General features: G+C 73.4%; 60 protein-coding genes (2 of these 60 running past the window's edge). 37 read left to right on the forward strand and 23 right to left on the reverse strand.

From position 1 onward, the window contains the following. On the reverse strand, positions 1-373 hold the beginning of the coding sequence (locus tag ACIBR0_RS11700) for an inositol monophosphatase family protein (protein WP_396714637.1). Its footprint begins 437 nt before the window's first position; the window shows 373 of its 810 coding nt (coding positions 1-373); it begins with the start codon at positions 371-373; its stop codon lies beyond the left edge, outside the window. Between the two features lie 118 nt (positions 374-491). On the opposite strand from ACIBR0_RS11700, the gene ACIBR0_RS11705 reads away from it, so the two are divergent. After that, the gene (locus ACIBR0_RS11705) at positions 492-1,493 is read left to right on the forward strand and encodes an ArsR family transcriptional regulator (RefSeq protein ID WP_396714639.1); all 1,002 of its coding nucleotides are present in this window, start codon (positions 492-494) and stop codon (positions 1,491-1,493) included. Between the two features lie 21 nt (positions 1,494-1,514). On the opposite strand, the gene ACIBR0_RS11710 is transcribed toward ACIBR0_RS11705, so the two are convergent. Further along, positions 1,515-2,000: a GNAT family N-acetyltransferase gene (locus tag ACIBR0_RS11710; protein ID WP_396714641.1), complete on the reverse strand. Its 486-nt coding sequence runs from the start codon at positions 1,998-2,000 to the stop codon at positions 1,515-1,517. Positions 2,001-2,178: 178 nt separating this feature from the next. Between ACIBR0_RS11710 and ACIBR0_RS11715 the strand changes: the two genes are divergently transcribed. From ACIBR0_RS11715 to ACIBR0_RS11725, 3 genes are all read left to right on the forward strand, one after another. Further along, on the forward strand, positions 2,179-2,445 hold the full coding sequence (locus ACIBR0_RS11715) for a hypothetical protein (RefSeq protein ID WP_396714929.1): 267 nt from the start codon (positions 2,179-2,181) through the stop codon (positions 2,443-2,445). A gap of 8 nt (positions 2,446-2,453) precedes the next feature. Then, positions 2,454-2,837 (forward strand): fasciclin domain-containing protein, encoded by a 384-nt coding sequence (locus tag ACIBR0_RS11720; protein ID WP_396714905.1) that lies wholly within the window; start codon positions 2,454-2,456, stop codon positions 2,835-2,837. A 304-nt stretch (positions 2,838-3,141) separates the two neighbouring features. After that, entirely contained in the window at positions 3,142-4,389 is a 1,248-nt protein-coding gene (locus ACIBR0_RS11725) for a DUF222 domain-containing protein (RefSeq protein WP_396714907.1), read from the forward strand. 237 nt (positions 4,390-4,626) lie between these two features. Here the strand turns inward: ACIBR0_RS11725 and ACIBR0_RS11730 are convergent, their stop codons facing one another. The 3 genes from ACIBR0_RS11730 to ACIBR0_RS11740 form a co-directional block, all read right to left on the reverse strand. Further along, positions 4,627-5,571, reverse strand: coding sequence for an aminoglycoside phosphotransferase family protein (locus tag ACIBR0_RS11730; protein ID WP_396714643.1), 945 nt, complete (start codon positions 5,569-5,571; stop codon positions 4,627-4,629). 239 nt (positions 5,572-5,810) lie between these two features. Then, complete coding sequence (locus ACIBR0_RS11735) at positions 5,811-6,785, reverse strand: phosphotransferase family protein (RefSeq protein ID WP_396714645.1); 975 nt, start codon at positions 6,783-6,785, stop codon at positions 5,811-5,813. A gap of 203 nt (positions 6,786-6,988) precedes the next feature. Continuing rightward, positions 6,989-8,539 carry an NAD(P)/FAD-dependent oxidoreductase gene (locus ACIBR0_RS11740; protein WP_396714647.1) on the reverse strand — a complete coding sequence of 517 codons (1,551 nt, stop codon included), beginning with the start codon at positions 8,537-8,539 and terminating at the stop codon, positions 6,989-6,991. 153 nt (positions 8,540-8,692) lie between these two features. On the opposite strand from ACIBR0_RS11740, the gene ACIBR0_RS11745 reads away from it, so the two are divergent. Beyond that, a complete protein-coding gene (locus ACIBR0_RS11745; protein ID WP_396714649.1) occupies positions 8,693-9,937 on the forward strand; it encodes a hypothetical protein in 1,245 nt (414 codons plus the stop codon). A gap of 31 nt (positions 9,938-9,968) precedes the next feature. On the opposite strand, the gene ACIBR0_RS11750 is transcribed toward ACIBR0_RS11745, so the two are convergent. Further along, on the reverse strand, positions 9,969-11,072 hold the full coding sequence (locus ACIBR0_RS11750) for a LacI family DNA-binding transcriptional regulator (RefSeq protein ID WP_396714651.1): 1,104 nt from the start codon (positions 11,070-11,072) through the stop codon (positions 9,969-9,971). A gap of 94 nt (positions 11,073-11,166) precedes the next feature. Between ACIBR0_RS11750 and ACIBR0_RS11755 the strand changes: the two genes are divergently transcribed. The 17 genes from ACIBR0_RS11755 to ACIBR0_RS11835 all read left to right on the forward strand — a co-directional run bounded on the left by ACIBR0_RS11755 (position 11,167) and on the right by ACIBR0_RS11835 (position 24,385). Next, positions 11,167-11,511 (forward strand): cupin domain-containing protein, encoded by a 345-nt coding sequence (locus tag ACIBR0_RS11755; RefSeq protein WP_396714652.1) that lies wholly within the window; start codon positions 11,167-11,169, stop codon positions 11,509-11,511. Beyond that, positions 11,504-12,220, forward strand: coding sequence for a cupin domain-containing protein (locus ACIBR0_RS11760; RefSeq protein ID WP_396714654.1), 717 nt, complete (start codon positions 11,504-11,506; stop codon positions 12,218-12,220). The genes ACIBR0_RS11755 and ACIBR0_RS11760 overlap by 8 nt, the downstream gene beginning before the upstream one ends. Before the next feature lie 148 nt (positions 12,221-12,368). Beyond that, positions 12,369-13,313, forward strand: coding sequence for an ABC transporter permease (locus tag ACIBR0_RS11765; RefSeq protein ID WP_396714656.1), 945 nt, complete (start codon positions 12,369-12,371; stop codon positions 13,311-13,313). A gap of 53 nt (positions 13,314-13,366) precedes the next feature. Next, positions 13,367-14,371: an ABC transporter substrate-binding protein gene (locus tag ACIBR0_RS11770; protein WP_396714658.1), complete on the forward strand. Its 1,005-nt coding sequence runs from the start codon at positions 13,367-13,369 to the stop codon at positions 14,369-14,371. Positions 14,372-14,375: 4 nt separating this feature from the next. Further along, entirely contained in the window at positions 14,376-15,173 is a 798-nt protein-coding gene (locus ACIBR0_RS11775; protein ID WP_396714660.1) for an ABC transporter ATP-binding protein, read from the forward strand. Positions 15,174-15,203: 30 nt separating this feature from the next. After that, positions 15,204-16,355, forward strand: coding sequence for a Gfo/Idh/MocA family oxidoreductase (locus ACIBR0_RS11780; protein ID WP_357039068.1), 1,152 nt, complete (start codon positions 15,204-15,206; stop codon positions 16,353-16,355). A gap of 5 nt (positions 16,356-16,360) precedes the next feature. Beyond that, positions 16,361-17,506: a dihydrodipicolinate synthase family protein gene (locus ACIBR0_RS11785; protein ID WP_396714909.1), complete on the forward strand. Its 1,146-nt coding sequence runs from the start codon at positions 16,361-16,363 to the stop codon at positions 17,504-17,506. A 65-nt stretch (positions 17,507-17,571) separates the two neighbouring features. Next, a complete protein-coding gene (locus ACIBR0_RS11790) occupies positions 17,572-18,369 on the forward strand; it encodes a sugar phosphate isomerase/epimerase family protein (protein WP_396714911.1) in 798 nt (265 codons plus the stop codon). Next, positions 18,362-19,735, forward strand: a complete 1,374-nt coding sequence (locus tag ACIBR0_RS11795) for a hypothetical protein (protein ID WP_396714662.1) — start codon at positions 18,362-18,364, stop codon at positions 19,733-19,735. The genes ACIBR0_RS11790 and ACIBR0_RS11795 overlap by 8 nt, the downstream gene beginning before the upstream one ends. Beyond that, positions 19,704-20,084: a YciI family protein gene (locus tag ACIBR0_RS11800; RefSeq protein WP_396714664.1), complete on the forward strand. Its 381-nt coding sequence runs from the start codon at positions 19,704-19,706 to the stop codon at positions 20,082-20,084. The genes ACIBR0_RS11795 and ACIBR0_RS11800 overlap by 32 nt, the downstream gene beginning before the upstream one ends. Then, positions 20,081-20,476 carry a YciI family protein gene (locus ACIBR0_RS11805; RefSeq protein WP_396714666.1) on the forward strand — a complete coding sequence of 132 codons (396 nt, stop codon included), beginning with the start codon at positions 20,081-20,083 and terminating at the stop codon, positions 20,474-20,476. The genes ACIBR0_RS11800 and ACIBR0_RS11805 overlap by 4 nt, the downstream gene beginning before the upstream one ends. After that, positions 20,473-21,717: an RNA polymerase sigma factor gene (locus ACIBR0_RS11810; RefSeq protein WP_396714668.1), complete on the forward strand. Its 1,245-nt coding sequence runs from the start codon at positions 20,473-20,475 to the stop codon at positions 21,715-21,717. The genes ACIBR0_RS11805 and ACIBR0_RS11810 overlap by 4 nt, the downstream gene beginning before the upstream one ends. Positions 21,718-21,813: 96 nt before the next feature. Continuing rightward, positions 21,814-22,278, forward strand: a complete 465-nt coding sequence (locus tag ACIBR0_RS11815; protein WP_396714670.1) for an SRPBCC family protein — start codon at positions 21,814-21,816, stop codon at positions 22,276-22,278. Next, on the forward strand, positions 22,275-22,682 hold the full coding sequence (locus ACIBR0_RS11820) for an ArsR/SmtB family transcription factor (RefSeq protein WP_396714672.1): 408 nt from the start codon (positions 22,275-22,277) through the stop codon (positions 22,680-22,682). The genes ACIBR0_RS11815 and ACIBR0_RS11820 overlap by 4 nt, the downstream gene beginning before the upstream one ends. Before the next feature lie 15 nt (positions 22,683-22,697). Next, the gene (locus tag ACIBR0_RS11825; protein WP_396714674.1) at positions 22,698-23,141 is read left to right on the forward strand and encodes an SRPBCC domain-containing protein; all 444 of its coding nucleotides are present in this window, start codon (positions 22,698-22,700) and stop codon (positions 23,139-23,141) included. 17 nt (positions 23,142-23,158) lie between these two features. Beyond that, positions 23,159-23,608 (forward strand): SRPBCC domain-containing protein, encoded by a 450-nt coding sequence (locus ACIBR0_RS11830; RefSeq protein ID WP_396714675.1) that lies wholly within the window; start codon positions 23,159-23,161, stop codon positions 23,606-23,608. 138 nt (positions 23,609-23,746) lie between these two features. After that, on the forward strand, positions 23,747-24,385 hold the full coding sequence (locus ACIBR0_RS11835) for a class I SAM-dependent DNA methyltransferase (protein WP_396714677.1): 639 nt from the start codon (positions 23,747-23,749) through the stop codon (positions 24,383-24,385). A 132-nt stretch (positions 24,386-24,517) separates the two neighbouring features. On the opposite strand, the gene ACIBR0_RS11840 is transcribed toward ACIBR0_RS11835, so the two are convergent. Beyond that, positions 24,518-27,985, reverse strand: coding sequence for a ThuA domain-containing protein (locus tag ACIBR0_RS11840; protein ID WP_396714679.1), 3,468 nt, complete (start codon positions 27,983-27,985; stop codon positions 24,518-24,520). Between the two features lie 172 nt (positions 27,986-28,157). Between ACIBR0_RS11840 and ACIBR0_RS11845 the strand changes: the two genes are divergently transcribed. The 3 genes from ACIBR0_RS11845 (at position 28,158) to ACIBR0_RS11855 (ending at position 30,973) form a co-directional block, all read left to right on the forward strand. Continuing rightward, entirely contained in the window at positions 28,158-28,439 is a 282-nt protein-coding gene (locus tag ACIBR0_RS11845) for a hypothetical protein (protein ID WP_396714680.1), read from the forward strand. 63 nt (positions 28,440-28,502) lie between these two features. Beyond that, the gene (locus ACIBR0_RS11850; protein WP_396714682.1) at positions 28,503-29,888 is read left to right on the forward strand and encodes an FAD-binding oxidoreductase; all 1,386 of its coding nucleotides are present in this window, start codon (positions 28,503-28,505) and stop codon (positions 29,886-29,888) included. Beyond that, positions 29,885-30,973 carry a (Fe-S)-binding protein gene (locus ACIBR0_RS11855; RefSeq protein WP_396714684.1) on the forward strand — a complete coding sequence of 363 codons (1,089 nt, stop codon included), beginning with the start codon at positions 29,885-29,887 and terminating at the stop codon, positions 30,971-30,973. The genes ACIBR0_RS11850 and ACIBR0_RS11855 overlap by 4 nt, the downstream gene beginning before the upstream one ends. A 102-nt stretch (positions 30,974-31,075) precedes the next feature. On the opposite strand, the gene ACIBR0_RS11860 is transcribed toward ACIBR0_RS11855, so the two are convergent. Continuing rightward, a complete protein-coding gene (locus ACIBR0_RS11860) occupies positions 31,076-31,471 on the reverse strand; it encodes an STAS domain-containing protein (RefSeq protein ID WP_396714686.1) in 396 nt (131 codons plus the stop codon). A 246-nt stretch (positions 31,472-31,717) separates the two neighbouring features. After that, the gene (locus tag ACIBR0_RS11865; protein ID WP_396714688.1) at positions 31,718-32,296 is read right to left on the reverse strand and encodes a TOPRIM nucleotidyl transferase/hydrolase domain-containing protein; all 579 of its coding nucleotides are present in this window, start codon (positions 32,294-32,296) and stop codon (positions 31,718-31,720) included. Between the two features lie 309 nt (positions 32,297-32,605). Between ACIBR0_RS11865 and ACIBR0_RS11870 the strand changes: the two genes are divergently transcribed. Both ACIBR0_RS11870 and ACIBR0_RS11875 read left to right on the forward strand, forming a co-directional pair. Next, entirely contained in the window at positions 32,606-32,908 is a 303-nt protein-coding gene (locus tag ACIBR0_RS11870) for a hypothetical protein (RefSeq protein WP_396714690.1), read from the forward strand. Positions 32,909-33,105: 197 nt separating this feature from the next. Beyond that, positions 33,106-33,519 (forward strand): type II toxin-antitoxin system Phd/YefM family antitoxin, encoded by a 414-nt coding sequence (locus tag ACIBR0_RS11875; protein WP_396714692.1) that lies wholly within the window; start codon positions 33,106-33,108, stop codon positions 33,517-33,519. 16 nt (positions 33,520-33,535) lie between these two features. Here ACIBR0_RS11875 and ACIBR0_RS11880 read toward each other — a convergent pair whose 3' ends face one another. From ACIBR0_RS11880 to ACIBR0_RS11895, 4 genes are read right to left on the reverse strand one after another with little or no spacing between them, the layout of a single operon-like run. Further along, positions 33,536-34,600, reverse strand: coding sequence for an ABC transporter ATP-binding protein (locus ACIBR0_RS11880; protein ID WP_396714694.1), 1,065 nt, complete (start codon positions 34,598-34,600; stop codon positions 33,536-33,538). Then, the gene (locus ACIBR0_RS11885) at positions 34,597-35,433 is read right to left on the reverse strand and encodes an ABC transporter permease (protein ID WP_396714695.1); all 837 of its coding nucleotides are present in this window, start codon (positions 35,431-35,433) and stop codon (positions 34,597-34,599) included. The genes ACIBR0_RS11880 and ACIBR0_RS11885 overlap by 4 nt, the downstream gene beginning before the upstream one ends. Next, positions 35,430-36,197 (reverse strand): molybdate ABC transporter substrate-binding protein, encoded by a 768-nt coding sequence (gene modA, locus ACIBR0_RS11890; protein ID WP_396714913.1) that lies wholly within the window; start codon positions 36,195-36,197, stop codon positions 35,430-35,432. The genes ACIBR0_RS11885 and modA overlap by 4 nt, the downstream gene beginning before the upstream one ends. A 2-nt stretch (positions 36,198-36,199) precedes the next feature. After that, the gene (locus ACIBR0_RS11895) at positions 36,200-36,625 is read right to left on the reverse strand and encodes a molybdopterin-binding protein (protein WP_396714697.1); all 426 of its coding nucleotides are present in this window, start codon (positions 36,623-36,625) and stop codon (positions 36,200-36,202) included. A 193-nt stretch (positions 36,626-36,818) separates the two neighbouring features. Here ACIBR0_RS11895 and ACIBR0_RS11900 point away from each other — a divergent pair, with 193 nt between their 5' ends. The 3 genes from ACIBR0_RS11900 to ACIBR0_RS11910 all read left to right on the forward strand — a co-directional run bounded on the left by ACIBR0_RS11900 (position 36,819) and on the right by ACIBR0_RS11910 (position 39,479). Then, positions 36,819-37,949 (forward strand): transporter substrate-binding domain-containing protein, encoded by a 1,131-nt coding sequence (locus tag ACIBR0_RS11900; protein WP_396714699.1) that lies wholly within the window; start codon positions 36,819-36,821, stop codon positions 37,947-37,949. Further along, positions 37,841-38,938 carry a hypothetical protein gene (locus ACIBR0_RS11905; protein ID WP_396714701.1) on the forward strand — a complete coding sequence of 366 codons (1,098 nt, stop codon included), beginning with the start codon at positions 37,841-37,843 and terminating at the stop codon, positions 38,936-38,938. Before ACIBR0_RS11900 ends, ACIBR0_RS11905 begins: the two co-directional genes overlap by 109 nt. 136 nt (positions 38,939-39,074) lie before the next feature. Next, positions 39,075-39,479, forward strand: coding sequence for a Fur family transcriptional regulator (locus ACIBR0_RS11910; RefSeq protein ID WP_396714703.1), 405 nt, complete (start codon positions 39,075-39,077; stop codon positions 39,477-39,479). 104 nt (positions 39,480-39,583) lie between these two features. Here the strand turns inward: ACIBR0_RS11910 and ACIBR0_RS11915 are convergent, their stop codons facing one another. From ACIBR0_RS11915 to ACIBR0_RS11925, 3 genes are all read right to left on the reverse strand, one after another. Next, entirely contained in the window at positions 39,584-39,976 is a 393-nt protein-coding gene (locus ACIBR0_RS11915; protein ID WP_396714705.1) for an SCO5389 family protein, read from the reverse strand. Positions 39,977-40,104: 128 nt separating this feature from the next. After that, the gene (smpB, locus tag ACIBR0_RS11920) at positions 40,105-40,596 is read right to left on the reverse strand and encodes an SsrA-binding protein SmpB (RefSeq protein WP_396714707.1); all 492 of its coding nucleotides are present in this window, start codon (positions 40,594-40,596) and stop codon (positions 40,105-40,107) included. Positions 40,597-40,619: 23 nt separating this feature from the next. Next, the gene (locus ACIBR0_RS11925; protein WP_396714709.1) at positions 40,620-42,845 is read right to left on the reverse strand and encodes a hypothetical protein; all 2,226 of its coding nucleotides are present in this window, start codon (positions 42,843-42,845) and stop codon (positions 40,620-40,622) included. Between the two features lie 110 nt (positions 42,846-42,955). On the opposite strand from ACIBR0_RS11925, the gene ACIBR0_RS11930 reads away from it, so the two are divergent. Next, a complete protein-coding gene (locus tag ACIBR0_RS11930; RefSeq protein ID WP_396714711.1) occupies positions 42,956-43,216 on the forward strand; it encodes an ATP-binding protein in 261 nt (86 codons plus the stop codon). A gap of 93 nt (positions 43,217-43,309) precedes the next feature. After that, positions 43,310-43,834, forward strand: coding sequence for an RNA 2'-phosphotransferase (locus ACIBR0_RS11935; protein WP_396714915.1), 525 nt, complete (start codon positions 43,310-43,312; stop codon positions 43,832-43,834). 2 nt (positions 43,835-43,836) lie between these two features. Here the strand turns inward: ACIBR0_RS11935 and ACIBR0_RS11940 are convergent, their stop codons facing one another. The 4 genes from ACIBR0_RS11940 to ACIBR0_RS11955 all read right to left on the reverse strand — a co-directional run bounded on the left by ACIBR0_RS11940 (position 43,837) and on the right by ACIBR0_RS11955 (position 46,791). After that, the gene (locus ACIBR0_RS11940; RefSeq protein ID WP_396714713.1) at positions 43,837-44,349 is read right to left on the reverse strand and encodes an NUDIX domain-containing protein; all 513 of its coding nucleotides are present in this window, start codon (positions 44,347-44,349) and stop codon (positions 43,837-43,839) included. Positions 44,350-44,428: 79 nt separating this feature from the next. Continuing rightward, positions 44,429-45,070: an SRPBCC family protein gene (locus tag ACIBR0_RS11945; protein WP_396714715.1), complete on the reverse strand. Its 642-nt coding sequence runs from the start codon at positions 45,068-45,070 to the stop codon at positions 44,429-44,431. After that, on the reverse strand, positions 45,067-45,438 hold the full coding sequence (locus ACIBR0_RS11950) for an ArsR/SmtB family transcription factor (RefSeq protein WP_396714717.1): 372 nt from the start codon (positions 45,436-45,438) through the stop codon (positions 45,067-45,069). Before ACIBR0_RS11950 ends, ACIBR0_RS11945 begins: the two co-directional genes overlap by 4 nt. A 27-nt stretch (positions 45,439-45,465) precedes the next feature. Continuing rightward, the gene (locus tag ACIBR0_RS11955; RefSeq protein WP_396714719.1) at positions 45,466-46,791 is read right to left on the reverse strand and encodes a flavin monoamine oxidase family protein; all 1,326 of its coding nucleotides are present in this window, start codon (positions 46,789-46,791) and stop codon (positions 45,466-45,468) included. A gap of 119 nt (positions 46,792-46,910) precedes the next feature. Here ACIBR0_RS11955 and ACIBR0_RS11960 point away from each other — a divergent pair, with 119 nt between their 5' ends. Next, entirely contained in the window at positions 46,911-47,267 is a 357-nt protein-coding gene (locus tag ACIBR0_RS11960) for a YciI family protein (RefSeq protein ID WP_396714721.1), read from the forward strand. Between the two features lie 2 nt (positions 47,268-47,269). Beyond that, positions 47,270-48,499 (forward strand): RNA polymerase sigma factor, encoded by a 1,230-nt coding sequence (locus ACIBR0_RS11965; RefSeq protein ID WP_396714722.1) that lies wholly within the window; start codon positions 47,270-47,272, stop codon positions 48,497-48,499. A gap of 74 nt (positions 48,500-48,573) precedes the next feature. Here ACIBR0_RS11965 and ACIBR0_RS11970 read toward each other — a convergent pair whose 3' ends face one another. Further along, positions 48,574-49,155: a hypothetical protein gene (locus tag ACIBR0_RS11970; RefSeq protein ID WP_396714724.1), complete on the reverse strand. Its 582-nt coding sequence runs from the start codon at positions 49,153-49,155 to the stop codon at positions 48,574-48,576. A 551-nt stretch (positions 49,156-49,706) separates the two neighbouring features. On the opposite strand from ACIBR0_RS11970, the gene ACIBR0_RS11975 reads away from it, so the two are divergent. Next, positions 49,707-50,843, forward strand: coding sequence for a glutamate--cysteine ligase (locus ACIBR0_RS11975; protein WP_396714726.1), 1,137 nt, complete (start codon positions 49,707-49,709; stop codon positions 50,841-50,843). 4 nt (positions 50,844-50,847) lie between these two features. Here the strand turns inward: ACIBR0_RS11975 and ACIBR0_RS11980 are convergent, their stop codons facing one another. Together ACIBR0_RS11980 and ACIBR0_RS11985 are read right to left on the reverse strand one after the other, a co-directional pair. Further along, positions 50,848-52,632 carry an N-acetylglutaminylglutamine amidotransferase gene (locus tag ACIBR0_RS11980; protein ID WP_396714728.1) on the reverse strand — a complete coding sequence of 595 codons (1,785 nt, stop codon included), beginning with the start codon at positions 52,630-52,632 and terminating at the stop codon, positions 50,848-50,850. A gap of 186 nt (positions 52,633-52,818) precedes the next feature. Then, the gene (locus ACIBR0_RS11985) at positions 52,819-53,595 is read right to left on the reverse strand and encodes a TetR family transcriptional regulator (RefSeq protein ID WP_396714730.1); all 777 of its coding nucleotides are present in this window, start codon (positions 53,593-53,595) and stop codon (positions 52,819-52,821) included. Between the two features lie 75 nt (positions 53,596-53,670). Between ACIBR0_RS11985 and ACIBR0_RS11990 the strand changes: the two genes are divergently transcribed. Then, positions 53,671-54,588, forward strand: coding sequence for an ATP-binding cassette domain-containing protein (locus ACIBR0_RS11990; protein WP_396714732.1), 918 nt, complete (start codon positions 53,671-53,673; stop codon positions 54,586-54,588). Beyond that, positions 54,585-55,142 carry the 5' portion of an ABC transporter permease gene (locus ACIBR0_RS11995; RefSeq protein WP_396714734.1) on the forward strand. The gene runs 1,068 nt beyond the window's last position, so only the first 558 of its 1,626 coding nucleotides appear in the window; the start codon lies at positions 54,585-54,587; its stop codon lies off the right edge, out of view. The genes ACIBR0_RS11990 and ACIBR0_RS11995 overlap by 4 nt, the downstream gene beginning before the upstream one ends.

Consider the following 55,142-nt stretch of genomic DNA (forward strand, 5'->3'; position numbering starts at 1 on the left):
AGACCGTCTCCCGTTGCACCGGCATGTGGATCACGCCGATCGCCGGACCGTGCTCGTCCTCGTACGCGAGGAGATTCGCGAACAGTGGCATCCGGCGGGTGAGATAGCCGGTCCCGGAGATCGGGTCGACCACCCAGCGGCGCCCGGACCCGCCGCCGGACTCGCCCGCCTCCTCGCCGAGCACCGCGTCGTCCGGAGCGAAGCGGGCGATCGCGGCCCGGATCTGTTCCTCCACCGCGACGTCCGCGTCGGTCACCTCGGTGCCGTCGGCCTTGCGCCTGCGTCCCGGGGCCCCGTCGAAGAAGGCGGCGGTGGCGGTGCGCCCGGCGTCGTGGGCGACCGCGACCGCGAACGCGACCAGGTCTTCGTCCACCGGAGGAGCGTCCGCGGCAGCCGGTGAGGTCCTGTGCTCATCCATCCGGACAGTCAACCGGCACCGGCCGGGGTGGACCCACGGATTAAGGTGGGGCTTCAACGACGGGGGCGGGGACGTGAGCACGATCCGGTTCGAGGTGCGCGACGCCGCCGACATCAGGTTTCGGGTCTCACCGCTCTGGGAGACGGTCCGGAGCCGCTACGCGTTGGCCGATCCGGGCCGGTACGTCGTCCACCTGCCCTGGATCCGTCGGGCACGGGCACTGGCCGACGATCCTGCCCACGTGGAGTCGTTGCGGATGCTGGACGCGACAGCCCGACCCGGAGCGTGGCTACCGGACTTCCTCACTCCGCCGCCGGCCCGTCCGACCGGCGACATCGAGGAGGAACTGGCCACCGTCGCGGCCACGCCGCACGAGGTGGTCGTCGCCGACCTGCGCGCGGTCGCTGTCCGGTCGCCGCTGCCGCCGCCGGTGGCCGCCGGCCTCGTGGCGCCGGGCCGGCTGCTGAGCGACCTGGTCGGGGCGGTCCGGCTCTGGCACCGGCTCGCGGTGGCGCCGTACTGGCCACGAATGCAGGCCCTGCTCGAGGCGGACATCGCGCACCGGTGCCGGCACCTGGCCGAGGGCGGCGTCCGGCGGCTCGTCGACGGGCTGCACCCGTCGCTGCGCTGGGCCGACGACCACATCGCCGCCGACGATCCCTGGAACGTCGACCATGAGCTGCGCGGACGCGGCCTGCCGTTGATGCCCAGCGTCTTCGTCGACCGGCGGGTGCTCTGGAACGTGCGCCCCGACTCGGTGCCGCTGGCGGTCTACCCGGTCCGCGGGGCGGCGACCCTCTGGGAGGCCGACCCCGTCCGAGCCGAGGCTCTGGCCGGCGTTCTCGGAGCCACCCGGGCCCGGCTCCTCAACCTGGTGTGCAGCCCTGCGACGACGAGCGAACTGGCCCGGCGGGTCACGCTCACCCCTGCCGCGGTCTCCCAGCACCTCACGGCGCTGCACTCGGCCGGCCTGGTCACCCGCGCGCGGCACGGCCGCAGCGTGCTCTACGTCAGTACCTCCGCCGGTCGCGCCCTGCTGACCGCCACCGGCACCGAACCCGACGGCGGGACCTGACCAGGTAGCGGGGGGAGGCGCTCAGAACTCCTGGTACATCACGTGCAGCCCGACCCGGCCGAGCGTCGGGTGCCGGAACGCGCCGGGCACCGTGCCCACCACGGCGAAACCCTCCCGCCGGTACAGCTCCACCGCGCGCGTGTTGCACTCGACGACCGCGTTGAACTGCATCCCCGCGTACCCCCGGGCGCGGGCCCAGGCGAGCGCGTCGCGGCAGAGCGCGGTGCCCACGCCCCGGCCGCGCGCCGTCCGGGCGACCATGAAGCTCGCGGTGGAGACGTGGTCGCCCGGCCCGGGCCGGTTGGTGCCCATCTTCGCCGTGCCGAGGACCGTGTCGCCCTCGACCGCGACGACGGTCCGCGCGGGCGAGGGCTCCACCCACAGGGCGTACGCCTGCTCGGCCCGCAGCGCCGGGTCGTACGGGAAGGTCTCCCGCGCCCGCACCACGTCGGCGAGGATCGGCCACACCTGGGGCCAGTCCCGTTGGTCGAATTCCCGGATCAGCACGGTCCGGACGCTAGGCCCGCCGATCCCCGACGGCAACGTCGTTTCCGTGTGGAGCTTCTCCGCCTGGAGTTTCCGGATGGGGTTTTTCCGTCGGGGCGCATCCGCGCGGCCGCGGCCGGACGAAGCATGGGTCGTGACGACAGTCACGCATCGAGTCGCCCCGACGAAAGGCCCGCTGATGAACATCGCACGACTCGCCGCCCGGGTGGCGGTGGGCGCCGTGGCCACCGCGCTGGCCACCACCGCCGTCGCCGTACCGGCCGCCCAGGCCGGCACCAAGAAGCCGCTGGGCACGAAGCCCCTCGCCCAGGTGCTCCTGGCCGACCAGAGCGGCTTCGACCACAACCCGCGCGACTTCGACGTGCTGACCAAGGCCGTGCTGGCGGTGCTGAAGGCCAAGCCGGACTCGTCGGTCAAGGTGCTCACCGACGGCACCTCGCACTGACCGCGTTCATCCCGAACGACGGCGCCTTCCAGAAGCTCGTCCAGGACCTCACCGACGCCTACCCCCGGCTGCCGAGCGAGAGCGCCGCCTTCACCGCCGTCGCCGGCCTCGGCATCGACACCGTGGAGAACGTGCTGCTCTACCACGTCGTACCGGGCGCCACGATCGACCGGAAGGCCGCGGTCAAGGCCGACGGCGCCGAGCTGACCACCGCGCTCGGCCCGACGATCGAGGTCGACGTCCGCCACTACTGGCACTACAAGCAGGTCCGGCTGGTCGACGCCGACACCGACGACCGCAACCCGCGCGTCGTCGCCTTCGACGTCAACAAGGGCAACAAGCAGATCGCGCACGCCATCGACCGGGTGCTGCGCCCGGTCGACCTGGACTGACCTACGCCTTGAACGGTGGCGCCGACGCGACGTCGGCGCCACCCGTCGTTCTGCCGGCGCTCCTCATCCGCTCCGATGTCCACGCCGGGGTCAGTACCGGGGCGGGACGAACAGCGGCCGGACCCTCGACGCCGCCGGCCCGGGTGGCCGGGTCGAGCCGGGCGATCCGCACGGCGGTCGCGCCCTACCGCCTTCGGTCCGGCACACCGCCATGGCCGTGCCCGCCGTACCAGTGGCTCACCGGTCCCTCCACGTCGCCCAGCCCGGGGAAAGTGTCGTACGGGTGTTCTAACATGGACGCGTGATGATGGCGTTGGCGCAGCTCAGCGGCGTGGTCGATGAGGTCGTCGACGCGTCACCGTGGGCGCTGTCCGACGCCGACGTGGTCGCGTCGCTGGACGCGGTGCACGCGCTGGAGCAGCGACTGGCGGCGGTGAAGCTGGGCCTGGTGCGGGAGGTCGACGGTCGCGGCCTCGCCACCCGGCAGGGCGCCACGTCGACGGCGGTATGGCTGCGCGAGCGGCTCCGACTCACCGGCCGGTCCGCGCGCCACCTCGTCGCCACGGCCGCGAGTCTGGATGAGGGACCACCGCAGGTGCGGTCGGCGCTGGCCCGTGGCGCGGTCACCGTCGAGCAGGCCGTGGTGGTGGCCGAGACCGTCGGCGCGTTGCCTGCGGCCGTCGGTCCGGAGGTGGCCGACAAGGCCGCCTCGCTGCTGGTCGACTTCGCCGCACAGCACGAGCCAACCGTCCTGCGCCGTCTCGGCGCGCGCATCCTCGACCACGTCGCCCCCGACCTGGCCGAGCAGGCCGAGGCGGAAGCACTCCGGCGTGCCGAGGAACGGGCGCTGGTCGACCGGCACCTCACGCTCGCCGACCAGCCCGACGGACAGGTCCGCGTGACCGGCCGCCTGGACGGCGAGACCGCGTCGCTGCTCCGCGCGGCGATCGAGCCGCTGTGCGCCCCGACCGGCCTGGACGACGACCGCGGTCCCGGCCAGCGTCGCCACGACGCCCTGGCCGAGCTGTGTCGCCTGGCCCTGCGCACCGGCGACCTTCCCGAGCACGGCGGTGACCGGCCGCAGCTCGTCGTCACCGTCGCGCTGGACCCGCTGCTCAACCACCTCGGTACGGGCACCCTCGACACCGGTGTCCGTCTCACGCCCGACGCCGTCCGGCGGATCGCCTGCGACGCCGCCCTCCTACCGGCCGTCCTGGGCGGCGAGAGTCAGGTCCTCGACCTGGGCCGGCAGCGTCGGCTGATCACCGGTCCGCTGCGTCGCGCCCTCGTCCTGCGCGACGGCGGCTGCGCCTTCCCCGGCTGCGACCGGCCACCTCGCTGGTGCGACGGCCACCACATCCGGCACTGGTCGGACGGCGGTCCCACCCGGCTCGACAACGCCGTCCTGCTCTGCGGCCACCATCACCGGGTCGTCCACCAGGGCGAGTGGGCGGTGCGTCCGGGATCCGACGGCCGCCCCGAGTTCCTGCCACCGGCCTGGCTCGACCCGCAGCGCGTACCCCGGCGAAACGTCTACCACCAACGGTGCTGAGAGCGTCTGTGACAGACCCACCCGGACTTCGTGGAGCCTGTTGGGCGCCCGCATCTCGAACAGGATGCTGTCCTGGCCTGCCGCGTCGGGCCGGCTACGTCACGTACCGCTGCCCGCCGACGCCGACGCCGGCACGCACGGGCGGGCGGTGGCGACGGCAGGGACAGAATCCGACCTAGTACTCCAGCCGCGGATCGTGATCACGGCTGAATGAGGACGTGCGAGGTGTGGTGGCTGTCATGGGCTGGGTTTGGTGACGGCGCCGGCGGTGTATTCAGAGAAGATCTCACCGAGGATGCGCTGCCAGTTCGCGGCTCCATCCCCGTCTTCGGGATCGTCGAGTGTGTAGGAACAGGTAGCGAGGGTCTTCCAGAGGGCCCAGCCACGCCCGCGCGCCCACGTCGTCTCATCGACCGATAACCGCTTGCGGAATGCCTGCCGTCCGTCGGCGGTCACCAACGTCCAGGCGATCGCTAGATCACAGGCTGGGTCGCCGACGCCGCATGTCCCGAAGTCGATGACGGCCGCCAGCTGCCCGTCCTTGAGTAGAAGGTTGCCCTCGGCTACGTCACCGTGGAACCAGCGGTCCACACCGTCCCAGCGGGCGTCGAGCGCGCTCGCCCAGATCTCGCGTGCCAGCTCGGCATCGACGTGGCCGTCCAACGTCGTGAGCGCGCGCTCGACCTTCTCGTCGTAGGTGCGCAAGGTGCCGCCCCGGAACCAGTTGTGGATTCCCGGCTGCGGACCGTCGGCGGTGTCGACGCTCTGCAAAGCCGCTAGGAATTCGGCCAGTTCGAGCGCGAATCGCCTCGGGTCCGCGATACGGTCCACGGTCGCAGGTTCGCCGTCGAGCCACTGGTAGATCGACCACGGATAGGGGTAGCCCGCGCCGGCCTTGCCTTTCGCCAGCGGGGTAGGGATGGGCAGCGGCAGCCGAGCGGCGAGGGCCGGGAGCCACCGATGTTCCTTGTCGACCGCCAAGGCGTACTCGGCTGCGCTGGGCAGACGCACCAGCATTTCGGGGCCGAGGTGGAAGGTCCAGTTGTCCCAGCCACCGTCGGATACCGGCTCAACCGGGAGGTCGCCGAACTGAGGGAACTGGTCGGCGACGAGCCGACGAACCTGATCCGCGTCGACTGCCATACGCTGCGGCACAGGACCGAGATCCGGAACATCACTCACTGAGCCGTCCTCATCTGACCATAGGCGTTGAACGCGATGTGGTGCGGGAATGAAGGCAGCCACCGTCGATCATGGACGGTTGCGTGGACTGGCCATGACGCAGCGGTGGCTGCCGGATACAGGGTAGACGCCCAGCGATGGCAAGTGCTGTTCGACGACCTGATGTTGACTATCGGGCAGCGTTTCGGCAGGCCGGAGCCTCGTCGTGTGAACGGACAGGGTCGGTCCGGCCTCGCCGGTCAGGCGTCCGCGAGGCCGGTCAGTTCGCCGTCGAGCAGGCGGGTGAGCCGGTCGTGCCGCTCCGGGTTCCGCTGCCGGGTGATGCCGCGGCTCGGCATCTCCACGGTCATCAGCAGGTAGAGGTGCATCCGGTAGAGCGCCAGTCGCCGGCGGGCACCGCCGCCGAGGACCAGCGGCACACCGGCGGCGTTCGCGTAGCCGCGCAGGAAGGGGTGCGCCGGCTCGTCCTCGACGCGCCGGAACAGCAACGGGGAGACCAGGTCCAGCAGCGGGTCGCCGTACAGCCAGCGCTCGCCGTCGACCAGTCCGCACAGGCGGTACGCGCCGGTGGCGTCGGGCGCGGCGAGGACGTTGCCGTCCCACCCGTCGAAGTGCAGCAGGGCGGGCCGGTGGACCTGGTCCAGCGCGTCGCCGTGCCGGTCGACCAGCGCGCGGATGCGCGACGCGGGCGCCGGCAGCGGAACCTCCCAGTCGGCCGCGTCGGCGAGCAGGTCGTCCACCATGGCACCGAAGGCGTCGCGCCAGGTGTCACCGCGCGCCCGGCCGCCCCCGCCGCCTCCGAACCCGAGGCCGTCCCCGCCGGGCCCGGAACCCGCGTGGTCGTCCGGCGGATCGGAATAGCCGTAGTGCTCGCCGGTGATCCGGTGCAGAGCCGCGAGGGCGCGGCCGACGTCGTGGCGGGCGCGGGTCAGGTCCGCTCCGGTCACGGACAGGTCGGCGAGGGAGCGGCCGGGCAGTCGACCGGTGAACAGCCACTCGCCGAGATCGGCATCTGTTCCGTGGTGCAGCACGGGTGGGACCGGGACCGCGGGCACGTCGGCGGACACCAGCCGGAAGTAGCGTGCCTCGGCCTCGGTGAGGCCCTGCTCGTAGCGCAGCAGCCGTACGTGGGGCGCGGGGGCGACCTTGAGCACCATGTCGCGGCCGTCGTCGAGCCGTACCCACCAGACCGCGGCGAAGCCGCCTCCGTCCAACGGTTCGCACCCGACGACAGCCGGACGGAGCCCGAACGAGGCGCGGACGTACCGCCCGACGACGGCGGGGGAGAGGTGGCGTCGGGTCGGGCTGGGCCGGCCATCAGAGCGCGGTGACTGAGGCCGGGACGGCGTCGCGGATCATCCGGCCGAGACTACGGAGGTGGACGGTTCGCTACCACCCCGTCGGTGGCCGGACGCGCTCAGCCGAGGCGTACTCCCGTCGTCTGCTGCGTCGGCCGCGCCGGCGCATCGGCGACCGGCGTGACCGGGCGCGCGGGCACGATCGGCGCGTCGCGGCCCGTGCCGCGGTGGCCGTCGCCGTCGTGTTTCGCCGTCTCCTCGTGGTAGTCCTGCTCGACGTTGACCGACCAGACGTCGTGGGCGGTGCCCAGTGCGATGTTCTCCGCGGTCAGCATGGCGGTCAGCATCGAGTGGTCCTGGTTGTTGTAGCGGTGCATGCCGTTGCGCCCGACCGGGTGCACGTTGGGAACCTCGCGGGCCAGCCACTCCCGGATCACGTCCACGTTGCGCTGGTAGCGCTCGTCGTAGACCGGGTAGGCCTTGGGCATCCGGACCACGTAACCGGCCTCGACGACCCCGGGCCGGACCAGCCCGAGCCGCTCCAGTTCCACGGTGGCGGCGGCGACGAGGTCCGCGTCCGGCGTACGCCAGGTCTCGTCGTCCTCGAAGACGAAGTACTCCAGACCCAGGCAGGTACGACCGTCCTTGACCAGGTGCGGTGACCAGGACCCGAAGTTCTGGATCCGGCCGACCTTGACGTTGGGGTCGTGGACGTAGATCCAGTTGTCCGGGAAGGAGAACTCCGCCGGCACGACCAGCGCGACGGTGAGGAAGTCCCGGTAGCGCAGGTCCTCGGCGGCGGCCCGGACCTCCGGCGGGGCGGCCGGGCGCAGCGCCGCCACCAGCTCGGAGATCGGCATGGACGAGATGACATGCTCGGCGGGCTCGGTACGCCGCCCGCCCTCGCCGTCCACGGAGACCGCGACCGCGCGGCGGTGTTCCGGGTCCCGGTGCACGGCGGTGACCCAGGTGCCGGTCTCGACCCGGCCCCCACGGCGGCGCACCTCGTCCGCGCAGCGCTCCCACATCATCCCCGGCCCGAGCTTCGGATACTGGAACTCCTCGATCAGGCTGGTCACGTCCTTGCGGTTGCGCCGGGGCAGCAGCGCGTTGCGGACGGCCTTGGACAGCGACAGGTTCTTGATCCGTTGCGCCGCCCAGTCGGCCTGCAACCGGTCGGCCGGCATGCCCCAGACCTTCTCGGTGTAGGTCTTGAAGAACATCGAGTACAACCGCCAGCCGAAACGGGCCGACACCCAGCCCTCGAAGTGCGACTGGTCCCGCGGTGGGCGCAGGCGGGCCCGGGCGTACGAGGCCATGCAGAGCGTCGCCTCCCGGATGCCGAGGTTGCGCAGGGCGTTCGACGCGCTGAGCGGGTAGTCGTAGAGGGCTCCCCGGTAGTAGATGCGGCTCATCCTCGGTCGGAGCAAAAAGTCCTCGTCGGGCAGGACCTCGTGCCAGAAGTCCTCGACCCGCGACACCTTCGTGAAGAACCGGTGCCCGCCGATGTCGAACCGCCACCCGTCGCGTTCCACGGTGCGGCTGATGCCGCCGACCACCTGGTCGGACTCGAACACCCGCACCGGGGCGCCGTGCCGAAGCAGTTCGTACGCCGCCGTCAGCCCGGCCGGCCCCGCACCGATCACCACGGTGCCTTGTTCGTCAGCCATGTTCGCCCGCTCCCTGCTCCCGGTGTGAGGCGGCGCGCTTACCCGACATCGGCGCGGTCTCACCCCCACCCCGGGTTTCTTCCGGTCGGCCGACGTGTCGCGCGACGCGAAACGGGGATGTGGCACCGCCGGAGCGGACGGAACGGAGACGCCGTGGGGGACGGGCAGCCGCGCACTGCGGCGGGGCCGCGGGGACGGGTCGGCGCGCGCGTCGTCGCGGCGCGCGGCGCGGTGGGCCGGACCGTCGCCCGGGTGCCGGCGCCGTGGCCGTACGTCGTGGCGGTCTTCCTCGGCACCAAGATCGTGCTGAGCCTCGTCGGTGTGCTCGCGTGGAGCGCGTTCGACGAGGTGCCGTGGGCGCCGCCGCCGCACGAGGCGATGATGCGCCAGCAGCAGCGGGACGTCTCGGAGCACCGGTGGCTGTCGCTCTGGTTCGCCTGGGACTCGTTCCTCTACGACCACCTGGTGCAACGGCCGTTGGACGAGCCCTGGCGGGACTTCGCGTTCCCGCTGCTCTACCCGTTCCTGGCGAAACCGCTGGCCCCGCTGCTGGGCGGGCGGACCGCGCTGGCGCTGCTGCTGGTCGCCAACGTCGCGTTCCTGCTGATGCTCTACTACGCGCACCGGCTGGCCGAGCGGCTGCTCGGCGACGACGCCGGCGCCCGCCGGTTCGTCCGCTACCTGGTGCTGCTGCCGGCCGCGTTCCTGTTCCAGGCGGCGCTGACCGAGTCGCTGTTCCTCTGCCTCGCCCTGGCCGCCTTCCACTACGCCGAGGACCGCCGCTGGCTGCTCGCCGGCATCGTCGGGTACTTCCTCGGGCTGAGCCGCTCGGTGGGCTTCGTCGTCGTCGTCCCGTTGGCCCTGGTGCTGCTGCGGCAGCACGGTTACCGGTGGCGACCGCGGGACCTGGGACGGTACGTGCGCGTCGGCTGGCCGCTGGTGCTCGTACCGGCCGGCTGGCTGACGTTCATGGCGTTCTGCCGCTGGCAGGGCGGGGACTGGTTCGCCTACAAGCACGCCCAGGAGAAGGGCTGGGGCATCTCCGTGCAGAACCCGCTCGGGGTGCTCTGGCACGGCCTGACCGGGACGGCGCCCCGGGACGCCCTGCGGGTGTGGATCGCCGTCGTGGTCCTGGCCGTCCTGGTCGCGGGCGCCCGCCGCCTGGGGCTGCCCTACCTGGTGTACGGGGTGCTGATGGTGCTGGTGCCGTTGTCCATGGGACCACCGGTGTACAAGAGCCTGCTGCGCTACCTGCTGGCGGTCTTCCCGGTCGCCCTGGTGCTGGCCCGGTGGGCCCGGCACGCCGGTGTCGACGTGTGGCTCACCGCCGCGCTCGCCCTGCTCCAGGGGGCGCTGTTCGTCATCTGGCTGGCGTACTGGACGCACTTCATCATCTGAGCCGGGTCGGCGACACCCGGGCCGGTCGGCGTCACCGGACCGGGTCCGCAGTGCGGACGCGTCGGCCCGACCCCGCCCGGCTCGTCGGCCGTGCCGGCGTCGCGTCCGTGTCCGCGTCCGAGGCCGGGGGCGGGCCGGCGCTGTCCCGGCGGACGACCTCGGCGGCGAGCACCTCGGTCCGGGGTGCCCCGGCGCCCGGGTCCAGGGCCAGCGCCATCGCCCGTGCGCCCATCTCCACCAGGGGCAGCCGGACGGTGGTCAGCGCCGGAGTCACGTCCCGGGCGATCGGCATGTCGTCGAAGCCGGTGACCGAGACCTGCTGCGGTACCGCCACCGACCGGGAGCGCAGCAGCGCGAGCGCGCCGATGGCCATGGAGTCGTTCAGGGCGACCACGGCGGTCAGGCCGGGTTCGGCGTCGAGCAGGGCCGCGGTGGCGGCGGCGCCGCCGTCCCGGTCGAACTCGGCGTACCGGATGCGGTGCTCGGGCAGGCTGCGACCGTGTTCGGCGAGTGCGGCCCGCAGCCCCGCGAGCCGGTCGGTCGTCGTGGTGAGGACGGCCGGTCCGGAGACCACGCCGATCTCGGAGTGCCCCAGCGCGCACAGTTCGGTGCCGATCAGCCAGCCACCGGTGCGGTTGTCGGGCATGACGGCGTCGCCGGAGTGTTCGTGCCGGCCGATCACCGCCACCCGCCCGCCGGTCGCCTCGTACGCGGTCAGCTTCTCGTTGAGCAGCTTCGTGAACGTGTCGTCGTGGTAGCCCGAGCCGGCCATGATGATCGCGGCCACCTGGTGACCGCGCAGCAGCTCGACGTACTCCAGCTCCCGCTCCGGGTCCCGGTAGCTGTTGCAGATCATCAGCAGCCGCCCCTGGTCGGTGGCGACCCGTTGCAGGCCCCGCGTGATCTCGGCGAAGTACGGGTCGGAGACGTCGTGCACGATCACGCCCACCGCCGTACGGTGCGAGCGGGCGAGGAGCTGGGCGTGGGCGTTCGGCACGTACTGGAGTTCGGCGACGGCGCGCAGCACCCGCTCGCGCAGGTCCTCGGTCACCGGCTTGCTGCTGCCGTTGATCACGCGGGACGCGGTGGCGGGCGAGACGCCCGCTCGTCGCGCCACGTCGGACAGGGTCGCCATGGCCGCCCCCTCACTCACTGTTGACGGCATTTCACCGTGCGGGCTAGCGTCACCGTACCGCAAAGAAAGCCCTTTCCCGCAGGGAGGCCCCCGCATGTCCGACCGCCACGCCATCGTCCAGCTCGATGAACTGCCCACCAAGCGCTGCTCCTGTGGCACCACCCGTCGCGGCTTCATCGACGAGAGCGGCGGGCAGGCCAGCGTCCACCTGCTCCAGATCCAGGACGCGGTCACCCACTACCACAGGGTCGCCACCGAGTACTACATCGTGCTGGAGGGCGAGGGGGAGGTCGAGCTGGACGGCGTCCGCTACCCGGCCCGGCCGATGTCCGCCTTCCTCATCAAGCCCGGCTGCCGGCACCGGGCGATCGGGAACCTGAAGGTGCTGCTGGTGGCGCTGCCCGCGGCCGACGACACCGACGAGTACTTCGATGCCTGACGCGCCGGCCCCGCTGCCGGGCGGGGTCGGGCTGTCCCGTCTCTGCGTCTACGACACCGTGGGCCCGGACGGCCTCGTCGGCGGGACACCGCACGTGCACCTCTGCTGCACCGAGGCGTACGTGGTGACCGGCGGTTCCGGCGCCGTGCAGACGCTGACCGTGGAGGGTTTCCGCGAGACACCACTGCGGCCCGGCGCGGTCGTGTGGTTCACCCCGGGCACCGTGCACCGCCTGGTCAACGACGGCGACCTGCGCCTGGTCGTACTCATGCAGAACAGCGGGCTGCCCGAGGCCGGCGACGCGGTGCTCACGCTGCCGCCGGAGTACCTCGCGGATCCCACCGCCTACGCCGCGGCGACGGCCCTGCCGGGCGGGGGAGCGCCGGGCGGCGACGTGGGCGTCGCGCACCGCCGACGCGACCTGGCGGTGGCCGGCTTCGCGGCGCTGCGGGCCGGCGGTCGGCCGGCCCTGGAGCGGTTCTACGCGGCGGCGGTGGCGCTGCGCCGTCCGCTGGTGGAGCAGTGGCGCCACCGCTGGCGGGCCGGCGCGGCGGCGGCCGCCGCGCGCACCGGGCACCAGCTCGACGCGCTCGACCGGGGCGACGCCGCGCACCTTCAGGGCGCCCGGGTGTACGCGGCGGGGGAGCCGGCCGAGCGGGGCCGTCTCGGCATGTGCGGCCTGCTGGACACCTACCCGGCCGGCGGCTGACCGGCCCGGCCGAGGGCGCTTCGCAAACAGATCCGGGAAAGCCCTTGCCTGAGGGAAAACCGCGCCCTACGCTCCCAGGAAAGCGTTTGCCTGACTCGCCGACCCGGCCCGGTCCCACGGGACATTCCGGGCTCGAAGGAGGATCCGCGTGACCGAGAACGCTCTGGACACCGGGGGCCGCCGGCCCGTCGCGGCGGCCGGAACACCCGGCGACCGGGTCGGTGAGCCGGACCCGGCCGACCACACCACCACCCCGGCCGCGACCGGGGCACCGGCCGGGCGCCCGCCCGGTCCCGGCCTCGGCCGGCGGCTCGCCACCCTCGCCGACGCCCTGTGGCGTCCCGCCCTCGTGCTGGCGGCGGTCTTCGCCGCCTGGTGGTTCGTCGCCGCCCGCGAGTACGTGCCGAACTACCTCGTCCCCACCCCCGGTCAGGTGTGGACGACGATGACCGAGCAGTGGTCCGAACTGGCCCGGCACACCCTGGTCACCCTCTACGAGACGGTCCTCGGCTTCGTCCTCGCCGCCGCGCTGGGCCTGGCCACCGCCGTCGCCATCGCCTACTCCCGCACCCTGGACAAGGCGCTCTACCCGATCGTCCTCTTCGCACAGGTCATTCCGAAGATCGCCATCGCGCCGCTGCTGGTGGTGTGGTTCGGGCTCGGTCTGGCACCGAAGGTCATCCTGGCCGTGCTCATCGCGTTCTTCCCGGTGGTGATCTCCGGGGTGGCCGGCCTGCGCTCCACCGACCCGGAGCTGCTCGACCTGGCGTCCACCATGGGTGCCGGTCCGTGGCGCACGTTTCGCAAGATCCGGTTCCCCAACGCCCTGCCGCACCTGATGGCCGGCCTCAAGGTCGCCGTCACCCTCGCCGTGGTCGGCGCCGTGGTCGGCGAGTTCGTCGGCGCCAGCGAAGGGCTCGGCTACGTCCTGCTGCTGGCCAACGGCAACCTCGACTCGGCGCTGCTCTTCGCCGACCTGATCCTCATGTCCGCCATCGGCATCGTCCTGTTCGTCCTCGTCGAGATCGCCGAGGCGCTGCTCATCCCGTGGCACGCCAGCCGCCGCACCGGCGTGCCGCTCACCACCTCCTGACCACCCGCAGATCCGCGCACCCTCCCGAGTTCCTCACCAGCACGGAGGCACCGATGAAGCGCACCGCCACCGCCCTGCTCCTGTCCACCGCCCTGCTGTTCGCCGCCACCGGCTGCGGCGGCGACGACTCCGCCGACGCCGGCGGGGCCGGCGGGAACAAGAGCGTCACCCTGACCCTCAACTGGGTTCCCTACGGCGAGCACGCACCCTTCTACTACGGCCTGAAGAAGGGCTTCTACGCCGCCGAGGGCATCGACCTGAAGATCCAGCCCGGCAACGGCTCCGGCAACACCATCAAGCAGGTCGCCCAGAAGCAGACCGAGTTCGGCTGGGCGGACAGCCCGGCGCTGCTGAAGTCCGTCGCCACCGGCATGCCGGTCCGCAGCCTGGGCTCGTACCTGGAGAAGGGCCCCGCCTCGGTGGAGTTCTTCGCCGACAAGAACATCAAGACCCCCGCCGACCTCAAGGGCAAGACCGTCGGCGGCACCCCCGGCGACGCCCTCTACGCCACCTTCCCGGCCTGGCTGGAGAAGAACGGCCTGAAGCAGAGCGACGTCAAGGTGGTCAACGTCGACGCGGCCGGCAAGATCGCCGCGCTGGCCGAGGGCAAGGTCGACGCCATCATGGGCTTCTTCCACGACCAGGCACCGACCATCGAGAACAAGACCGGCAAGAAGGTCGACGTGCTGCTCTTCGCCGACTACGGGATGAACCTGCTCGGCACCGGCCTGGTGGCCAACACGGAGACCCTCGAGAAGGACCCGGAACTGGCCCGCAAGTTCGTCCGGGCGACCCAGAAGTCGTGGACCGAGGCCGCGAAGGACGCCCCCGGCGCGGTCTCCGCGATGAGCGAGCTGGCCGAGAACGAGCCGCCCGCCGAGGTGCTCACCAAGCAGCTCGCCCTCGCCCTGCCGCTGATCGGCACCGACGCCGCCCCCGGCGTCAACACCGACGCCCAGTGGAGCGAGACCGTCGACCTGATGGCCCGCTACGCGGAGCTGAAGAACCCGGGCGCGCCAACCGCGTACTGGGACGCCTCCTACGCGGCCCAGGGATGACCCGGTGACCGCCAGCGCGCCGGTACGGACCGGCACCGCCATCGACATCTCCGGGGTGAGCGTCCGGTTCACCTCGAAGCGGTCGCAGACCACCGCCCTGGACGACGTCTCGCTGCACATCACCCCGGGTGAGTTCGTCACCATCGTCGGCCCGTCCGGCTGCGGCAAGTCGACGCTGCTGAAGATCGTGGCCGGACTGGTCCGGCCCACCAGCGGCGACGTGTCGCTGATGGGCCGGCCGGTCGCCGGACCGCAGAAGGACATCGGCTTCGTCTTCCAGCGGGCCGCCCTGCTGGAGTGGCGCGGAGCGCGGGCCAACATCCTGCTCCAGGCGGAGATGCGGGGCATGGACCGCCGCGCCGCCGCCGAGCGCGCCGACGCCCTGATCGAGATGACCGGGCTGCGGGGCTTCGAGAAGGCCCTGCCGCACGAGCTGTCCGGCGGCATGCAGCAGCGGGTGGCCCTGTGCCGCGCGCTGCTGCACGCCCCGCCGGTCCTGCTCATGGACGAGCCGTTCGGCGCCCTCGACGCCCTCACCCGGGAGCAGATGAACGCCGAACTGAACCGGATCTGGCGGGAGACCGGCACCACCGTGGTGCTGGTGACCCACTCGATCGCCGAGGCGGTCTTCCTCGGGACCCGGGTGGTGCTGATGAGCCCGCGACCCGGGCGCATCCTGCGCACCTTCGACGTCGACCTGCCCGCGCACCGCGACTACGCCCAGATCATGTCGGACTCCCGCTTCGACCGCCTCGCCACCGACCTGCGCGGGTTGCTCGGCAGCGTTGCCGCGAACCACTGAGCAGGCCACCCGTACGACGGAAGGATCACCATGACCCGCAGGTCGATCGGCATCATCGTCAACGGCGTCACCGGCCGGATGGGCTACCGCCAGCACCTGGTGCGCTCCCTACTGGCCATCCGTGAACAGGGCGGCGTGCCCCTGGCCGACGGGACGACCCTCTGGCCGCACCCGGTCCTGGTCGGGCGGAACGCCACCAAGCTCCGGGAGATCGCCGAGCGGCACGGCCTGGACGACTGGACCACCGACCTGACCGGTGCCCTCGCCCGCGAGGACGTCGAGATCTACTTCGACGCCCAGGTCACCCAGCAGCGGGAGAAGGCGATCCGGGCCGCGCTGGAGGCCGGCAAGCACGTCTACACCGAGAAGCCCCTCGCCGAGGAGACCGGCGGCGCGCTGGACCTGGCCCGTGCGGCCCGCGCCGCCGGCGTCCGGACCGGCGTGGTCCAGGACAAGCTCTTCCTGCCCGGGCTGCGCAAGCTGAAGCGCCTCATCGACGGGGGCTTCTTCGGCCGGATCCTGTCGGTGCGCGGCGAGTTCGGCTACTGGGTGTTCGAGGGGGACTGGCAACCCGCCCAGCGTCCCTCCTGGAACTACCGTTCCGAGGACGGCGGCGGCATCGTCGTCGACATGTTCCCGCACTGGCAGTACGTGCTGGAGGAGCTGTTCGGGCGGGTGCGGTCGGTCTCCTGCGTCACCGCCACGCACGTCCCCGAACGCGTCGACGAGGCCGGCCGTACCTACCGCGCGACCGCCGACGACGCCGCGTACGGCATCTTCGAACTCGACGGCGGGGCGGTCGCCCAGCTCAACTCGTCGTGGTGCGTACGGGTGCACCGCGACGAGCTGGTCGAGTTCCAGGTCGACGGCACCGAGGGCAGCGCGGTGGCCGGCCTGCGCACCTGCCGGACGCAGCACCGGGCGGTCACCCCGAAGCCGGTGTGGAACCCCGACCTGCCGGTCACCGAGGACTTCCGGGCGCAGTGGACCGAGGTGCCGGACAACGACGACTTCGACAACGGCTTCAAGGTGCAGTGGGAGGCGTTCCTGCGGCACGTGGCCGTCGGGGAGCCGTTCCGCTGGGACTTCCTGGCCGGCGCGCGCGGCGTCCAGTTGGCCGAGCTGGGGCTGCGGTCGGCCCGCGAGGGTCGCCGGCTCGAGGTGCCGGAGCTGGAGCTGTGAACCCGGTGGAGGTGCGGCTTCCCGGCGGGGTCCGGCACCGGCTGCGCGGCGGGGACGGCCACCCGCGTCCCGCCGGGCCGCCGGCCGGCCGGATCGCGTACGCCGCCGCGCACGTCGTCGCCGACCCCGGCGCCGAGAACGTGCCGGGCGCCCCGGCCGTGCTCGACTGGGAGCGCACCCTTGCCTTCCGGCGGCACCTCTGGTCGTACGGCCTGGGGGTCGCCGAGGCGATGGACACCGCGCAGCGTGGCATGGGCCTGGACCACCCGACCACCCGGGAGCTGATCCGGCGCAGCGCCGCCGAGGCCCGCGCGGTGGGCGGGCGGATCGTGGCCGGTGTCGCCACCGACCAGCTTCCGGCGGGTCCGGCCACCCTGGCCGACGTGACCCGGGCCTACCGTGAGCAGCTCGACGAGGTGCAGGAGGCCGGCGCCCGCCCGGTGCTGATGTGCAGCCGGCACCTCGCCGCCGCGGCCCAGGGCCCCGAGGACTACCTGCGGGTGTACGACGAGCTGCTCACCGCCGCCGACGGGCCGGTCGTGCTGCACTGGCTCGGGTCGATGTTCGACCCGGCGCTGGCCGGCTACTGGGGCGCGAGCGATCTCGACCTGGCCGCCGACACGGTCGTCGAGCTGGTCAAGGCGCACGAGTCGCGGGTGGACGGCATCAAGGTGTCGCTGCTCGACGCCGCCCGGGAGGTCGCGCTGCGTCGCCGGCTCCCCGCGGGCGTACGCCTCTACACCGGCGACGACTTCCACTACCCGGAGCTGATCCGGGGCGACGAGGTGGGCCACTCCGACGCCCTGCTCGGCGTGTTCGCGGCGATCGCGCCGGCCGCCGCCGCCGCGTTGGCCGCGCTGGACCGCGACGACCTGCGGGCGTACGACGCGATCTTCGCGCCCACCGTGCCGCTGGCCCGGCACCTGTTCGCGACGCCCACCTGGTTCTACAAGACGGGCATCGTCTTCCTGGCCTGGCTGGCCGGTCACCAGGACCACTTCACCATGGTCGGGGGCCTCCAGTCCGGGCGCTCGCCGGCGCACCTGGCGACCCTGCTCACCCTCGCCGACGCCGCCGGCCTGCTGCCCGACGCCGAGCTGGCCGCCGCCCGCGCGCGGGCGTTCTTCGCAGTCGCCGGAGTCGACCAGTGAGCGCGAGGAGTGAGCCGGGTCTGCGAGCCCCGCAGTCGGGAACGGATGGTGGGCCAGTGAGCGCGCTGGGACGGTTCTCCTTCAACCAGGCCACGGCCAAGCACTGGCCGCTGGAGGACGTGGTCGCCGGGTGCGTCGACGCCGGGGTGCCCGGGATCGGCCTGTGGCGGGAGCCGGTGGCCGAGTACGGGTTGGGCCGCGCCGCGAAGCTGGTGCGCGACGCCGGGCTGGCCGTGACCTCGCTGTGCCGGGGCGGGTTCTTCACCGCCGACGGCTGGCGGGACGAGAACCTGCGGGCGATCGAGGAGGCCGCCACCCTCGGTACGGGCGTGCTGGTGCTGGTCTCCGGCGGCCTGCCACCGGGCAGCCGGGACGTCGACGGCGCCCGGAAGCGGGTCGCCGACGCGATCGCCGAGCTGGCCCCGCACGCCGCGGCGGCCGGGGTGACCCTGGCCATCGAGCCGCTGCACCCGATGTTCTGCGCCGACCGGTGCGTCGTCGCCACGCTGGGCCAGGCGCTCGACATCGCCGAGGCGTTCGACCCGGGTGTGGTGGGCGTCGTCGTCGACGCGTACCACGTGTGGTGGGACGACACCGTGTACGCGCAGATCGCCCGCGCGGGCGCGCGGATCGCCGCGTTCCAGGTGTGCGACTGGGTGACCCCGCTGCCCGGGGGCGTGCTGCTCGGCCGTGCGCTGCCCGGCGACGGCTGCATCGAGCTGCGCCGCCTGCGTGCGGCCGTCGACGCGGCCGGCTACACCGGACCGGTCGAGGTGGAGGTCTTCTCCGCCGAGGTGTGGGCACGGCCCGGACGAGAGGTCCTCGACGCCTCCGTCGCGGGCTACCTGCGCCACGTTGCCTGAGCCGCCCTCCGGCGCCGCGCGGGCGGGGCGTGCCCCGACGGCCGGTCCGGGGCGGCGGTGGCCGGCGGCGGTCGGTGCCTGGCTCGGCATCGGTACCGCGCCGGCCGCGCTGGTGCTGGGAGCGGCGATGGCCGCCCGGCACGGCGGCGCGGTGCCGGTGGTCGGCCTGCTGGTCGGGGCGGCCGTCATGGCGGCCCTGCTCTGGTGGCAGGGCCGAATCGGGCTGCGCCCACCGTTGGGCGACGGCCGACCGCTGACCGGGGTGCTGCCGTCGTACGTCGGGCCGGTCGCCCGCACCCTGCTCGCGGCGGTGCTGGCCGTGTCGATGATCGGGTGGAACGGCTTCAACGTCGGTCTCGGCGGCGCGTCGCTGGCGGCGGTCGGGCACCTGCCCGGCTGGGCGGGACCGGTGCTGCTGGAGGCGCTGGTCCTCGCCGTGTCGCTGACCCCCGCCCGGTTCGGCAACCGGGTCGCCGTGGTCACCACCCTCAGCGCGGTGACGCTCGTCGGGTGGTGCCTGGTGGCGCTCCCGCCGCCGGCCACCCCGGTCCGCGTCGACACCGGCGGGTTCGCCGACGCCGCCGCGCTGGTGGGGTACGTGGCCGTGTTCGCCGTCCGCGCACCGGACTTCAGCGTCGGGCTGGCCCGCCGGCGGGACCTCGCCTGGTGTCTCGGGCTGCTCGTCGTACCGACGCTGCTCGGGGTGGTGGCCGGGGCGGGACTGTGGCTGCGTACCGGCTCGGCCGACGTCGTGGCCGTCCTCGCCGCCGCCGGTGGCGCGGCCGGGTGGGGCAACCTCCTGGTCGCGGTCGGCGTGTTCGCCGCCGCGCTGACCACGACGTACTCCGGCGCCCTGGCGATACGCGGCCTCGCGCCCCGGATGCCGCCCGCCGCCGCGACGGCCGCGGTCGCCCTGCTCGGCGGGCTGCTCGCGGTGGCCCGGTTCGACCGGTCGCTGCTGTCCTGGCTGACCCTGCTGGCCGCCGCCCTTCCCGTGCTCGTCGTGCCGATGGCGGCCGAGGCGGCGGCGCGCCGCCGGGGCCGTGCGCCGCGCCGGGTGCCCGTGTGGTGCTGGGTGCCCCCGGGGGTCGTCGCGGTGGTCGCCACGGCCGCCGGCGTGACGCTCGCGCCGCTGCTCGGCCTGGCCCTGGCGGTGCTGCTCACCCTGATCCGGCACACGTACCGGGACCTCCGGGGCTTCCTTGAGAAGGTGTTTCCGGCATGGTGTCGTATCGGGGCGCAGCCGTTCGTGGAACTGGTGTGCGGCGGCCGGTCGGGCCGCTGGACACGAGGAGTCCGAGAAGGGCCCTCGCCCGGGACGAAAGGAGACGACCATGACGGAGTACCTGATCGCCTTCAACGATGAGTGGGTGCGCGAACACACGGCGGAGGAGATTCGTGAGAAGGGCAGGGCCGGCCGCGCGGTGATCGAGGAGATGCGGGCCGAGGGGGTCCTGATCTTCAGCAACGGCGGGCTCGACCGGTCCACCGTGGTGTGCAGTGTCGAGTCGGTCGACGGCAAGCCGGTCTTCACCGACGGCCCGTACGTCGAGACCAAGGAGCACCTCGGCGGCTTCGCCGTCGTGGACGTGCCCGACGACGCGGCGGCGCGATACTGGGCCGGCCGGCTCGCGACCGTGCTCGACTGGCCGCAGGAGGTGCACCGGTTCCGGGGTCCCGGGGAGGCCCGGCGTAACGGCTCCGGGGAGAGGTGAGCGCGGTGCCCCGATACCTGCTGTCGGTCTACGGACCGGCCGAGCACACCGAGTTCGGCCCCTACCCCTCCCAGGAGGCCATGCTGCAGTCGTTCGCCGACACCGGCGCCTTCAACGAGAGACTCCGCAGAGACGGTCACCTGGTCTTCGCCGACGGACTGGAGCCCGCGACGACCGCCACCACCGTCGACGGGCAGGGCGACAAGCCGGCGTTCACCGACGGGCCCTACCTGGAGACGAAGGAGCACCTCGGCGGCTTCTGGGTCATCGAGGCGGCCGACCTCGACGTGGCCCTGGCGCTCGCCGCCGAGGGTTCGAAGGCGTGCCGCGGCACGGTCGAGGTGCGTCCCTTCCGAACCGAGGGATCCGTCCGAGCGCTGCTGGCGCCGTGACCGGTCCCACCGTCGAGCAGGCGATCACCCGTGGCCACCACGAGGAGTGGGCGCGGGTGGTCGCCGCTCTCGCGCGCCGTTTCGGCGACCTCGACGTCGCCGAGGAGGCGACGGCCGAGGCGTTCGTGACGGCTGCGGAGCGATGGCCGCACGACGGCGTACCGCCCAATCCCGGCGGTTGGCTCGCCACCACCGCGACCCGCAAGGCGATCGACCGGCTCCGTCGCGAGTCGCAGCGCGACGCCAAACACCATGAGGCCCTGATCGTGTACGACGACACCCCTGCCGAGGCGACCGGCCCGGTCGAGGACGACCGGCTCAGGCTGGTCTTCACCTGCTGCCACCCGGCGCTCGCGTTGGAGGCCCGGGTGGCGCTCACGCTGCGCCTGCTCGGCGGCCTCACCGTCCCCGAGATCGCCCGTGCCTTCCTGGTGCAGGAAACCACGATGGCGCGACGGATCACCCGCGCCAAGGCGAAGATCAAGGCGGCGCACATCCCGTACCGGGTGCCCTCGGCCGACGACATCCGCGAGCGGCTCGCCGGCGTCCTCGCGGTCGTCTACCTCGTCTTCAACGAGGGCTATCTCGCCAGCGAGGGGGACGACCCGCTGCGCGTCGACCTCACCGACGAGGCGATCCGCCTCGGCCGCCTGCTCCGAACCCTCCTCCCGGACGACGGCGAGGTGGCCGGTCTGCTTGCCCTGCTGCTCCTCACCGACGCCCGCCGGCCTGCGCGGGTGTCCCGCACCGGGGAGCTGGTGACCCTCGCCGAGCAGGACCGGGGCGCTTGGGACCCCACCCTCCTCGCCGAGGGCAACGCACTGCTTCGCGAGCGGATCGAGGCGGTGGCCGCCGGCGGCGACCCACCCGGGCGCTACCAACTCCAGGCCGCGATCAACGCGGTCCACACGGATGCCCCCTCCACCCGGGACACCGACTGGTCCACCGTCGTCGCCCTCTACGGCCGCCTGGTGCAGCTCGACCCCTCGCCGATCGTGCGGCTCAACCGGGCGGTCGCGGTTGCCGAGGTCGACGGCCCCGGGGTCGGGCTTGCCGAGATCGATCGGCTCGCCGAGGTCCTCGACGGCTACCACGCCTTCCACGCCGCGCGCGCCGACCTGCTGCGGCGACTCGGGCGCGGCGGCGAGTCGCGGGCGGCGTACGACCGGGCCATCGGTCTCGCCGGCAACCCCGCGGAGCGGGCCTACCTCACCCGCCGCCGCGACCAGCTCGGCAGCTGACCGACCGACGTCCGACGAGTCGCAACGATGGGTTGCGCGTTGCGCCCGGACTGGACTAGGGTCATCCGCAACCGAAAGTTGCGGAAGGTGATGGCCATGGAGTACGGCTCGATCGAGCGCGAGATCCGGATCGGCGCGGCGCCGGAGATCGTCTTCGACGTGGTGAGCAATCCGGAGCACGTCCGGCAGTGGTGGCCCGACGAGGCGAGTTTCGAGTCCGTCCCGGGTGGGGTCGGCGAGATCGCCTTCGTGTCCGACGAGGGGGAGAAGTTCCCGGTGGCCATCCAGGTGGTCGACGCGATCCCGTACCGGCTCTTCTCGTTCCGCTGGACCCAACCGTTGGGGGAGCCGGCCCGGACCGACAACTCCTTCCTCGTGACGTTCGCGCTCGAGGCGGACGGCGACGGCACGCTCCTGCGCATGACCGAGACCGGCTTCCGGGAGCGGGGCTGGGAGATCGCGGTTCTCGAGGAGACCTACCGCGACCACGAGAAGGGCTGGGACCACCACCTGGCGCGGCTGGCACCGTACGTCGGGACCTGCCTGACGGACCGGCGATGACCATGGGGCAGGGCCGGACGCCGGAGGACGGACACCGGTCCGGCGACGGCGGAGTCGACGACACGTTGTGGACGGCGGTGGGCGACCCTACCCGGCGGCGGATGCTCGACCTGCTGCTCGCCCAGGGTGGCGGGACCGCGACCAATCTGAGCGCGCAACTCCCGGTGACCCGCCAGGCGGTGGCCAAACACCTCATGGTGCTCGACCGGGCCGGCCTGGTGCACGGCGTCACGGCCGGGCGGGAGAAGCAGTACCGGATCGATTCCCTTCAGTTGGCCCGGGCCGTGTCCCAGCTTGCCCACGTCGGCGCCACCTGGGACCGGAGGCTGCGGCGGATCAGGGATCTCGCCGAGGCGATCGAGGAGAAGGCCCGCGAACAGGCGCCGGGCCCGAGCGACACATAGGAGAGGGGTGGACGGATGGTGGACATTCTGCACCGCGTCGGGGTGAAGGGGTCGACGACCGGCAAGGTCTACGAGGCGATCACCACGCTGGAGGGCCTGTCCGGATGGTGGACCGAGAAGACGACGGGGGACACCGGCGTCGGCGGGGTCATCCAGTTCCGGTTCGCCCCGGGTGGGTTCGACATGAAGGTCGTCGCGCTGGATCCGGACCGTTCGGTGCGCTGGGAGGTCGTCGAGGGCCCGGACGAGTGGATCGGCACCCACATCCAGTGGGACCTGCACCAGGACGGTGACTACGCGATCGTCCTGTTCAGGCACGAGGGCTGGCGTGAGCCGGTCGAGTTCATGAGCCACTGCAGCACCAAGTGGGCGGTCTACCTCATGAGTCTCAAGCAGTTGGTGGAGACCGGCATCGGAACGCCGGATCCGCGCGACGTGCAGATCAGCAACTGGCACTAGGCCCGCAAAGGACAGTCATGGACAGCCAGAGCTACGCCACCTCATTCGCGGTCGACCAGAGCCCCGACGAGGTCTACGCGGCCATCACCGATGTCGCCCGCTGGTGGACCGGGGAGGTGGGCGGTCCGGCCAGCCGGATCGGCGACGAGTTCACGTACGCCTACCCCGACGTCCACTACTCGCGACAGCGGGTGACGGAACTCGTACCGGGGGAACGGGTGGTGTGGCGCGTGATCGACTCGAAGCTCACCTTCGCCAGCGACCCCGGCGAGTGGACCGGCACGGACATCACCTTCGACATCGCGGAACAGGGCGACCGGACCGTGGTCCGATTCGCCCACGAAGGGCTCGTGCCCCGGTTCGAGTGCTTCGACAACTGCTCCAGCGCCTGGAGCTTCTACATCAACGGGAGCCTGCGCCGCCTCATCACGACCGGCGAGGGACCGACCCCGCCGCCCTGGGCGTGACCGACCCACCGCCCAGCTGAGTGTGACGGCCGCTCTCATCGGCCACGTTCGGGCGCGGGAGTGGGAGATCTCGGCGCGCCACGGGCGCGACCTGCGGCCGATGCGCTCGGCCGGGTCGCTGTCGCTATCGTGCAGCGCATGGCCGTTCCCGGTTGGCTCGACGACACCCGGACCTCCTACGACACGGTGGCGGTCAGCTACGCCGACCTGCTGCGCGACGCTCTCGCCGAGGAGCCCTTCCAGCGCGGCATCCTTGCGCTCTTCGCCGAACTGGTGCGGGCCCAGGGCAACGGGGCGGTCGCCGACGTGGGCTGCGGTCCGGGCCGGCTCACCGCGCACCTGCACGGCCTCGGCCTGGACGCGTTCGGTGTCGACCTGTCGCCCGCGATGATCGGGGTGGCCCGGCGGGACCACCCCGGCCTGCGTTTCGAGGTGGGCTCCATGACGCACCTCGATCTGGTCGACGGCGGTCTGACCGGCCTGCTCGCCTGGTTCTCCCTGATCCACGTCCCCGACGACGAGGTGCCCGCAGTGCTCGCGGAGTTCCACCGGGTGCTGCGGCCCGGCGGCGTCGTGCTGCTCGGGTTCCACGCCGGCGACGGCAGTCGACTGAAGACGGAGGGCTACGGCGGCCACCCGATGCACGTCCACGTGCACCGCCGTCCGCCGGACCGGGTCGCGGCCTGGCTGGACGCCGCCGGCTTCACCGTCGAGGCCGAGATGACGCACCGGCCGGCCCCGAACGCCGAGGGCGGGTTCGTCTTCGCCCACCGCTGATCATCGCCATGGCGGGCAGGTGTGGCGAGCCGGGGCCGGAAGCACTACGGCGGTGCCACGCCGGGCAGCGCGTGCCAGCACACCCGGGCGGGCGGGGACCAGGGTCCCCGCCCGCCCGGGTGGTGCCCTCGGTCAGCTGACGGTGACCGTCAGGTTGGCCGAGCGGGATTCACCGGTGCTGTAGGTGACGGTCACCCGGGCGGTGAAGGTCCCCTTGCGGGTGTACGAGTGGCTGGTCGAGCTGAGCGTGGTCCCGTGGACGACGGCGCTGTTGTCGCCGAAGTCCCACGCGTAGTCGGTGATGGTCTGTCCCGACCCGGCGGTGGCCGTGGCGCTCAGGTTCACCGACAGCGGTGCGGTCCCCGTGGTGGGGGTGGCCGACGCCGACAGCGTCCCGCTCGGCTCCTGCTTGACGCCGGCGCCGTTGAAGCGCAGCCAGTCGAGGGCCATCAGGTCCGGTGTGCCACTGGTGGGCTGGGCCGCGTTGACGAACTTCACGTAGAGCGTGAAGGTGCCGGTCGGCTTGTTGGTCAGCGTGACCGTGGGGGAGACCACGCTGTCGTAGCTGCCCGTCGGGCTGATGGTGGCCTTGCCGAGCAACGTGCCGGTGGGCGAGCCGACCCGGAACTCGACGTCACCGCCGGTGCCGGCGGAGGACGCGCCGACCGTCACCGAGCCGATGTTGCGCAGGTTCACCGGCCCGTACGCCACCCACTCGTTGTGGTCGATGTCGCCGACCCGCTTGCCGGCCCGGGCGGTGGCCCGGTCGAACACCGTCACCCCGGAGGAGGAGCTGAGGTGCTCGGCCTCCTTGCTCTTCGGCTGCAACTGTGACCGCGTGGACCCGATCAGTGCCGGGGCGCCGCCGGAGCCGCCGCCGTCGGTGTACTGGGCGGTCACCACCGTGTAGAGGTTCTGCCCCGGACCGTGCCCGTCACCGGCGTCGGCCTCGGTGGCCAGCACCCCCGAGCAGCCGGTGTAGATGTCCAGCGGGTGGGCGTGCGCGTCGTGTCCGAGCTGGGTCTGCACGACCACCTTGGAGCAGTCGATGGTGGTGTCCTCGGCGTCGGTGACCGTCACCGTGTACGGGATCTTGTCGCCGAAGTCGAAGAACCCGCCGTCGGGGATGCTGATGGTGACGGTGGGCCGGGTGTTGCCGACGACGACGTCGGTCACCGCCGTGGCGGTCAGCCCGTTGCCGCTGTTGCGGACCGTCAGCCTCGCGGTGTACTTCCCCGGCGTGCTGTAGGTGAAGCTCGGGTTGGCCGCCGTGGAGTCGGTCGTGCCGTTGTTGGTGAAGTCCCAGGCGTAGCTGAGCGACGAGCCGTCCCCGGCGGCCGACCCGGCCGAGGAGAAGGTCACCGCGAGCGGCGCCGGGCCACTGTCCGTGTTCGCCGCGATCTTCGCCGTCGGCGGGCGGCCGTTGGCGACGTAGTCGATGCGGTAGATGCCGGCGCCGTTGTTGCTGCCGCCCCGGCCGCTGCCGGTGCCCTCACCGAAGTCGATGACGTAGAGCGAGCCGTCCGGCCCGAACTCGGCCTCGAAGGGCTGGATCCAGGACATGGTCCCGAGGACCCCGTTGATGGACTGGAGGTCGCCGACATTCGTGGCGCCGAAGCGGGCGTCGGTGAAGGTCTGCGCGGTCTTGTGGACCGACAGCGTCTTGAACCACTTGCGGGTGAGTTCGTAGACGAACCACTTGCCCTCGTAGTACTCGGGGAACTTGGTGGCCCGGGTGTTGGCCGGGTTGTAGTCGTAGACCGGGCCGCTCATCGGGCCGCCACCGCCGGTGCCCACCTCCGGGAACTGGGTGGAGGCGGAGTACGCGTACCAGACCAGCGCCGACTTCGACGCCGGCAGGTTGGTCAGGCCGGTGTTGTTGGGGGAGTTGTTGACCGGCGCCGCGCAGTTGAACTTCGCCCCGGAGGTGCTGGTGGCGAAGTCGTAGTCGTTGAACGGGATGTTGTTGCCGACGCAGTACGGCCAGCCGTAGTTGCCGGCGGCGGTGATCCGGTTGAACTCGACCGTCCCCTCCGGACCCCGGTTGGGGTCGGCGGCGCGGGCGTCCGGTCCGTAGTCGGCGACCAGCACCGCGCTGGTCAGCGGGTCGACGGTGATCCGGAACGGGTTGCGCATGCCCATCGCGTAGATCTCCGGTCGGGTCTTGGCCGTGCCGACCGGGAACAGGTTGCCGGTGGGGATGGTGTAGGTGCCGTCGGCCTGCGGGGTGATCCGGAGGATCTTGCCGCGCAGGTCGTTGGTGTTGCCGGCGGTGGCCTGCGCGTCCCAGGCGGCCCGGCCGGGGCGTTCGTCGATCGGGGTGTAGCCGCTGGAGGCGAACGGGTCGGTGTTGTCCCCGATCGCCGCGTACAGCCGGCCGGACGGGTCCATGGTCAGCGAGCCGCCCATGTGCGAGTTCGCCCGGCCCTCGCCCCGGAAGGTCGGAATCGTCAGCAGGCGTTTCTCCGACGCCATCGCCACCGCGTTGTTCGCCACCGTGAAGCGGGAGAGGTTGAGCTGCTTGAGGGTCTTGTCCGACCAGAGCAGGTAGATCCAACCGTTGGTGGCGAAGTTGCGGTCCAGCGTCATGCCGATCAGCCCGTCGGACTGGTCGGTCATGGCGGAGGTGTAGGCGAAGTCGAGCAGCGTGGTGGTCTGGAGCGTGTCCTGGTTGACCACCTTCAGAGCGCCGGTGCGCTGGATGAAGTAGACCTTCCGGTCCGGCGCGACGGCCAGCTCGAACGGGTCGGCGAGGTTCTCGGTGACCAGGCCGACGCGCTCGAAGTTGCTGGTCTCGGTGGCACCGCAGTCACCGGCGGCCGCGCCGGCCGCCCACTCGATGCCGTACCGCAGGTGCTCCAGGAACGCCGGCTCGCTGAACGAGGAGTTGGAGTGCCCGCCGGCCGTGTACCAGGACCGGCCGCCGTCGTAGCGGTGACACCAGGAGTACGCGTGGTCGACGCCCTCGTCCAGGCCGCTGATGCCGTCGCGGACCTTGATCTGGGCGAGGGTGTGCACGTTGCCGGTGGGGTTGGTCTTCCAGTTGTACCACTCCTCGCTGCGCTCCCAGAGCTCCGGCAGGTTCTTCGTGGAGGGGTGCGCCCGGTCCAGGACCTTGATCCGCCCGGGGTACACGCCGCCGGTCGAGCCGAAGTTCGGGTGATAGTCGAAGATGGTGCCGACCAGGCCCTCGTACCAGGGCCAGTCGCGTTCGCTGGCCGAGGCCGCGTGCAGGCCGACCCAGCCGCCGCCGTCCCGGATGAACTTCTGGAACGCGGCCCGCTGGCTGGCGTTGAGCAGGTCGCCCGAGGTGGGCAGGGAGTTGGTGTTGTTGAAGACCAGGGCGTCGAATCCCGCGAGGTTGGCGTCGGTGAAGGCGCCCGCGTCGTCGGTGACGACCACCTCGAAGTTGTGGGCCGTACCGAGCTGCTGGATCGCGGTCTTCCCGGCCGGGATGGACGAGTGGTAGAAGTTCGTGACCTTGGAGAAGACCAGGACGCGGAAGCGGGGCGCGGCCTGGGCGGGCAGGGACGTGGTGGCCAGGACGGTGACCACGGAGAGCAGGGCGAGGCAGAACGCGCGGAGGTGGCGTCGGGTCATGTGGCGCTCCCTGTCGATGGAGTCGATCAGGCGGGGTGGAAAGCGCTTTCTCGCCGGCCGCCCCAACCTAGCGACACGCACTCGCCGTCGTCAATAGGTTCGGGTAAGCGTTTTCCTGTATGGACGGGGACGGCACGGGCGGCGCCCCGCCGAGGTGCGCGAGGATGGCCCGGTGACCGACCGGCGGGTGCGCATCGAGGGCCTCGGCGCCTGGCTGACCAAGGGCAACGCGGACCGCGTCGACCTTGCGGGCCGCTTCGCGCGCGACCCGCGGATCGACTCCTGGTGCGACCACCGCCCTGATCGACAGCACCATGACGTCGATCAGCGGGTACGGCGTCACCGACAACACCGCCAACGCTGGTCGGTCAGCGGCAGCACCTACACGTTCACCGGCGTGCCGCTCTACGATTCGCCGGTGCTGATCGCCGACCGTTCGGTCGTCGGTCTGTAGACCCGCTCACGGCCCCCGCCCGGTCCGCCGGGCGGGGGCGCACCACCTGGGGAGGCAACGCCCGTGGCACTGTCGGCAACCCTGCTCGCCGAGCTGCGCGGCATCGTGGGCACCACCCACGTGCACGACGCCGCCGGCGACCTCGTCGCGTACGCCCGGGACGCGACCCCGCTGTTCCGGCACGAGCCGGACGCGGTGGTCTTCCCGGCCGACACCGCCGAGGTGGCCGCGGTGCTGGCCCTCGCGACCCGCCACGGGGTGCCGGTGGTGCCGCGCGGCGCCGGCTCCAACCTGTGCGCGGCCACCGTGCCGCTGCGCGGCGGGATCGTGCTGGTGCTGACCCGGCTCAACCGCATCCTCGAGATCGCCCCGGACGAGCTGCTCGCCGTGACGCAGCCGGGGGTGACCAGCGCCGCCCTCGGCGAGGCCGCCGCCGCGCGGGGGCTGCTCTGGGCCCCCGATCCGGGCAGCCGCACGGTGGCCACCGTCGGCGGCACCGTCGCCACCTGCGCGGGCGGGCTGCGCGGCCTGAAGTACGGGGTCACCCGCAACTACGTCCTCGGCCTGGAGGCGGTCCTGCCCACCGGCGAGGTGATCCGCACCGGCGGTCGACTGTGGAAGGACGTCGCCGGGTACGACCTGACCCGGCTGCTCACCGGGTCCGAGGGCACCCTCGCGGTGCTCACCGAGGCGACGGTGGCCCTGCTGCCGGCCCCGGCGTCGAGCAACACCGGGGTCGCGTACTTCCCGACCCTGGCCGACGCGGGGCGGGCCGTCGCCGCGGTGATCCGGGCCGGGGTGGTGCCCGCCACCCTGGAGTTCCTCGACCGGGCCTGCATCGCCGCGGTGGAGGACTTCGCCCACCTCGGGCTGCGCGTCGACGCCGGGGCGCTGCTGCTCTTCGGCGACGACGGGCCACCGGAGGCGGTGGCGACGAACCTGGAGCGCATCGGCGCGGCCTGCGTCGACGCGGGCGCCATGGAGGTCACCATGGCCCGCGAGGTCGCCCAGGCCGAGGCGCTGCTGGCCGCCCGCCGCTGCGCGTTGCCCGCGCTGTCCCGCCGGGGCGGGGTCACCATCCTGGAGGACGCGACCGTGCCGCGGCCCCGGATCGCCGAGATGGTCGACCGGATCGACGCCGCCGCCGCGCGGCACGACGTCGCCATCGCGACCTTCGGCCACGCCGGTGACGGCAACCTGCACCCCACGTGCGTCCTGGACTCCGCCGACGACCACGACGGCGTACGCCGGGCCGAGGCCGCCTTCGCCGACATCTTCGCCGCCGCCCTCGACCTCGGCGGCACCATCACCGGCGAACACGGGGTTGGTGCGGCGAAGCTGCCGTTCCTGACCGACCGCCTCGGCGCGGAGCAGATGGCGCTGCTGCGCCGGATCAAGACCGCCTTCGACCCGGCGGGCATCCTCAACCCCGGAAAGCTGGGATCGTGACCGGCGACGTCTTCCACCCCGAGCAGCTGTCCCGCTGCATCTCCTGCGGTTTCTGCCTGCCGGCCTGCCCGACGTACGCGATGACCGGTGACGAGGCGTCCTCCCCGCGCGGACGGATCACGCTGATGCGGGCGCTGCAGGACGGCACCCTGCCGCCGGACGATCCCACCCTCGCCGAACAGTCCTCGTTCTGCCTCGGCTGCCGCGCCTGTGAGCCGGTGTGCCCGGCCGGCGTCGAGTACGGCAGCCTGCTGGAGCAGTGGCGGGTCCACCAGTGGCGGGGCCGTCGTCGCCCGCTGCTGGCGCGCGCGCTCATGCTCGTCGCCGAACAGCGGTGGCTGCTGCGCCTGCTCGGACTGGTCCGCCGCGCCGCCCGGGGCGGCCCCTCGCCGGTGGCGGTCGGCGGCCGGCCGGACGCGCCCCACCACCTCATGCTCGGCTGCTTCGAGCGCGGGCTGTTCCCCGGCGTCAGCCGCGCCGCGCGGGCCCTCGGCCCGGAGCTCGCCACGCCCGCCGCGCAGGGGTGCTGCGGTGCGCTGCACGCCCACAACGGTGACCTGGCCGGCGGGGAGGAGCTGGCGCGGAGGCTCGGAGAGGACCTGCCCGGCACGATCGTCACCACGTCCGGCGGCTGCGCCGCCCATCTGGCCAGCGTGCTCGGCCGCGACCGGGTGCGCGAGCTGTCGCAGTGGCTGGCCGACCGGGCGCCCACCGGCGAGGTCCTCGTCGACGGCCGGCGGGCCCGGGTCACCCTCCAGGACTCCTGTCACCTGCGCAACGGCCTCGGCGTGCACGCGCAGCCGCGCGCGCTGCTGCGCCGGGTCGCCGACCACGTCGAGCTGCCCTCGGCCGCGACCTGCTGCGGCGCCGCCGGGACGTACGCGCTGCTGCGGCCGGCCGACTCCCGGACGATCCTCGACGCGAAGCTCGACGAGATCGAGGCGGCCGGTGTCGACTACGTCGTGGCGGTCAACCCCGGCTGCCTGCGACAGCTCCAGACCGGCCTGCGTCGGCGGCGCTCCGCCGTCCGGGCCGTGCACCTGGCCGAGCTCCTCGCCCGGGTGACACCACCGCCGTCGCGATAGGAGGCCCCGATGCGTGTCCGGGCCGCCCCGGGCCTGCCCCAGCCGCGGCCTGCGGCGGCGGCGCTCCGCCGTCCGGGCCGTCCACCTGGCCGAAACTCCTGATCACCACCGCGCGTCACCGGGACCGGTCGGTAGGCCGGTCCTGGTGAGCGCGAGCAGTCGGCGTACGCAGGGCGCCGGCTCGTCCAGGTGGAGACTGCCGCCGGCCGCCTCGACCGCCGCGCGGGCGCGCAGCAGGGCGGTGATGCCCGACGCGCTGAAGAACGTCACCTCGGACAGGTCGAGCCGGATCGGACCGCCGTGCCCGTCGCAGGACCGTTGTACCGCCTCGACCAGGAGGTGGGCGCTGCTCAGGTCGATCTCACCGGTGACGCGGACGACCGTGCCCGCCCGGTCGGCGGCGCAGCGGACGGCGGCGATCGGCCCCGGACCGTCCGCCTGGTGGTCGGGTGTGTCCGGCGGGTCGGTCAGCTGTGGCGGCAGGTGGGGGATCAACATGGCTCTTCCCGGTGTGGGGAGGTGGGGAAGTGGCGTGGCCGTGCCACACCCGGGCGCATGTCTTGACCCGGTTCGCACCTTACCCGCGCCGGCCCGGCCGTGCACCCTCCCACGACGGCGCGGGCGGAGGTCCCCCGCCCCGGGATGCGGGCGCAATCGACGGACGCGGGGAGGGCGTGGCCGGTAGGTTGGGTGGTTGCAGCCGGTCTCCGGACGGGGGCGCCGGGCCCGGCCCCGGCGCGCGGGTCAGAGGTGGTCCAGCACCGCGCGCAGCGACCGCGGGGCCAGGTCCGGGTCGAGCGCGGTGACGAGCAGCCGGGCGTACGCGGCCTTGCGGCCGGACCGGGTGCCGAGGAACCGGCGCAACTGTGCCTCGACCGCCCGCCCCTGCTGCGCCGGCTGCCGCTGGAACAGCGCGAAGGAGGCGAGGTCGCCGGCCTCGGTGACCACCCGCCGGACGCCGTCGACGCCGTTGGCGCGGATCAGTTCGTCCTCGAGGTCGGCGACACAGGCGTGGAAGCCCAGCGCGGCCAGCTCCGGCCGGGTCAGGCCACGGCCCAGCCCCGCCCGCTCCAGACCACGCCGGAAGAAGCCCTCCTCGGCGTCGTCGTACAGACCGGCCACCCGCAGGCCCCGGCCGTTCGGCCCGAGCAGGTCGAGGAAGTGGCCGATGTTGGTGGCGCCGCCCATCGCCACCACCCGTACGCCCTCGCCGGCCAGGTCGCGGCCGACACCCGTGGCGAGGGTCTCCACGGCGACCCGGTCGCTCGTCCCCTCGACGAGCACCACCGCCCGCGTTCCGGCGGGGACGGGTTCCACGTGCACGGCGACCTCCCCAGTCGACCGCCATGATGGGCCGCGACGCCCGACGGCGCACCCGCATTACCGACGACGACCAGCCCCGTTCGGTGCCGCTGCGCCAAGCGCGCACCCGGTCTCGGCGGCCGCTGCCGGGTCCGGTTCTGGGCGTCGGTGCCCTTGCGGTTATACAGTTGGATGAGCGCGCGGTTGGCCGGCCCGCTGGACGTGACACCCCCGCACCTGCCCAGGGACATGTGCTTCCAGCCTTCAGCCCCATTCGTCGCCACGTCGCATAGTTCGAGGTAGTCCGCCCTCTTCGTAAGGAATGCCACTGTGCCCGCTGACAGCCTTTCGACCGCGCGTCCCGGTGTGAGTGATTTGACGGAAATGACCCACGAGGCGATGGTGGCGCGCTGGCAGCAGGGCCTCGTCACGCCGATGTCCTCGACGATCGACACTTTCGCCAAGACCGACGGCAGTTGGTGGACCGCCAGTCAGGGCGCGTGGCAGCGGGTTCCGCAGGCTGAGCGCAATGAACGGCTTGACTACCACCACGACCGCTTCGAGTCGACCTGCCAGGCGAAGGGTCCGGTCGGGTCGAATTCACCGTGGGGTGTCGTCGGCCAGAGCGCGTAACCGGGCACGGTTCGGCGGCCGCCCTTCGAACCCTTCCTGGGTCGGGTCGGGTGTCGCCGCCGCACGGCCGCGGACGGTCCGGCACCATCCTCGGTGCCGGGCGGGCGGCCTGACCGGCGGCCGGACGGGACCGGGCCCGCCCACGCCTGAGGACGGGGCGGACGGAAACTGTCATACCCCGGCGGCACCATCCATCCATGGCTGTCCCCGCCCTCACCCCGCACGCCGACCAGCCCCGCTCGGTGCCCCTGCGCGAGGCGCGCACCCGGCTCACCCAGCTCGTGGCGTTGGCCGAGCTGACCGACACGGTCACCGTCGTCACCCGCGACGGCGACCCCCGGCCGGTCGCCGCGATCGTCCCGGCCGCCGCCGCGCGCACCACGGCACAGGCCGGCGCCGACGCCGACCGTCTCGCGACGGTCACCGCCGGCTGGGCCCGTCGCCTGGAGGAGGCGCATCGGCAGAGCGCCCGCCGGCACTCCGCCGAGCTGCGCGCGGTCACCGCCGCCCTGGCCGAGGCGTGGGCCGAGCTGGACCGCCGCGTGACGCCGGGCAGCGACCCGTCCCTGGCCCGGCTGCGCGCCGCCCACGCCGACCTGCTGGCCGGCTGATCTCGCCGGTGCCGGATCAGGTCGCCGGGTAGGCGTGGGTCTCCGCCGCCTTGACCGCGGCCCACACCGCCTGACCCGGCGCCAGGCGCAGTTGCGCGACGGCGGCCGGGGTCACGTCGGCGGCCACCCCGATCGGTCCGTCGAGCTGCACCCGCAGGTTGTCGCCGTGGCGTTGCACCCCGACGACGGTCGCGGGCCAGGTGTTGCGGGGGCTGCCGTCGGGGCGGCTCGGGTACAGGGCCACGGCCGCCGGTCGGAAGGCCACGAAGGCGTCCCCGTCGAGCCGCTCGGCGACGGCGAGGACGAGCCCGTCACCGACCCGGACGGTGTGCCCGTCGGCGTGTCCCCGGTGCAGGTTGAGCCCGACCAGCCGGGCGACGTAGTCGGTGCGCGGCCGGGCGGTGACGGTGGCCGCGTCGCCCTCCTGCACCACCCGGCCGCCCTCGACGATCACCAGCCGGTCGGCGAGCACGAGGGCGTCCAGCGGGTCGTGGGTGACCAGCACGGTGGCGCCGGCGTGGGCGCCGAGGTGCCGTTGCAGCTCGGCGCGGGTGTCCAGCCGGGTCCGGGCGTCGAGGGCGGCGAGGGGCTCGTCGAGCAGCAGCAGCGCCGGGGCGACGGCGAGGGCGCGGGCCAGGGCGACGCGCTGTGCCTGCCCGCCGGAGAGCTGGCGGGGCCGGCGGGCGGCGTACGCGGTCAGGCCGACCCGGGTGAGCCACTCGTCGGCGACGCGCCGCGCGGTCCGTCGGTCGGCGCCGTGCCGGCGTGGTCCGAACGCCACGTTGTCCCGTGCGGTCAGGTGCGGGAAGAGCAGGTAGTCCTGGAAGACCACGCCGATCGGCCGGCGTTCGGTCGGTGTCCACGCCCGCCGGTCCGGTCGGTCCAGGTCGGTGCCGTCGAGGGTCACGTGCCCGGCGCTCAGTGGCTGCAACCCGGCGAGCGCCCGCAACGCCGTGGTCTTGCCGGCGCCGTTGGGCCCGAGCAGCGCCACGACCTCCCCGGCGGCGACGGTCAGCGGCACGTCCAGCCGGAACGCGCCGCGCTCCACGACGATCCGGGCGTCCAGCAGGGGCGCGCTCACGGGCTGGTGATCCAGCGGTCGCGCAGGGCGGCGAGGATGACGACCGAGACGGTGAGCAGGATCAGGCTGAGCACCACGGCGGCCTCCAGGTCCGTCTCCAGTGCCAGGTAGACGGCGAGCGGCATGGTCTGGGTGCGGCCGGGGTAGTTGCCGGCGAAGGTGATGGTGGCACCGAACTCGCCGAGCGCGCGGGCCCAGCACAGCACCGCGCCGGCGGCCAGCCCCGGCGCGACCAGCGGCAGCGTCACGTGGGTGAAGGTGGTCCACCGGCCGGCGCCGAGGGTCGCCGCGGCCTCCTCGTAGCGCTGGTCGGCGCCGCGCAGCGCCCCCTCCACCGCGATGACGAGGAACGGCATCGCCACGAACGCCTCGGCCAGCACCACCCCGGCGGTGGTGAAGGGCAGGGTCACGCCGAACGTCGCGTCGAGCCAGCCGCCGAGCAGGCCCCGGCGGCCGAAGACCAGCAGCAGCGCCACACCGCCGACCACCGGTGGCAGGACCAGCGGCACGGTGACCAGGGCGCGCACCACGCGCCGGCCGGGGAACTCGACGCGGGCCAGCAGCCAGGCCAGCGGTACGCCGAGCAGCAGGCAGAACAGGGTGGCCAGGGTGGCGGTCAGCAGCGACAGCCGCAGCGCGGTGAGCACTCCCGGCTCGGCCAGCCGCTGGGGCAGCGTGGTCCACGGGGTGCGGGCGAGCAGCCCGGCCAGCGGCAGCACGAGGAAGACCAGGCCGAGTGCGGCCGGTACGAGCAGTGCGGCCGGCACCCGGCCGGGCCGCCGGCGCGGGCCGCGCGACCTGGCCCGTGCCGGTCCGGTGTCGGTCGGGGTCACGGTGCCTGGAAGCCCGCCTCGGCGAGCACCGCCCGCGCCGGCTCCGACCGGACGTACGCGACGAAGGCCCGGCCGCCGGCGGCGTTGGGCGCGTCGGCGAGGACCACGACGGGGTAGTCGTTCACCGCGCCGGCGGACTCGGGGAACTCCACGGCGGTCACGTCGGACGCGGTGGCCCGCGCGTCGGTGCGGTAGACCAGCGCGGCGTCCACCTCGCCGAGCGTGACCTTGGACAGCGCGCCTCTGACGTCCTGTTCGAGGGTGACCGGGGTGAGCGTGACCGAGGCGGCGTCGAGGGCGGTCCGCGCCGCCGCGCCGCACGGCACCTGCTCCGCGCAGAGCGCGACCTTCAGTCCGGGTCGGGCGAGGTCGGTCAGCCCGCGTACGCCCCGGGGGTTGCCCGGGGCGACCGCGACGACCAGTTGGTTGCGGGCGAAGACCACCGGCTGGCCGTCGGCGTTGCCGGCGTCGGCCACGGTGGCCATGTTCCGTGGCGCGGCGGCCGCGAAGACGTCGGCGGGCGCGCCCTGGTTGATCTGGGTGGCCAGCGCGGAGCTGCCGGCGAAGTTGAACTCGACGGTGGTGCCCGGGTTGGCGGCCTCGAAGTCCTCGCCGATCCGGGTGAACGACTCGGTGAGCGAGGCGGCGGCGAAGACGGTCACCCGGCCGCCGGCCCCGTCCGCCGGCGCCGCGCCGCCGCCGGAGCAGGACGCCAGGGCCGCGACGGCGGCGACCGCGACGAGGGACCGGACGGTACGCGTCACGTTCACGGTGCCTGTCTCCCTCTGCCGACGCCGGGCGCGGCGGCCTTCTCCACCACGACGGTGGTCGACTTGATCACGGCCACGGCCAGCGATCCGACGGTCAGGTCCAGCTCGTCGACCGCCTCGCGGCTCATCAGCGACACGATCCGGAACGGCCCGGCCTGGATGTCGACCTGCGCCATCACGGTGTCCTTGACGACGTTCACGACGATGCCGCGCAGCCGGTTGCGGGCCGACGAGGCGTCCGCCCGCTCGTCGGGGTCGGCCGAGCGGTCCCGGGCGAACGCGGCCAGGTCCACCCCGGCGATCACGCGGTGCCCGTGCTCGTCGCGGACCGCCGCGAGCCGGCCGGCGTCGACCCAGCGCCGGACGGTGTCGGCGCTGACGCCGAGCAGGTCGGCCGCGTCACCGATCCGGAACATCGCCACCCGGCCACCCTAGCCGCCCGCACCTGCGAGCGGAAAGGGGCCTATCCGCCGCTGTTGCGAGCCGTGAACGCCATGTTCCTCGCACGTGCGGGAAGTGTCGGCGCCGACCCGCCGAGCCGTTCACGGGATGTCGTGCCGGCGCGGCCATACAGCACAATGGACGCTTCGCGGGGCCGGTGACGGGGAGGTTCGAGTGGGCCAGGCACGGGGAGCCGACGACGTCGTACCGGAGCCGGAGCCGGCCGCGGCCGACGACGGCGGATCACGGCGGCGGCAGGTGCGCCTCGCGGCGCTGGTGGTCCTGCTCGTGATCATCGTGGTGGCCGTCGTCCGGGTCGTCGTCGCCAGCGGCCCGCCGACGCGGGAGGAACTGCGCGAACGGGCGGGGCTGGCCAACCGGGACAAGCTGCTCATCGGCGTGAAGGACGACCAGCCGGGGGTGTCGCAGAAGCTGGCGAACGGCACCTTCGAGGGCTTCGACATCGAGATCGCGTACATGATCGCGGAGGACCTGGGCTTCGACGCGCCGGAGGTCACGCTGCTGGCCATCGAGAGCGAGGACCGGGCCCGGCGGCAGGCGCGGAACACCGACGGCAGCTACGTCACCGTCGACCTGGTGATCGCCTCCTACAGCGTCACCGAACAGCGTCGCCGGGACGGGGTGGTCTTCTCCTTTCCCTACCTGGAGACCGAGCAGTCGGTGGTGACGTTGCGGTCCGACACCCGGCCGGTGGCGAGCCTGCGCGACCTCGCCCAGCGCAAGGTCTGCACGTTGGGCACCTCCACGTCCGAGCAGCGCCTGCGGGAGGCGGGCGCCAGCCCGATCGGGCGCAACCGGATCAGCGACTGCGTCCAGGCGCTCTACGACGGGGTGGTGGACGCGGTCACCACCGACGCGGCGATCCTCGCCGGTTTCGTCGGTCCCCGCCCGCCGGGGGAGTTGCCACCCGCGGTGACGTTGCAGCGGCGCAAGGACCTCCAGCACTGGGACATCGGCGCGGAGGCCGCGGAGCGGTGGGGCGTCAACACCGGCCCCAACCCGGCCATGCGGGACCTGGTGAACCTGTCGCTCACCGAGTCCGCGTTCGGGCCGGACGGCGACCGGTGGAAGCGGGCGTTCGACCGGTACCTGGGCTCGGAGCAGCAGTACAGCGAGCGCCAGCAGGTGGCGGTCGCCCGCCAGCCGGAACCCGAGACGAAGGTGGAGGTGCGGCAGTGGCCGTGGGAGAGGTGGGCGCTGCCGTCTCCGAACCGGCCGGCGACGGGCGTCCGGACCGCCGCCCGGGCACCCGGCCGGCGCAGCAGGCGCAGCAGTGGCTGCTGACCCTGCTGCCGGCCTTCCCGGTGCTGCTGCTGGTGCTGCGGTTGTGGCGGCTCAGTCGGCAGGACATGCCGACGATGCTGCTGCTCGTGCAGTACGTCAGCCCGCTGGGGCTGCTCAGCGCCCTGCTGATCGCCCTGGTCTGGGCGTTCCCGCTGGTCGTGCTGGTGCTCGGGCTGCTCGGCCGCCTGCTCCAGGTCAGCGCGCCGGAGCGGTTCGACACCGAGCGGTCGCTGCTCGCGTACGGCACCACCCGTACGCCCGGGTGGGTGCTGGTCGCGGCCGTCGGCCTGGCGGCGCTCACCTGGCAGCTGCGGTTCCTGCCGCTGCTGGTGATGCTCGCCCTCGCGCTGCTGGCGCTGCGCACCCGGCACCGCCACCCGGACCGGCCGCTCCGGCTGCTGGTCACCGGGCTGCTGGTGCCGGTGGCCGTGGCCGCCGGGGCGTACGCCTGGCTTGCCCCGGCGGCGGTGTCCGCGCTCCGGCTCGGTGAGCCCGCCACCGCCCTGCTGCTGCTCGTGCCGCCGGCCGGTGTGGCGGTGCTCACCGGCCCGCTGCCCCGCCGGATCGCCCCGGGGCTGACCCGCGCCCTGGCGTACGCGGTGGCCGGCGTGGTCCCGGTGGTGATGGGCGTGGTCTTCCTGCGGGTACCGCTGCTGCCCGCGGTGGCGGTGGAGGTGGGGCCGGAGGCGGGGCCCGTCCGCGAGGTGGTCCGCGGCCAGGCGGTCACCGTCACGGACCGGATGACCATCGTCCTGGACCGGCGGGGAGAGGTCCGGTTCCTCCCCAACGACCAGGTGCGGGGTCAACTGCTCTGCCCCGACCCGGGGCGGATACCGATCAGTCGCGTCGACGTCTACGGCTGGCACGTCGAGGACACCGCACTGGACTGGATGATGCCCCGGCAGCCGGTCGGCGAGCCGGATCCGCGCTGCGTCGGCCGGGTGCCGTTGAACGGCCCGCCCCCGGCGCGTCCGCCGCTGCCCCGGTGACCCCAGGGCGCGGATCACCCCCGGACAGGCCGACCGGCCGTCGCGGCACGGCGCGCGCATAATGGGTCCAGCCGGCCGGGGTGCCGGCGACCCGGCCGCCGACCGCGGCCCGGGCAGGGGAGATGGCGAGGGTACGGTGACGCAGGCGATCCCGAACGTGGCCCGGAACACCCGGCAGCGCACCGAGGTGCTGGCCCTGCTCCGTGAGGTCGAGGGCTTCCACACCGCGCAGCAGCTGCACCGGATGCTCTGCGACCGGGACGCCCGGGTCGGCCTGACCACCGTCTACCGCACCCTCCAGCTGCTGGTCGACGCCGGTGAGATCGACTCCACCCGGCTTCCCGGCGGCGAGCAGCTCTTCCGGCGGTGCAGCCAGAGCCGGCACCACCACCACCTGGTCTGCCGCTCCTGCGGGCGGACCGTCGAGGTGGCCGGGCCGGCGGTCGAGCGCTGGGCCGAGCAGGTGGCGGCCGAGCACGGCTTCACCGACGTCGGGCACACGCTGGAGATCTTCGGCACCTGCACCACCTGCGCCCGCTGACCGACCCGAACGCCGCGGGCGCCCGCGCACCGCGTCGGCGTGACCGGCGAGCAGGAACAGGTGCGCCGCACCCCCGTCCCACCCGCCGGTCGTGGGCGGCCGGATCAGCAGTTGCGCAGCTCGGGGGACTGGTTGAGCACCTGGCCGCGCGGCGAGACGAACCGCCGGTAGGTGTCGGAGTCCACCGCGGACGGCCGGAACGCCGCGACGCGGTGGCAGTTCTGGAAGGCGAGCTTCACCCCGAAGTGCCGCTCCAGGCCGGCCCGGATGGCGTCGCTGGCCAGTGCCCGCAGCAGTTGGCCGCGCTCGGCCTCGGTGGGCGGCGGGATCACGTTGTCGGCGCGCTCGCCGCCACCGGACTCCAGGTCGGCGACCACCCGGCTGACGGTCGCCCAGGCGTACGGAAGCGAGTCGCGGACGCAGGCGACGAAGTCCGCGTCGTCGATCGGGCCGCGCTCGGCGGCGTCGAGCAGGGCGGGTGGGACGGTGAGAGACATGCTCCTCCTCACGGGTTGGTAATGACTACGATTGTCATTACGGTTGCAGAGGGAGCACACCATGCGACCCGGCCCACGTCAACACGTTCCGGGCGCGTCGGGTCGACGGTGCGTGACGAGTGTCGGGCTCAACCCCGGCGGGGGTGGCCCTTGAGGTGGCGGCCCAGCTCGCGGGCGATCTCCCGCTGCGCGTCCCGCTCGGCGAGGGTCTGCCGCTTGTCGTACGCCCGCTTGCCCTTGGCCAGGGCCAGCTCCACCTTGGCCCAGCCGCCGGAGAAGTACATCGACAGCGGCACCAGGGTCACTCCGCCCTCGCGCAGCTTCTCCAGGATCCGGGCGATCTCCACCCGGTGCAGCAGGAGCTTGCGGGTGCGGCGCGGCGCGTGGTTGGTCCAGGTGCCGTAGCCGTACTCGGCGATGTGCAGGCCGTAGAGCATCAGTTCCCCGTCGCGCTCCTGCGCGAACGCGTCGACCAGGGACGCCCGCCTCTCGCGCAGCGACTTGACCTCCGTGCCGGCCAGCACGATGCCCGCCTCGTACGTCTTCAGGACGGTGTAGTCGTGCCGCGCCTTCTTGTTCGAGGCGATCAGCGTGCGGTCGGTCTGCCGGGCGGCGCTCACCCGGTGGAGGATATCCGCCCCGGTCAGCCGGCGCGGCGCAGCCGGTCAGCCAGGTCCCGCACCGCCTCGGCGAAGCGCGGGTCGAACTCTCCCGGCCAGTGCCCCAGGAGCGGCGGCGGCACGCTGTCGTGCGGCGGTACGACCACGTCCCACGGATCCCGCAGCCGCCGGTCCACCGAGCCGGCCGGCCCGGCCACCGACGACGGCTCCCCGACGCGGTGCGGGCAGAAGATCCAACTGCCGATCGGGTCGGTGTCCCGCCACAGGTTCAGCCACCGCCAGCCGATCCGGTCACCCACCTCGCGCAGCACCCCCTCACCCACGTACGCGGGGAACTGCCGCTGGTAGAGCCGGCGCAGCGGCGACCCGTACGTCAGCAGCGCCACCCGTTCGCCGACCGCCGGCGGCAGTTGCAGCACCGTCGCGGCGAGCAGCACCGACCCGTGGCTGTGCCCGGTGAGCACCACCCGGTGCCCCTGCCCGACGAGCCAGGTGATCCGCCGGCTCAGCTCCGGCACGGCCCGCTCGGCGTAGCAGGGCGGCGCGAAGGGATGCGTCCCGCGCGGCCAGAACGTACCCAGGTCCCACAGCACGCCCACGTACCGGCGGAACTCCATCGTGCGGTACGCGAACAGCCCGCCCACCAGCAGCGCGATCAGCGTCGCCGCGATGAGGTAGCTGCCCACCGTGACGCCGAAGTTCACCAGACCGGACGGCACGCCGGTCAGGCGCTCGACGACGTCACCCGGGTACACCCCGAGCAGCCCGACCGTGCTGGTCGCCATGCCCAGGCCGGCGAGGAACGCGTACACCACGCCGAGGGGCTCCAGGAGTTCGGTGAAGCTCGCCCGCGCAACGGCCTTCTCGACCTGGCGCAGCCGGGGCGCGGCGTCCGGCGGGGCGTGCGGGAAGTCCCGGGCCACGGAGGCCGCGGCGGAGCGCCGCCGGCCCGGCCGGGACAGCAGAACCGTCCCGGCACCGACCACGAGCGCGACCATCACCGCCAGGAAGAACCCGAAGATCGCCCACTTGTACGGCAGTGGCGGCGAGGTGGCCAGGCGCTCGGCGGTGGGCGCGTTGCGGTCCAGCAGGTCCGCCACGCGGTACACCACCTCGGCGGAGAACGCTATCGCCAGCCCGGTGGCGACGCTGGCGATGACCGGTGCGCCGTACCCGCGCCGGGCCCCGCCCTCGGGCTGTCTGACCCGCATGGACAGCACCACGCCCCAGAGCGTCAGCAGCAGGCACGTCTGCGTCGCGAAGAGCGCGGCGACCGTGACGGAGTACCCGGGCAGGCCCCCGCCGTCGGGCCACGGCGCCGGATCTGCCGCCACCAGGGCGACCACCAGCGCCGTCAGTGCGCACGAGGAGTCCCGCAGGGCCCGGGTGAAGCGGTCGATGCCCCGGTGGGCCCGGACCGAGTCGATCTGCGGGTGCAGGCAGACCAGGACGACGCAGGTGGCCAACCCCGCAACGGTCACCACGAGCAGCACCAGCGCGCCCGCGCCGCCGTCGCCCAGCCGGGCGACCAGCAGGACGAGATTCAGCGTGCCGAAGGCGACCGCCACGTGGATCGCCCGCAGCCGCGCGACAAGCGGCGCCCGGTCCCACCGGCCGACGACGCTCAGCTCGTGCCGGCCCTCGGTGGCAGCCGGTGGGCGGAACGTGGCGAAGGGGCCTGCCGGGCGGGCGCCGAGCCGCCAGACCACGGCCACCGCGCCGACCGGAACCAGCGACAGCACCGCCAGCCGCAGGCCGACCGGCCGCCCGCCCAGCCAGGACAGCCAGCTCCGGCCGGACAGGCAGGTGGGCATGGCCAGGCACTTCCACGCCACCAGGTCCAGCGCCACCCCGGCGACCGTCAGCACGTACAGGGCCGTCAGCGTCACCGCCAGCAGCCGGCACAGCGCCTTGAACACGAGGGCACCGGCCGTCGCGGGACGCATCCAGATCGCCACGTTGCAGAGCATGAACGGCAGGAGGAAGACCAGGGACAGGGTCCGCACGGCCGTGCCGGAGGGCAGGTCGTTCCACCGGTACGTCTCCAGCACCACCCCACCCGCCCCGGTGGCACCCGGATAGCCCGGCCGGACCCGGTAGAATCCGCCGGACCGGTCCCCGGCAACCTGCGACACGTCCGGGCGGTCCAGCACCTGTTCGGCGCCCGCGCCGGAGACCCCGTGCACCCGCAGCTCGACGACGTCGCCGGACGCGGACTCCACGTCCGGCGGTGCTGGACTTCGCGACATCGGCCCCCCGGAAACGTCCTCCCGGTGGCCGTGGGCCGGCCACCGCCGCCGCCCCACGCGGCGGGCGGTCGTCTACCCGTTCGGTCGCCGGTCAACCGCCGCTCCTGACCGTGCGCACCGCCCGCGACTCCGACCGGCTCGCGGTCGAGGTGGCCGACACCGGGCCGGGCATCCCGCCGGCGGTGCGCCCCCGCATCTTCGAACCCTTCTTCACCACCAAGCCGGTGGGCGAGGGCACCGGCCTGGGCCTGGACATCTCGTACCGGATCGTGGTGCGCAAGCACCACGGCGACATCCGCGTGGATTCCGTCCCCGGCGCGACGGTGTTCCGGGTGCTCCTTCCGCTGACCGTGGAGCCGGTCACGACCTGACCGGGCGCCGCGACCGTGGATGCCGTGCGCGCGGCAATTTGGCTCGCCGCCACGCCGCCGGCCGGTGAGAATGCCAGCGTGGAAAACCGCGCGATGGTACGGCTCAGCAAGCGCATGTCCCTGGCCCTCCGGCACGAGCCGGGTCGCTTCGGCCTCGCGCCCGACGGGGCGGGGTGGGTGCCGTTGCCGGCCTTCCTCGCCGCGCTGCGGATCGACCGGGCCGACCTCGACGCGGTCGTCGCGGACAACGACAAGCAGCGGTTCGCGGTGGAGCGCGGGCCGGACGGGGTGGACCGCATCCGCGCCAGCCAGGGCCACTCCATCCCGGTCGACCTGGGGCTGGAGCCCGTGTCGCCGCCGGCGTGGCTCTACCACGGCACCAGCGCCGATGCCCTCGACTCGATCCGCGCCACCGGCCTGCACCGGGGCGGCCGGCACCACGTCCACCTGTCCCCGGACGTGGAGACCGCCCGACGGGTGGGTGCCCGGCGTACGGGGGTGACGGTGGTGCTGACCGTGGACGCCGCCGCGATGGCCCGGGACGGCCACGTCTTCCACCGCAGCGCCAACGGCGTCTGGCTCACCGGGGCCGTACCGCCCCGCTACCTGGCCACCTGACCTCAGACGCGCTCGCGGGCGAGGAAGTCCGCCAGGACCCGGGTGTGGGTGGAGAACGCCAGCTCGACCGGCTCGGTGAGCACCAGCCACTCGGTCGCCTCCTCGGTCGGCGCCGAGGGGGGCAGGTCCTCCGCGGACCGCGCCGGCAGCTCGCCGAAGACCATCATGGTCCCGCCGGCCGGCGCGCTGTGCACCGCGAAGAGCTCCGCGTCGGCCGCGTCGGCGAGGAGTCCCGTCTCCTCCCGCAGCTCCCGGACCAGCGCGTCGCTCCACTCCTCGCCGTACTCGACGAAGCCGCCCGGCAGCGCGAGCAGCCCGCGCGCCGGTTCGATGTCCCGACGGACGACGACCACGCCCACACCGTCGGCCGTGCGGACCGGCAGCACCGCGACCGCGACGGGCAGCGGGTTGCGCCAGACCGTCTGACCGCACGTGGCGCAGACCCGCGGCCACCCGGCTCCCCCGGAGTAGGCCGCCCCGCAGAAGGAACAGTGCGAGTACGCGGAGCCCGTCATGCCGCTGCACGTTACCCGCCGCCGGGTGGTCTACCCGTCCGTGGCCTGGCGGGCCTACCCGGCAGGCCACACAGCCCGGTCAGGCCGCCGGGTCGCCCGTGTAGAAGGCGGTGGTGCGCTCGGCGGCGGCGCGGGCCGCCGCCTCGTCGGTGCCCGCGGCGACGCTCGCCTCGCGCCACGCCTCGCTGCTGCGCCTGACGTAGTCCTTCCCCTCCGGCGACGCGGTCCAGGCGGCACTCTGCTCCGGGGTCACCCCGCTGCCGTCCGCGGCGAGGTGCGAGGCCAGGCCGAGCAGCCCCAAGTCCCATCCGACGCCGACCGCGCCCGGACCGTACAGGTCCCAGAACTCCTGGGCGACGTGGGCGATGTGCTCCAGCTGGAAGCGGGTGCGGCCGTCCTCGACCGGCGTCAGCGTGACCTCGATCCAGCTCACCTCGCCGCCCATCTCCCAGGTGGCGGCGAAGCTCCTCGGCGGGTCGCAGCGCTCGACGGTGCCGCCCGCGTTGCCCTCCAGCTGGTACTTCCCGTGCAGCCGCAGGTCGCCGGAGACCGGCAGGAACCAGCGGGGGATGCGCTCGGGGTTGGTGCAGGCGTCCCAGACGTCGTCCAGGGGCGCGTCGTACGTCTGGCTGATGGTCATCACCCGGGCCTCGCCGGCCTCCAGCGTGCGCGTGCCGAGCTGGCGGCGGATGGCGTTGACCTGGCTGGTGGCGTCGATCATGGTTGGTTCCTCTCCTCGGGTGCGGCGGTCGGCGGGTCGCCCCCGCGCCGCTCACGTCGGCCTCGGGCGAGCTCGGTCGCGAGGGCCTGCAACGGGTTGGTCCAGAACTGGCGGAAATGGTCGAGCCACTCGTCCACCTCACGCAGGGGCCGGGTGTCGACGGCGTAGAGCCGCCGTGTGCCGGCCACGCGCACGGTGGCGAATCCGTTGTCCCGCAACACCTTCAGGTGCTGCGAGACGCCGGGTTGCGAGATCCCGAACTCGGCCCGGACGACGTCGACCAGCGCACCGGCGGTCATCTCCCCGTCGGCGAGCAGCTCCAGGATCCGGCGCCGCACGGGGTCGCCGAGCACATCGAAGGCGTGCACCGGACCTTTATATCAGCACGGCCTTATTTAAGCCACCGATGATGCGAGGATCTCCGCCGCGGCCCGCTCGCCGGCCTCGATCGCCCCGTCGAGGTAGCCGGCCCACCGCGTGGCGGTCTCCGTGCCGGCCCAGTGCACCCGCCCGACCGGCCGGCGCAGCTCCGGCCCGTACGCGCGCCACGCGCCGACGGACACCGCACCGCAGAAGCAGCCGCGCGTCCACTCGTCGGCCGACCAGTCGTACTCGACGACCTCGTCGGGACGCCGCGCGTCCGGGCCGACGATCTCCACCAGCGCGTCGAGCAGGGTGCCGCGGCGGGCGTCGGGCGACATCCGCCGCAGGGCGTTCGCCTCGTCGCCGTAGCTGAACGCGGTCAGCACCCCGCGCGCCGAGTCCGGGGTGCCGTTGTCCACCGTCTCGGTGACCGGCCCCTCGGCGCAGGTCGAGACCCCCGAGCGGCCGTCGGCCCGCCAGAACGGCTCCGGGTAGACCGCGTGCACCTTCACCGCCGATCCCATCGGCATCCGCTGGGTCAGTCCGTCGCGCAGCGCGGGCAGCGGCGGGTCGTACCGGATGCGACCGGCCAGTGCCGGCGCGAGCGCGACCACGACAGCCTCGGCGGTCAGCGTCTCGCCGCTCGTGCGGACGGTCACCCCGTCGTGGTCCTGGCTGATCGCCTCGACCGGCGCGCCGAGCCGGACGGTGTCCGGGCCGAGCGCCGCCGCGAGGGCGTCGGCGAGCACTCCCGGACCGCCGACGACACGGTCCTGCTGCGCCCCGCCGGCCATCCCGAGCAGCATCCCGCTGCCGCCGCCGCTGCGCAGGTAGAACAGCATCTGCAGGAGGGAGATCTCCGCCGGGCCGGCGGCGAGCAGGCCACCGGCGAGCAGCCGCCCCAGGTACCGGGCGGCCACCGCGTCGGGGGCGGCCTCCCGCAGCCAGGCGGCGAGCGTCCGCCGGTCCCAGTCGGGCGCCTCGGCCGCCGTCCAGGGCGCGGCCGGGTCGACCCGTTGGGCGTACGCGTCGAGCAGCGCGAGCACCTCGTCGGTCGGTGCGGGAGGTTCGGTGTACCGGCGGCCGGCCCACAGCACCGTCGGCATGCCCTGCGCCGCCGTCGGGAAGGTGGCCAGCCCGTACCGGGCGACCAGCGCGGCGACCCGGTCCTGGGTCGGGCCGATCCACTGCGCGCCCAGGTCCACCTGCGTCCCGTCGGGCAGCCAGCGGGTCAGCGCCCGCCCACCGACCCGGTCCCGGGCCTCCAGCACGCGGACGCGGGCACCGGCCCGCTTCAGGGCCAGCGCCGCGGCCAGCCCGGAGAACCCGGCGCCGACCACCACCACGTCGGTACGCACCCGGCCGTCTACCCGGCCCGGGTGGAAAAAGTCCCGGCGCGGTGTCGATCCGGGCCGGCGCCGTTCGTGTGGAGGATGAGAGGCCGGCGTACGTGCCGGCCGCGACGCCAGGAGGAGCCATGCGGCAGTACCTGCTCAGCATCCACCACCCCGTCGGCGCGGGGCAGCCGGACCCGGAGTTCCTGGCCGGGGTGATGCGCGAGCTCGGCCAGATCCGGCGGGAACTGGAGGACTCCGGGTGCTGGGTCTTCGGTCAGGGCCTGCACGACCCATCCACGGCCACCGTCCTACGCCCGAAGGGCGACGAGGTGCTGGTCACCGACGGGCCGTTCGCCGAGGGCAAGGAGTACCTCGGCGGCATCACCATCCTCCGCGCCCCGGACCTCGACGCCGCCCTCGAATGGGGCCGGCGGTACGCGGTGGCCACCACCCTGCCCATCGAGGTACGCCCCTTCCAGGGTGGGGCCGAGGACTGACCGTGCCCGACGTGGAGGCGGTGTTCCGCGCGGAGTACGGCCGCGCGGTCGCCGTCCTGGTCCGCCTCCTCGGCGACATCGACCTCGCCGAGGAGGCCGTGCAGGAGGCGTTCGCGGTGGCGGTGGCCCGCTGGCCGGAGACCGGCGTGCCACCCGCCCCGGCCGGGTGGATCATCACCACCGCTCGGAACCGGGCCGTCGACCGGCTGCGCCGGGAGGCGTCCCGGGGGCGTCGGCACGCCGAGGCGTCCCTGCTGCACGCCCCCGACGAACCGGCCGAGGAGGGCCCCGTGCGCGACGACCGGCTTCGCCTGATCTTCACCTGCTGTCACCCGGCGCTGGGTCCCGCCGCCCGGGTTGCGCTCACCCTGCGCCTGCTCGGTGGCCTCGGTACCGCCGAGATCGCCCGCGCCTTCCTGGTGCCCGAGGCGACCATGGCGCAGCGGATCGTCCGGGCCAAGGCGAAGATCCGCGACGCCGGCATCCCGTACCGGGTGCCGCGCGACGCCGACCTGCCCGACCGGCTGCACGGCGTGCTCGCCGTCGTCTACCTGATCTTCACCGAGGGGCACACCGCGACCTCGGGGTCCCGGCTGGTCCGCGAGGACCTGTGCGCCGAGGCGGTCCGGCTGGGCCGGCTGCTCGTGGAGCTGATGCCGGACGAGCCGGAAGCCTCGGGTCTGCTCGCGTTGATGCTGCTCACCGAGTCCCGCCGTCCCGCGCGCACCACCGCCGACGGGCGGCTGGTGCCGCTCGGCGAGCAGGACCGCAGCCGCTGGGACGCCGGCCTCGTCGCCGAGGGGCAGGCCCTTGTGCGCCGCTGCCTGCGCCGCGACCGGCCCGGCCCGTACCAGATCCAGGCCGCCATCGCCGCCGTGCACAGCGCCGCACCGCGCGCCGCCGACACCGACTGGGGTCAGATCCTGACGCTGTACGACCAGCTCACCGCCGTCACTCCCGGGCCGGTGGTGGCGCTGCACCGGGCCGTGGCACTGGCCGAGGTCGCCGGTCCGGCGGCGGCGCTGGCCGTGGTGGACGGTCTGGCGCTGGACTCCTACCACGTGTTCCACGCCGTCCGTGCCGACCTGCTCCGGCGGCTGGGCCGCGTCGAGGAGGCCCTGTCGGCGTACCGGGCGGCCGCCGACCGCACCGACAACGCCGCCGAACGCGAGCACCTGGCCGCCCGCGCGAGCGCGATCCGCCAGGGCCTGCCTTTCGGGGACGCCCGCTAGACGCCGCTGGCCGGCACCCGTGTTCGGGTGCCGGCCAGCGGCTTGTTTCCCCCTTGGAGGAAGGTCTGTGGTGGTCAGCTGTTCCAGTGCTCGGTGACGAGGTCGGCGGCCTGCTGTTCCCACTGGGCGTAGTGGTCGGGGTAGGCCGAGACCTGGACGGTCTGGGCGGCCTTGGTCAGCGGCATGTCCTTCCAGCCGTCGACCTGCTTGAGGCCCTTCAGGAACGCCATCGTCGAGTACTCGGGGTCGGTGATCTGCTCGACGGTGCCCCAACCCGAGGACGGGCGCTGCTGGAACAGGCCCTGCGAGTCGTGGTCGTTGCGCTCACCCAGGTGACCCAGGTTCTCCAGCTTCGACTCCTGCAGCGCGGTCGCGATCGACACCACGGCGGCGCGCTCGTCCATGTCGGCCTTCTTCGTCGCGGCGATGATCGCCTTGACGTTGGTGGTCTGCTCGTCGGTGAGGTCGATGCGGGACTGCTTGCCCTGCACACCGTGCGGGATCAGCTTGCCGGTGTCGGTCTTGTCGGCCTGCACCACGGCGACCGGGGTCGACTCCACGGCCGGAGCGGCGTGAACAGCGGGGCCGGCGAAGATGCCACCGGCGAAGGCGATACCAGCGATACCGAGAACGCTCTTACGCATGATCGTGTTCATGGGGAAAGCTCCTTCGGGGGTCAGCACCCTGGGCCGAGGGGGATCGGCACACGGGTGCGAGGCACCATCCGGCGCTCAGAAGATGTCGGGGGATCGGCACACGCTCGTCGAGCAGGGGGTTGCTCGTCCGCGGTGCCAGGGGGATGTAACGACCGGCTACCCGCCGTCATTCCGGGGCCACGGATCCGCGCCTGGGGGCTGCGCGTCCTGCTCGATCGTCCGCCATGTGTAACGACCCCCGGGCGGCCACGATTCCGCCGCCGGGATGCCCCCGGTCACACCCCGAAACCGGACAGCCAACCCGATATCGGATGCCGCGACCAAGGGGGCCGGGCGGAGATCCACTCGACATCACTGAAACCGGGCCATCGACCCCACCCGGACACCGCGACTTCACAGCGCCCGAGTCGATCAAAGCGAACGGACACACCGCGTACGCCGGAAGAGCCGGCGGCGGACGGCGGCGGTTTGTGCGGGCGGACGGCCGGGAACCCGACTTGCCCGGCACTGCGGCGCCCGGCGCGCCGCCCGACGAACGGACGCGACACCCCATGACCGACCGTCCGACCGTGGCCCCCGCCGTGCCCGACCTGGACCTGCTCACGCTCGGGGTGGAGGAGGAGTACCTGCTGCTCGATCCGGACACCGGGGAGAGCATGGCCGTCGCCGACCGAATCCTCGACGCCCTGTCCGGGTCCGCCCGCGACCAGAGCCGGCAGGAGTTCCGGCACAGCATGGTCGAGATGGTCACCCCCGTGTCGTGCGACCTGGGCGAGGTGCGGGAGCACCTGGTGGGGCTGCGCCGGTCGGCGGCGGAGGCGGCGGAGGCGGCGGGGGCCCGGCTCGTCGCGGTGGGGGCGACGCCGGTGCACGAGCGGCACCGGAGTGTTCCGGACGAACCGCGCTACCACGCGATGTCGCGCCGGTTCGGGCCGGTCGCGCACGACCCGGCGGTGTGCGGGTGCCACGTGCACGTCGGTCTGCCGGACCGCGAACTGGCCGTGCAGGTGTCCAACCACCTGCGCCCGTGGCTGCCGGTGGTGCAGGCGATCACCGCGAACTCGCCGCTGCACGACGGGCGGGACACCGGCCACGCCAGCTGGCGCTCGATGCAGCTGGAGCGCTGGCCGAGCATCGGGCCGACCCCGCACTTCGAGTCCGTGGCGGACTACGACGACACGGTCTCCGACCTCATCGCCGCCGGCATCATGCTCGACGCCGCGATGGTCTACTGGTACGCCCGGCCGTCGGCCGCGTACCCGACGGTGGAGGTCCGGGTCGGCGACGTGTGCCCGACGGTGGACGACACCGTGCTGGTCGCCGGTCTGGTGCGGGCGCTGGTGGCGACGATGGCCGACCAGGTCCGGGACGGGATGACGGCTCCCCGGATCCGGGACTGTCTGGTGTCCGCCGCGCACTGGCGGGCCGCCCACGACGGGCTCGACGGTGACCTGATCGACCTGCGATCCGGTGGCGCGAAGCCGGCCTGGACCCTCGTCGACGAGCTGTTCACCACGGTCACGCCGGCCCTGGTGCGCCACGGCGACCTGGCGTACGTGCGGGCTCAGCTCGCCCGGATCCACGCCGAGGGCAACGGCGCGACGCGACAGCGCCGGATCATGGCCCGTACGGCCGGCGACGTCCGCGCGGTCCTCGACCACCTCGCCGCCCAGACCCGGGTGGTGTGACGCGTCAGCGGACGCCGTGCGACTGGAGCCAGAGTTCCAGCAGGCCGAGCTGCCACAGCTTGTTGCTGCCCGCGGCCGCCTGCGCCCGGTCGGGCGCGGCGAGCAGTTCCTCGACGTACGCCTCCCGGAACAGCCCGCGCTCCCGCGCGGCCGGCGCCCGCAGTGCCTCGATGACCAGGTCGCGGACCGGCCCGTCCACGTTGCGCAGCGCCGGCACCGGGAAGTAGCCCTTCGGCCGGTCGATGACCTCGGCGGGCAGCACCTCCCGGGCCACCTCCTTCAGCACGCCCTTGCCGCCCCGCGCGACCTTGTGCTCCGGTGGGCAGGCGGCGGCGAGCGCGACGAGGTCCTGGTCCAGGAACGGGGTGCGGACCTCCAGCCCCCACGCCATGCTCATGCTGTCCACCCGTTTGACCGGGTCGTCGGGGAGCATCAGGTGCGTGTCCAGGCGCAGCACCGCGTCCAGGGCGGTGTCCGCGCCGGGCGCGGCCAGGTCCGCGACGACCAGCTCGCGGCTGGCGTCGGCGTCGGCGGCGTACGCGGGACCGACGACCCGGCTCAGCTCGGCGTGGTCGCGGTCGAAGAACGCCGACGTGAACACCTGCGCCGCCTCGTCGCGGGGGATGCCGGCCAGCGGCTGGTGATAGCCGTACCCGGCGAACACCTCGTCCGCGCCCTGCCCGGACTGCGCCACCTTCACGTGCCGCGCGACCTGCTCGGAGAGCAGGTGGAAGGCGACTACGTCGTGGCTGCCCATCGGCTCGGTCATGGCGTGGACGGTCCGGCGGACGGCGGGCACCAGGTCGTCGTCGGCGAGCTGGATGCGCTGGTGGTCGGTGTCGTACGCGCGGGCGACGAGGTCGGAGTAGTGGAACTCGTCGCCGGTCTCTCCGCCCCGGCTGTCGAAGCCGATGCTGAACGTCCGCAGGTGCTCCTGCCCGGCCTCGGCGAGCAGCGCCACGATCATGCTGGAGTCGAGTCCGCCGGAGAGCAGCACGCCGACCGGCACGTCGGAGACCAGCCGCCGCCGTACGGCGGTGCGCAGCGCGTCGCCCACCGCGGCTCGCCAGTCGCCGGCGTCCCAGCCGGCGTGGGCGGGGTCGCGCACGTAATCGGGCCGCCAGTAGACGCGGTCGCGGCTGCGCCCGTCGGCCTCGACGACCCGGAGGGTGGCCGGCGGCAGCTTGCGGACGCCGCGCAGGATGGTGCGGGGCGCCGGCACGATCGAGTGCCACGACAGGTAGTGGTGCAGCGCCACCGGGTCGACGACGGTGTCCACGTCCCCGCCGCGCAGCAGCGCGGGAAGCGTCGAGGCGAACCGCAGCCGGGTCGGGGTCCCGGCGAGGTAGAGGGGTTTGATGCCGAGCCGGTCGCGGGCCAGCACGAGCCGCCGCCGGGCCCGGTCCACCAGGCCGATGGCGAACATGCCGACCAGGTGGTCGACGAAGTCCTCGCCCCACTGGGCGTACGCCACCAGGATCACCTCGGTGTCGCTGGTGGAGTGGAACACGTGCCCGGCGGCACGCAGCTCCTCGCGCAGCTCCGGGTAGTTGTAGACACAGCCGTTGAAGACCAGCGCCAGCCCGAGGTCCTCGCGCACCATCGGCTGCCCGCCCGCGTCGGAGAGGTCGATGATGGTCAGCCGGCGGTGCCCGAGGGTGACCCAGCCGTCGCTCCACAGCCCCTCGCCGTCCGGCCCCCGGGACCGCATCGCCTCGGTCATCCGGGTCACCGCGTCGGCGTCGGGGGTCGTACCGTCGAACCTCGCCTCACCGCTGATGCCGCACATCCTCAGCGGTCACCGGGCCTTGCGCAGCACGGCCTCACCGTCACCACTCCCGTCGCACGTCGGTCCTCGTCGCGGACCGTCCGCGTGGGGGTCCGGTCCCGTCAACCGGACGGGCCGCGCGGGTACCCGTGGTCGTCACGGGCAAACACGGGTCGTCGTCTCAGAACTGTCGCGATATCTGTCGCACTATTCGACGGCGTCGCGGTCCAGGTGCCGGTAGACCGTGGCCCGGGAGACGCCCAGGCGGGCGGCGATCTCGTCGACCGAGTGCGTGCCCGCCGCGTGCAGCCGCCGGGCGAGCCCGACCTGCTCCGGGCTCATCGCGCGGGGCCGCCCCGGGCGCCGCCGGGCCGTCGCCGGGGGGCCGGGCGTCGGCTCCGCGCCGGGCGCGCCCTCGCCGGCCGGTTCCGCCGCGGCGTCCGGCCCGGCCCACAGCCGGCGTACGCCGTCGAGCATGTGCGCCCGCAGCACCTCGTCGGGTACGTCGAGGAAGAACACGATCGGGTCGCTGCACATCGCGATCGCCTGGACGGCGCGGACCCGCTCGCGGAGCCCGGCGTCCGGGCCGGCGGCGATCTCGTTGGCGCGCATCGCCACCCACATCAACCGGTGGTACGTGTCGCCCCGGGTCACCAGCGCGAGGTCGTGGTACAGCATGCCCAGCGGCCGGCGGTGCGCGAGCATGGTGTCCACCCAGCCCTCGACCAGCGTCCGGCGGGCCCGTTCCGGTGGCAGCGTCTCGGCGGCGTCCAGCAGCTTCTCCAGGTCGGCGAGCAGCGGCTCGACCAGTGCGGTGAGCAGGTGCTCCTTGGTGGGGAAGTGGTAGAGGATCGCCGCCTTGGTCAGCCGCAGCCGCTCGCCGATCTGGCGCAGCGAGGTGCGCTGGTAGCCGTGCCCGGCGAAGAGGTCGAGGGCGGCGCGCAGGATGCGGCTGCGGGTGTCGTCGCCAGGTTCGCCGGTCATGGCGACCAGGGTAGAGCGTCCTGACCATCGGTCAGTACAGTGAGGGGTGTCGGCACCGCATCGGCAGGAGGCGTCATGCCCGTCATCTCGATCGAGCACCTGGTCAAGACCTTCGGCGCGGTGCGTGCCCTCGACGGGCTCGACCTGCGGGTCGAGGCGGGGGAGGTGCACGGCTTCCTCGGGCCCAACGGCGCCGGGAAGTCCACCACCATCCGGGTCCTGCTCGGCCTGCTGCGCCGCGACGCCGGTGAGGTGCGGGTGCTCGACGCCGACCCGTGGCGGGACGCGGTGGCCCTGCACCGCCGGCTCGCGTACGTGCCGGGCGACGTCAGCCTGTGGCCCAACCTCTCCGGCGGCGAGGCGATCGACCTGTTCGGGGCGCTGCGCGGCGGGCTGGACCGGCGCCGCCGCGACGAGTTGCTGGAACGCTTCGTGCTGGACCCGACCAAGAAGTGCCGCGCGTACTCCAAGGGCAACCGGCAGAAGGTGGCCATCGTCGCGGCCCTCGCCACCCCCGTCGAGCTGTACGTGCTGGACGAGCCCACCTCCGGCCTGGATCCGCTGATGGAGGCGGTCTTCCAGGACGAGGTCCGGCAGCTCGCCCACTCCGGGGCCACCGTGCTGCTCTCCAGCCACGTGCTCGCCGAGGTCGAGGCGCTCTGCGACCGGGTGAGCATCATCCGCGAGGGGCGCACCGTCGAGTCCGGCACGCTGACCGAGCTGCGCCACCTGGCCCGCACCACGGTGACCGTGCAGACCGCCCGACCGCTCACCGGCGTCGAGGCGCTGCCCGGCGTGCACGAGGTCCGGGCCGTCGACGGCCGCACCAGCCTGGAGGTGGAACCGGCCCACCTGGACACGCTGCTCGCCCACCTCGTCGGGTTCGGCGTGACCGCCCTGACCAGCGCCCCGCCCACCCTGGAGGAGCTGTTCCTGCGGCACTACGGCGACGCGTCCGCGAACGGGCAGCGGGCCGGGGCGGGTGCCCGGTGAGCGGCCTCGCCGGCACCGGCCGACTCGCCCGGCTCGCCCTGCGCCGCGACCGGATCCGTCTGGCGCTGTGGGTGCTCGGCACCCCCCTGCTCGGCCTCGCGCTCGCCGCCAGCGTCACCGGCATCTACCCCGACGACTCCAGTCGCCTCGGGTACGCCCGGACCTCCGCCAGCAGCGTGGTCGCCCGCGCCTTCAACGGCCCGATCGTCGGTCCGGACCTCGGCGCGGTGGTGATCGCCGAGACGTACGTGACCCTCGCCCTGCTCGTCGCGCTGCTGAGCACGTTCGCCGTGGTCCGGCACACCCGGCAGAACGAGGAGACCGGGCGTGCCGAGCTGCTCGGTGCCGCCGTCGTCGGCCGGTACGCGCTGCTCGCCGCCGCCCTTCTGGTCGTCGTCGGCGCCAACGTGGTGACCGCCGTGCTGCTCGCCCTGGGCTTCGTCGCCTCCGGCCTGCCGGTCGCCGGGTCGGTCGCCGCCGCGCTGGCGATCGGCGGCGTCGGGGTGGCGTTCACCGCCGTCGCCGCCGTCACCGCGCAGCTCTCGGTCACCTCC

This window comes from Micromonospora sp. NPDC049497 (assembly GCF_044465805.1).
Lineage (GTDB): Bacteria > Actinomycetota > Actinomycetes > Mycobacteriales > Micromonosporaceae > Micromonospora.

Excerpts from the sequence above, each read along its gene's own strand:
- ACIBR0_RS11715 (WP_396714929.1), top strand. The coding sequence starts at position 2,179 with ATGAACATCGCACGACTCGCCGCCCGGGTGGCGGTGGGCGCCGTGGCC.
- ACIBR0_RS11725 (WP_396714907.1), top strand. The coding sequence starts at position 3,142 with ATGATGGCGTTGGCGCAGCTCAGCGGCGTGGTCGATGAGGTCGTCGAC.
- ACIBR0_RS11740 (WP_396714647.1), bottom strand. The coding sequence starts at position 8,539 with ATGGCTGACGAACAAGGCACCGTGGTGATCGGTGCGGGGCCGGCCGGG.
- ACIBR0_RS11750 (WP_396714651.1), bottom strand. The coding sequence starts at position 11,072 with ATGGCGACCCTGTCCGACGTGGCGCGACGAGCGGGCGTCTCGCCCGCC.
- ACIBR0_RS11755 (WP_396714652.1), top strand. The coding sequence starts at position 11,167 with ATGTCCGACCGCCACGCCATCGTCCAGCTCGATGAACTGCCCACCAAG.
- ACIBR0_RS11760 (WP_396714654.1), top strand. The coding sequence starts at position 11,504 with ATGCCTGACGCGCCGGCCCCGCTGCCGGGCGGGGTCGGGCTGTCCCGT.
- ACIBR0_RS11770 (WP_396714658.1), top strand. The coding sequence starts at position 13,367 with ATGAAGCGCACCGCCACCGCCCTGCTCCTGTCCACCGCCCTGCTGTTC.
- ACIBR0_RS11780 (WP_357039068.1), top strand. The coding sequence starts at position 15,204 with ATGACCCGCAGGTCGATCGGCATCATCGTCAACGGCGTCACCGGCCGG.
- ACIBR0_RS11800 (WP_396714664.1), top strand. The coding sequence starts at position 19,704 with ATGACGGAGTACCTGATCGCCTTCAACGATGAGTGGGTGCGCGAACAC.
- ACIBR0_RS11815 (WP_396714670.1), top strand. The coding sequence starts at position 21,814 with ATGGAGTACGGCTCGATCGAGCGCGAGATCCGGATCGGCGCGGCGCCG.
- ACIBR0_RS11820 (WP_396714672.1), top strand. The coding sequence starts at position 22,275 with ATGACCATGGGGCAGGGCCGGACGCCGGAGGACGGACACCGGTCCGGC.
- ACIBR0_RS11825 (WP_396714674.1), top strand. The coding sequence starts at position 22,698 with ATGGTGGACATTCTGCACCGCGTCGGGGTGAAGGGGTCGACGACCGGC.
- ACIBR0_RS11830 (WP_396714675.1), top strand. The coding sequence starts at position 23,159 with ATGGACAGCCAGAGCTACGCCACCTCATTCGCGGTCGACCAGAGCCCC.
- ACIBR0_RS11835 (WP_396714677.1), top strand. The coding sequence starts at position 23,747 with ATGGCCGTTCCCGGTTGGCTCGACGACACCCGGACCTCCTACGACACG.
- ACIBR0_RS11840 (WP_396714679.1), bottom strand. The coding sequence starts at position 27,985 with ATGACCCGACGCCACCTCCGCGCGTTCTGCCTCGCCCTGCTCTCCGTG.
- ACIBR0_RS11860 (WP_396714686.1), bottom strand. The coding sequence starts at position 31,471 with ATGTTGATCCCCCACCTGCCGCCACAGCTGACCGACCCGCCGGACACA.
- ACIBR0_RS11875 (WP_396714692.1), top strand. The coding sequence starts at position 33,106 with ATGGCTGTCCCCGCCCTCACCCCGCACGCCGACCAGCCCCGCTCGGTG.
- ACIBR0_RS11915 (WP_396714705.1), bottom strand. The coding sequence starts at position 39,976 with ATGTCTCTCACCGTCCCACCCGCCCTGCTCGACGCCGCCGAGCGCGGC.
- ACIBR0_RS11925 (WP_396714709.1), bottom strand. The coding sequence starts at position 42,845 with ATGTCGCGAAGTCCAGCACCGCCGGACGTGGAGTCCGCGTCCGGCGAC.
- ACIBR0_RS11935 (WP_396714915.1), top strand. The coding sequence starts at position 43,310 with ATGGTACGGCTCAGCAAGCGCATGTCCCTGGCCCTCCGGCACGAGCCG.
- ACIBR0_RS11940 (WP_396714713.1), bottom strand. The coding sequence starts at position 44,349 with ATGACGGGCTCCGCGTACTCGCACTGTTCCTTCTGCGGGGCGGCCTAC.
- ACIBR0_RS11945 (WP_396714715.1), bottom strand. The coding sequence starts at position 45,070 with ATGATCGACGCCACCAGCCAGGTCAACGCCATCCGCCGCCAGCTCGGC.
- ACIBR0_RS11960 (WP_396714721.1), top strand. The coding sequence starts at position 46,911 with ATGCGGCAGTACCTGCTCAGCATCCACCACCCCGTCGGCGCGGGGCAG.
- ACIBR0_RS11970 (WP_396714724.1), bottom strand. The coding sequence starts at position 49,155 with ATGAACACGATCATGCGTAAGAGCGTTCTCGGTATCGCTGGTATCGCC.
- ACIBR0_RS11975 (WP_396714726.1), top strand. The coding sequence starts at position 49,707 with ATGACCGACCGTCCGACCGTGGCCCCCGCCGTGCCCGACCTGGACCTG.
- ACIBR0_RS11980 (WP_396714728.1), bottom strand. The coding sequence starts at position 52,632 with ATGTGCGGCATCAGCGGTGAGGCGAGGTTCGACGGTACGACCCCCGAC.
- ACIBR0_RS11985 (WP_396714730.1), bottom strand. The coding sequence starts at position 53,595 with ATGACCGGCGAACCTGGCGACGACACCCGCAGCCGCATCCTGCGCGCC.
- ACIBR0_RS11990 (WP_396714732.1), top strand. The coding sequence starts at position 53,671 with ATGCCCGTCATCTCGATCGAGCACCTGGTCAAGACCTTCGGCGCGGTG.